Annotated in this window: 43 protein-coding genes (2 of these 43 cut by a window edge); 16 read left to right on the forward strand and 27 right to left on the reverse strand. The window is 44.7% G+C overall.

The annotated features are described in order from the left end of the window. Both IE103_RS05590 and IE103_RS05595 read right to left on the reverse strand, forming a co-directional pair. Positions 1-2,578, reverse strand: partial view of a sensor domain-containing phosphodiesterase gene (locus tag IE103_RS05590; RefSeq protein WP_189344960.1) — the 5' portion only. The gene continues 1,100 nt to the left of window position 1, outside the view; the window shows 2,578 of its 3,678 coding nt (coding positions 1-2,578); the start codon lies at positions 2,576-2,578; its stop codon lies off the left edge, out of view. 357 nt (positions 2,579-2,935) lie between these two features. Then, a complete protein-coding gene (locus IE103_RS05595) occupies positions 2,936-4,252 on the reverse strand; it encodes a hemolysin family protein (protein ID WP_189344961.1) in 1,317 nt (438 codons plus the stop codon). A gap of 291 nt (positions 4,253-4,543) precedes the next feature. Between IE103_RS05595 and IE103_RS05600 the strand changes: the two genes are divergently transcribed. The 3 genes from IE103_RS05600 to IE103_RS05610 all read left to right on the forward strand — a co-directional run bounded on the left by IE103_RS05600 (position 4,544) and on the right by IE103_RS05610 (position 7,679). Then, the gene (locus IE103_RS05600) at positions 4,544-5,542 is read left to right on the forward strand and encodes a tetratricopeptide repeat protein (RefSeq protein ID WP_189344962.1); all 999 of its coding nucleotides are present in this window, start codon (positions 4,544-4,546) and stop codon (positions 5,540-5,542) included. Positions 5,543-5,797: 255 nt separating this feature from the next. Then, entirely contained in the window at positions 5,798-6,418 is a 621-nt protein-coding gene (locus tag IE103_RS05605) for a YitT family protein (RefSeq protein ID WP_189344963.1), read from the forward strand. A 136-nt stretch (positions 6,419-6,554) separates the two neighbouring features. Next, a complete protein-coding gene (locus IE103_RS05610) occupies positions 6,555-7,679 on the forward strand; it encodes a beta-ketoacyl-ACP synthase III (RefSeq protein WP_189344964.1) in 1,125 nt (374 codons plus the stop codon). A gap of 108 nt (positions 7,680-7,787) precedes the next feature. Here the strand turns inward: IE103_RS05610 and IE103_RS05615 are convergent, their stop codons facing one another. The 4 genes from IE103_RS05615 to pgmB form a co-directional block, all read right to left on the reverse strand. After that, a complete protein-coding gene (locus IE103_RS05615; RefSeq protein ID WP_189344965.1) occupies positions 7,788-8,486 on the reverse strand; it encodes a thiol:disulfide interchange protein DsbA/DsbL in 699 nt (232 codons plus the stop codon). Between the two features lie 129 nt (positions 8,487-8,615). After that, positions 8,616-10,244 carry an alpha-amylase family glycosyl hydrolase gene (locus tag IE103_RS05620; RefSeq protein ID WP_189344966.1) on the reverse strand — a complete coding sequence of 543 codons (1,629 nt, stop codon included), beginning with the start codon at positions 10,242-10,244 and terminating at the stop codon, positions 8,616-8,618. Between the two features lie 244 nt (positions 10,245-10,488). Continuing rightward, positions 10,489-12,801, reverse strand: coding sequence for a family 65 glycosyl hydrolase domain-containing protein (locus IE103_RS05625; RefSeq protein ID WP_189344967.1), 2,313 nt, complete (start codon positions 12,799-12,801; stop codon positions 10,489-10,491). A gap of 108 nt (positions 12,802-12,909) precedes the next feature. Next, entirely contained in the window at positions 12,910-13,599 is a 690-nt protein-coding gene (pgmB, locus tag IE103_RS05630; protein ID WP_229827088.1) for a beta-phosphoglucomutase, read from the reverse strand. Positions 13,600-14,048: 449 nt separating this feature from the next. On the opposite strand from pgmB, the gene IE103_RS05635 reads away from it, so the two are divergent. The 5 genes from IE103_RS05635 (at position 14,049) to IE103_RS05655 (ending at position 16,803) form a co-directional block, all read left to right on the forward strand. Further along, positions 14,049-14,366, forward strand: a complete 318-nt coding sequence (locus IE103_RS05635; protein WP_189344968.1) for a DUF2695 domain-containing protein — start codon at positions 14,049-14,051, stop codon at positions 14,364-14,366. Positions 14,367-14,412: 46 nt separating this feature from the next. Beyond that, positions 14,413-15,393, forward strand: coding sequence for a hypothetical protein (locus IE103_RS05640; RefSeq protein ID WP_189344969.1), 981 nt, complete (start codon positions 14,413-14,415; stop codon positions 15,391-15,393). 64 nt (positions 15,394-15,457) lie between these two features. Continuing rightward, positions 15,458-15,844: an Imm10 family immunity protein gene (locus IE103_RS05645; RefSeq protein ID WP_189344970.1), complete on the forward strand. Its 387-nt coding sequence runs from the start codon at positions 15,458-15,460 to the stop codon at positions 15,842-15,844. Positions 15,845-15,971: 127 nt separating this feature from the next. Beyond that, positions 15,972-16,358, forward strand: a complete 387-nt coding sequence (locus IE103_RS05650) for a VOC family protein (protein ID WP_189344971.1) — start codon at positions 15,972-15,974, stop codon at positions 16,356-16,358. A gap of 136 nt (positions 16,359-16,494) precedes the next feature. Next, positions 16,495-16,803 (forward strand): single-stranded DNA-binding protein, encoded by a 309-nt coding sequence (locus IE103_RS05655; protein ID WP_189344972.1) that lies wholly within the window; start codon positions 16,495-16,497, stop codon positions 16,801-16,803. Positions 16,804-16,878: 75 nt separating this feature from the next. On the opposite strand, the gene IE103_RS05660 is transcribed toward IE103_RS05655, so the two are convergent. Beyond that, positions 16,879-17,598, reverse strand: coding sequence for a glycine zipper 2TM domain-containing protein (locus tag IE103_RS05660; protein WP_189344973.1), 720 nt, complete (start codon positions 17,596-17,598; stop codon positions 16,879-16,881). 166 nt (positions 17,599-17,764) lie between these two features. On the opposite strand from IE103_RS05660, the gene IE103_RS05665 reads away from it, so the two are divergent. The 5 genes from IE103_RS05665 (at position 17,765) to IE103_RS05685 (ending at position 26,591) form a co-directional block, all read left to right on the forward strand. Then, positions 17,765-19,933: a S9 family peptidase gene (locus IE103_RS05665; RefSeq protein ID WP_189344974.1), complete on the forward strand. Its 2,169-nt coding sequence runs from the start codon at positions 17,765-17,767 to the stop codon at positions 19,931-19,933. 353 nt (positions 19,934-20,286) lie between these two features. Continuing rightward, the gene (locus IE103_RS05670; protein ID WP_189344975.1) at positions 20,287-21,513 is read left to right on the forward strand and encodes a cytochrome P450; all 1,227 of its coding nucleotides are present in this window, start codon (positions 20,287-20,289) and stop codon (positions 21,511-21,513) included. A gap of 87 nt (positions 21,514-21,600) precedes the next feature. Beyond that, positions 21,601-23,961, forward strand: a complete 2,361-nt coding sequence (locus IE103_RS05675; RefSeq protein WP_189344976.1) for a patatin-like phospholipase family protein — start codon at positions 21,601-21,603, stop codon at positions 23,959-23,961. Between the two features lie 280 nt (positions 23,962-24,241). Continuing rightward, positions 24,242-25,585 (forward strand): heme-binding protein, encoded by a 1,344-nt coding sequence (locus IE103_RS05680; protein ID WP_229827089.1) that lies wholly within the window; start codon positions 24,242-24,244, stop codon positions 25,583-25,585. 151 nt (positions 25,586-25,736) lie between these two features. Beyond that, on the forward strand, positions 25,737-26,591 hold the full coding sequence (locus IE103_RS05685; protein ID WP_189344977.1) for a hypothetical protein: 855 nt from the start codon (positions 25,737-25,739) through the stop codon (positions 26,589-26,591). A gap of 2 nt (positions 26,592-26,593) precedes the next feature. Here the strand turns inward: IE103_RS05685 and IE103_RS05690 are convergent, their stop codons facing one another. Further along, a complete protein-coding gene (locus tag IE103_RS05690; RefSeq protein WP_189344978.1) occupies positions 26,594-27,070 on the reverse strand; it encodes a YiaA/YiaB family inner membrane protein in 477 nt (158 codons plus the stop codon). An 83-nt stretch (positions 27,071-27,153) separates the two neighbouring features. After that, entirely contained in the window at positions 27,154-28,356 is a 1,203-nt protein-coding gene (locus IE103_RS05695) for a toxic anion resistance protein (protein ID WP_189344979.1), read from the reverse strand. Between the two features lie 329 nt (positions 28,357-28,685). Here IE103_RS05695 and IE103_RS05700 point away from each other — a divergent pair, with 329 nt between their 5' ends. The 3 genes from IE103_RS05700 to IE103_RS05710 all read left to right on the forward strand — a co-directional run bounded on the left by IE103_RS05700 (position 28,686) and on the right by IE103_RS05710 (position 34,425). Further along, a complete protein-coding gene (locus tag IE103_RS05700; RefSeq protein ID WP_189344980.1) occupies positions 28,686-30,296 on the forward strand; it encodes a phospholipase D-like domain-containing protein in 1,611 nt (536 codons plus the stop codon). Positions 30,297-30,502: 206 nt separating this feature from the next. Further along, a complete protein-coding gene (locus tag IE103_RS05705) occupies positions 30,503-32,275 on the forward strand; it encodes a PAS domain S-box protein (protein ID WP_189344981.1) in 1,773 nt (590 codons plus the stop codon). A 14-nt stretch (positions 32,276-32,289) separates the two neighbouring features. Next, on the forward strand, positions 32,290-34,425 hold the full coding sequence (locus IE103_RS05710; RefSeq protein WP_189344982.1) for an EAL domain-containing protein: 2,136 nt from the start codon (positions 32,290-32,292) through the stop codon (positions 34,423-34,425). Positions 34,426-34,442: 17 nt separating this feature from the next. Here IE103_RS05710 and IE103_RS05715 read toward each other — a convergent pair whose 3' ends face one another. The 18 genes from IE103_RS05715 to IE103_RS05800 all read right to left on the reverse strand — a co-directional run. Further along, positions 34,443-35,834 (reverse strand): hypothetical protein, encoded by a 1,392-nt coding sequence (locus IE103_RS05715; RefSeq protein WP_229827090.1) that lies wholly within the window; start codon positions 35,832-35,834, stop codon positions 34,443-34,445. A gap of 19 nt (positions 35,835-35,853) precedes the next feature. Further along, positions 35,854-36,237, reverse strand: coding sequence for a DUF1801 domain-containing protein (locus IE103_RS05720; RefSeq protein ID WP_229827091.1), 384 nt, complete (start codon positions 36,235-36,237; stop codon positions 35,854-35,856). Further along, on the reverse strand, positions 36,234-36,659 hold the full coding sequence (locus tag IE103_RS05725) for a hypothetical protein (RefSeq protein ID WP_189344983.1): 426 nt from the start codon (positions 36,657-36,659) through the stop codon (positions 36,234-36,236). Before IE103_RS05725 ends, IE103_RS05720 begins: the two co-directional genes overlap by 4 nt. Positions 36,660-36,732: 73 nt before the next feature. Then, the gene (locus IE103_RS05730; RefSeq protein ID WP_189344984.1) at positions 36,733-37,161 is read right to left on the reverse strand and encodes a DUF2059 domain-containing protein; all 429 of its coding nucleotides are present in this window, start codon (positions 37,159-37,161) and stop codon (positions 36,733-36,735) included. Positions 37,162-37,298: 137 nt separating this feature from the next. Then, entirely contained in the window at positions 37,299-37,655 is a 357-nt protein-coding gene (locus IE103_RS05735) for a DUF962 domain-containing protein (RefSeq protein WP_189344985.1), read from the reverse strand. A 93-nt stretch (positions 37,656-37,748) separates the two neighbouring features. Then, positions 37,749-38,492: an AAA family ATPase gene (locus tag IE103_RS05740; protein ID WP_189344986.1), complete on the reverse strand. Its 744-nt coding sequence runs from the start codon at positions 38,490-38,492 to the stop codon at positions 37,749-37,751. Positions 38,493-38,617: 125 nt separating this feature from the next. After that, entirely contained in the window at positions 38,618-39,616 is a 999-nt protein-coding gene (locus IE103_RS05745; protein ID WP_189344987.1) for a substrate-binding domain-containing protein, read from the reverse strand. A gap of 133 nt (positions 39,617-39,749) precedes the next feature. After that, a complete protein-coding gene (locus IE103_RS05750) occupies positions 39,750-42,215 on the reverse strand; it encodes a glycoside hydrolase family 31 protein (protein ID WP_189344988.1) in 2,466 nt (821 codons plus the stop codon). Continuing rightward, positions 42,212-43,924 carry an alpha-amylase family glycosyl hydrolase gene (locus tag IE103_RS05755; protein ID WP_189344989.1) on the reverse strand — a complete coding sequence of 571 codons (1,713 nt, stop codon included), beginning with the start codon at positions 43,922-43,924 and terminating at the stop codon, positions 42,212-42,214. The genes IE103_RS05750 and IE103_RS05755 overlap by 4 nt, the downstream gene beginning before the upstream one ends. Positions 43,925-43,959: 35 nt before the next feature. Continuing rightward, on the reverse strand, positions 43,960-45,288 hold the full coding sequence (locus tag IE103_RS05760; protein WP_229827092.1) for an MFS transporter: 1,329 nt from the start codon (positions 45,286-45,288) through the stop codon (positions 43,960-43,962). An 83-nt stretch (positions 45,289-45,371) separates the two neighbouring features. Further along, positions 45,372-46,571, reverse strand: a complete 1,200-nt coding sequence (locus IE103_RS05765; protein WP_189344990.1) for a cation:proton antiporter — start codon at positions 46,569-46,571, stop codon at positions 45,372-45,374. 51 nt (positions 46,572-46,622) lie between these two features. Beyond that, entirely contained in the window at positions 46,623-48,137 is a 1,515-nt protein-coding gene (locus tag IE103_RS05770) for a tryptophan halogenase family protein (protein ID WP_189344991.1), read from the reverse strand. A gap of 273 nt (positions 48,138-48,410) precedes the next feature. Continuing rightward, the gene (locus tag IE103_RS05775) at positions 48,411-51,245 is read right to left on the reverse strand and encodes a TonB-dependent receptor (protein ID WP_189344992.1); all 2,835 of its coding nucleotides are present in this window, start codon (positions 51,243-51,245) and stop codon (positions 48,411-48,413) included. A 540-nt stretch (positions 51,246-51,785) separates the two neighbouring features. Further along, positions 51,786-52,469 (reverse strand): hypothetical protein, encoded by a 684-nt coding sequence (locus tag IE103_RS05780; protein ID WP_229827093.1) that lies wholly within the window; start codon positions 52,467-52,469, stop codon positions 51,786-51,788. Positions 52,470-52,618: 149 nt separating this feature from the next. Beyond that, a complete protein-coding gene (locus tag IE103_RS05785; protein WP_189344993.1) occupies positions 52,619-54,076 on the reverse strand; it encodes a Ppx/GppA phosphatase family protein in 1,458 nt (485 codons plus the stop codon). Positions 54,077-54,248: 172 nt separating this feature from the next. After that, a complete protein-coding gene (locus IE103_RS05790) occupies positions 54,249-55,133 on the reverse strand; it encodes a class I SAM-dependent methyltransferase (RefSeq protein ID WP_189344994.1) in 885 nt (294 codons plus the stop codon). A gap of 126 nt (positions 55,134-55,259) precedes the next feature. After that, positions 55,260-56,579: an MFS transporter gene (locus IE103_RS05795; protein ID WP_189344995.1), complete on the reverse strand. Its 1,320-nt coding sequence runs from the start codon at positions 56,577-56,579 to the stop codon at positions 55,260-55,262. 91 nt (positions 56,580-56,670) lie between these two features. Then, positions 56,671-57,671: the 3' portion of a PfkB family carbohydrate kinase gene (locus IE103_RS05800; protein ID WP_189344996.1), read on the reverse strand. The gene runs 4 nt beyond the window's last position; the window shows 1,001 of its 1,005 coding nt (coding positions 5-1,005); its start codon lies off the right edge, out of view — the gene reads right to left on this strand; its stop codon occupies positions 56,671-56,673.

The following is a 57,671-nucleotide window of genomic DNA, read 5'->3' on the forward strand; positions in this document are numbered from 1 at the left end:
ACAATTCAACTAAGAGCGCATCACCAGTACTATGCCCAAGCGAGTCATTGATATTTTTAAAGTGATCTAAATCGAAAAATATCAGCGCTAAATTATTCCCCTTACGTTTAGCTGAATTGATCGCAAACTGCGAACGCTCTTCCAGCAATACCCGATTCGGCAAACCCGTCAGCACATCATAGTGAGCCAAGTACTGAATTCGCTCCTCGGTACGTTTTTTATCGGTAATATCCTCTTGCAAGGATAAGAAATGAGTCACCACACCATTCGCATCACGTACAGGAGAAATGTGCGCCAATTCAATATGTTCTCGACCATCACGGTAACGGTTGATCAATTCACCCTGCCAACTTTCTCCTCTGCGTAAGTGATCCCACATTTCTTCATAAGTAAACAAGGGCGTTTTGCCAGATTGCAGAATGCTCGGCCGTTGCCCAAGCACTTGATCTAAACTGAGACCCGTCTTGGTGACAAAGGCTTGATTCACATACTCAATTTTTGCATCAATGTCCGTAATGATAATAATGTTGGGACTTTGTTCGACTGCTTGCGATAGCTTACGCAAATTACTTTCTGTGCGATTTTTTTCTATAGCAAGCGCCAAAAAGTGAGACGCCATTTCCAGCATATTCAAATGCCAGGCTTCAGGCTTCGCTGGCTTTGCGTGATAAATCGCGAATGCACCAAGAATCTGATTATTCGATGCACGTATCGGCTCCGACCAACACGAAGCCAATTGCGCACGCTTTGCTAATTCTCTAAAAGCAAACCAATAAGGATGATTGTCGATATCTTCAACTATCGTCCTTTTTCCGGTCGCCATCGCATGACCGCAGGAACCAATACCATCTCCAATTGCTAATCCATCTATCGCTTTCGCAAAAAAATCCGGCAAGCCTGGAACAGCACCAACACGCAAATGCACCCCATCACGATCTAACAAAACGATAGAGCAAATACTTTCCGGTATCAGATCTTCTAAATGCAATATCACGTCGCGAAACATGTGTGCTAGCGACTTGGCGCTATTAATCTGCTCCAACATAAAACTACGCAAAGCTTCGGTTTGCCTTGACCGTTGCCGCCCCATTTCGAGTTCAAATCGATTCAGTGCGAAACTCAAATCCATCGCCAATTCGACTAATAATGTTTGAATCTCTTTATCAAATGCATTGACGTTTCCGGCATATACATTAATCACACCGTACACAGCCCCATTTTTAAATAAGGGAATCGCAGCTGAGGCTGCCCATCCATACTGTTGCGCCAACATAGCCCAATCAGCGTCGTGATTTTCATTCACAAAATCTTGTGACCAAGTGGCAATCGCATTACGTACCGCAGATACGCAGATATGCTGAGGATCGTCTACGTCCTTCGCCAAATTCGTATCGGCTTCAACATGAAGATTCGTAATAGCATCCGCCGCACGATCAAGTAAAAATTTCTTACGTTCGAGAATTTCGATCCCCGTGCCGAAAGCAGTCGTCGGCACGATCTCATTTTTCTCTGGCACATACACGCCTATCCACGCCATTTTGATGCCAGCGTATTGCACCATATCGCTACAAATTTGCTCAAATAATTCTTGCTCAGAATGACTACGAACAATCGCTTGATTGCATTGGCTTAAAACATTATAGAACTGCGTCAATCGCTGATTACGTAATTCGACCCTTTGCCGACGTGCCTCAATACTGGCGAGAGCGGTGCGTGCAACCGCGATTAAGCCCAACACACTGCGCTCTGATTGCTCAGGCACCAAAATAGGCTGTGAAAAATCTCCGCGCCCCAAATTATCTAAATGGCCGCGTAGCTCAGAAATTGGCGCCCCCAAAGTTCGATGCAAACTTTGGTAAGCACGCCAAAGCAAGGCCGTCATCAAAATGCCAGTGCTGATCAACAAAACTCTGAGCCACATCGCCACCTGCTGCGCATTTTCAACCGCGCTACGCGTGCGTGCTTCCATTAATTGATGATACTCAGCAATCGGCCACATCACCCCTGCTTTGGCAACCCGATACGCTTGATTGGTTAGCATGCCCAAAGCAATTGCAGAACTTTGGGTGTTATTAGATTTGGAAAAATGTTCCTGCGCTAACGCCATTGCTTGGCGTTCGATCACGCTTAATCGATCAGAATTGTCTAAAGCTAATTGCAGTTTGGCGCGCTCGGTTGAATTGATCGCAGCTCCCTGCATTAACTCTTTAAAGGCCATTTTTTTACCGCTTGATGGGCGCGGTCTTTGCTCATCGACTAGCACCAAGTCCCAATAAACTTCATCATAATTGATGGGACGCTCTGCGCTGCCGTTCCGAATCGCCAGCACTTCCTCGTAATATTGTCGGTAGATTTGTTGGCCCGACGTGACATAAGCGCGAGACATGCGCGTTAAGTCTTCCGAAGATTGACGTAGCTCGTTACTCAGTGCATGCGCAGCGAAGCGCGCTTCATTCGCCGAATCAACACGTTTTTCTGCTTGTACATAAATTGTAAAGATCAGAAAAAAAGCCAATATCATGACCAAACTGAGCCAGAAATTTCGTGTGAATCTCAGCAAATGATAGGTGATGATCATTAATTTTCTCGATAGATAGCTATTAAAAAATGTATTTCATAAGAAAAAACATTATTGATGATCACAGTCGACAAATTGCAAAAAAATAACACACAACAAAGAGCCGCTCTAGGTACCATTTTATTCATTAAAAGGCACCGTATCTCCTTTGTTTATAGCAGCTAAACGGCTCACCACCTTGATCGAAAACAAGAAAACTGTCTAGTTTCAGTGTGCAAAAACAACAACACGAAAATCCGCTATTTTGAAGCTTCTAGATACAAAAAAAGGATGCTGTACGTACAGCATCCTTGCCACTATCAATTTCCGCAAAACCACCGATTCGAGTACAAAGCCTCAAACACAATTCAGCAAAAACTAATGCTCGTATTCAGAGCGCCCGAGCTTTGGATGGACGCGCACCAAAATGATTCTTGGTCCATTCATTTTCTTCACCACCACGTCAAATTGCGGAAACTCAATCTTTTGCCCCTCTTCTGGCAAATCCCCTAGCACTTGCATGATCAAGCCGCCGATGGATTCAACTTCTTCATTATCAAGATCAATGCCTAGCGCAATTCCTAATGTAAACAAAGGCAAACTACCTTTACCGATCAATGTGCCATCATCTAATAACGTCCAATCGTTATCGTTTTGACGGAACTCATCACGAATCTGACCAACCAAGGCACTTAATAAATTATCTAAAGTGAGAAAGCCAACCGGCTTACTATCGCGATACCCTACCATTGCGAAGTGCGGCGCACCTTTACGGAAGCGGCGGAATAATTCTAATGCAGGGGTATTTGGCGGCACGTATTCCACATGACGTAAATGCTTCGATAAGTCATCTAAAGATTTGCCGCTCTGCTGCGCCAAAAATAAATCTTTCAAATGCAACATTCCCAATACCGTTTCACCATCACTATCGATATACGGATAGCGGCTAAATCGATTGCGCGCCGCCGTCGCCATATTTTCTTCTAAGCTGACGTCTTTATACATCGCCACAACTTCATTGATGGGTCGCATCAAATCAGAAATTTCAAGATCACCAAAATCGAGCATCTGCGCCATGATGCTCCATTCGTCTGGCGTCAACTGCTTACTAGCGTGACTACCACGCAAAATCATTTTCAATTCTTCTGGCGAATAGTGCGCATCGCTGCCATGACTAGCATCCAGCCCCAACCAACGCAGCACCGCATTAGCGCTTTTATTCAGCACCCAAATCGCCGGGAACATCATCCAATAAAACAAATATAAGGCGGGAGCAGTCCACAAAGAGACGCGCTCTGGGGTGCGAATCGCCATCGATTTCGGTGCGAGTTCACCGACCACAATGTGCAAGAAGGAAATAACAAAAAAGGCAAAAAATAAGGAGATGCTATGAATCCATTCGGCGGACTCGATACCAATTGCGGTCAATAAAGGCTCTAAGATTTGCGCAAACGCAGGTTCTCCGACCCAACCCAAACCAAGCGAAGCCAAGGTAATACCCAGTTGGCAAGCAGACAAATAAGCATCCAGATTCTGATGCACGGCAACCAATAAGCGCCCACGTAAGCCGCCCACTTTGGCTAAACTGCGCACACGCGTTGCCCGCAATTTGACTAATCCAAACTCCGCAGCAACAAAAAAGCCATTCAACAGCACCAAGAAAATTGCTGCGACGATATACAAAATATTATCCAACGCCTTGCTTTCAAAAATGAACAACCGTTACTTTACCCTAGAAATACGACAACTCTGTGGCAAAAACCATAGAAGCACAAATCAATCCTGACTAAACGCCAGCTCGTAAGGCGATCCCCCCCATCAGTACATCAATTTCGGAAATAACTCCCGTTCACGCCGCGATTTTGTCATTTCATGATTGTTAAATTCTGTGTCATCGCATTTCTATTGACAATCGTTAATGCAAAAGTGACACTCCTCAGCATTCAAGCACTTGATTCAATTGTCATTTTTTAATGGAATAGCACAATGAACACAATCGTCCGCGACTCTTTATTACTCACATTACTCACTTCAATTGGCTTTAGCATCATCGCCCAGCAGGCACACGCACATGAATACGAAGCCTTAATCAAAGCGAAAAAATATGCCGAGGTAGAGAAAGCCACTAGCCTTAAATTAGCAACGGAGCCGAATAATCCTGACGCGCTTGTGGCAAAAACCGAATTGATTTTGATTGAAGGCAAAGAAAATCGACTTGATGAAGCGAGCAAAATCGCTGAACAATGCATTGCGCATAATCCCAAAAACTCTGAATGCCATGAAGCCTTGGGCAATGTGCTAGGAACCAAAGCGATGCGCGGCGGCGTGATGTCAGCGATCAGTTACGTTGGCAAAATTCGCGACTCTTTCCGCAAAGCGATTGAACTCGATCCCAACAATTTCAGTGCGCGTAGTTCCTTAATGCAGTTCTACCTACAAGCACCTAGTTTTGTTGGTGGCGGTAAAGACAAGGCAAAAGACTTAATAGTCGAGACAATTAAAGTCAGTCCATCGGCAGGCGCGTTACTGCAAGCCTCTTTAGACTTATATGAGGACAATTTTGATCGCGCAAGTTCAGTCGCATTGGCGGTAAATACGACGCAGTCAGAAGCCTTGGCTAAACATCAGCGCAATGTCTTATCTGGGATCGGTCATGCACTGATCACGGAAAAAAGAATGGCGCAAGCTGAGAAGATTTTTCAAGAATTATGCAATCGCTTTCCTGACTCGATTCACGGCTATTACGGTCTCGGTAAGGCACTGCAAGAACAAGGCAAAATCAAAGACGCCTTACCACATTTAGAAAAATCATTAGCAATCGAAGCCAATGCGAATGTGCTGTACCGCTTAGGCAAAGCATGGCAAAGCTTAGGTGACAAAATCAAAGCCATCGCTGCATTTGAGAAAGCACTTAGTTTCAAACCGGAGTTAGCGAAAAAAACCAAAGCAGATGCCGAAGAACAGTTAAAGGCTTTAAAAGGTTAACAGGATAAATAAATTTACTTGCATACTTACATTAGCGCCGCACAACCGCTGCCCTAAAAGTTGCAGGTTCTGCCATATTCCTCGCAATACCAATCTGGTCTAAACGATGCCAACAAAGTCAATCACCGCGGCAGTTTGACACGTATCAAGTAAAGCCTGAAAAGACGCCACCAAGCGCCTTTTCGGGCGACAAGCAAATTACAATGCGCAATCTTTCCTATTTTGCTTAGTATTCGCTTGACCATGAAATCTGCAATGTCTACCCCACCACGCCCACCTGTTGCCGTCCCACATAATTTGTTTGAAGACGTATTGGCGATCTTGACGGGAACATTGTTGGTATCGCTCGGCGTTGCCTTATTTAATCAAGCCGGCTTATTCACAGGCGGCACTGCAGGTTTAGCATTTCTAATTCATTACGCTAGCGACTATTCTTTCGGTTCGGTATTTTTCGTCTTGAACTTGCCTTTCTATTGGCTGGCTTGGAAGCGCATGGGATGGCGTTTCACACTCAAAACATTTATTTCAGTTGGCTTGGTTTCAGTGATGTCTGGCTTACATCCGAAAATGGTGCAACTTAGTCAACTCACTCCGTTTTACGTTGCCTTAATTGGTGGCTCTTTAATGGGAGTGGGCTTTATTGTCTTGTTCCGCCATCAAGCCAGTTTAGGCGGTATTAATATTCTGACTTTGTATCTGCAAGAAAAGCATGGTTTACGCGCAGGAAAAATCCAAATGGGTATTGATCTTTGCATCGTCCTCGCCTCGTTTTTAGTGGTCTCACCGGTTGCCATGCTCGCGTCTATCCTTGGCGCGGTCGTGCTCAACTTGGCGATTATGCTCAATCATCGGCCTGGCAGATATTTAGCGGTTTAATATCGGTATTGGTTGGAATATTTCCTCTAAGTTTTGCCCATATTTAAAGCACTTACAAAATACCCGTGTAAAATCGGTGTGCTAAGCACCGCCTACAGAAGCGCTGCAATTCACTACGCCAACCGAGGAAACCCAGATGAATCAAGTCGTCATCAGCGGCACAGGTCTATACACGCCGACCGAATCTATCTCCAACCAAGAATTAATCGCCAGCTTCAACGCCTATGTTGAACAATTCAATCAGGATAATGCCGCAGCTATTGCGGCTGGCGAAATCACTGCACTCGAACCATCAAGTGAAGCCTTTATTGAAAAGGCTTCTGGTATCAAATCACGCTATGTCATCAATAAATCAGGTGTGCTCGACATTCATCGCATGGTGCCGCATATCGCAGAGCGTAGTGATGATGAACCATCCATCATGTGCGAAATGGCGGTCGCGGCAGCGAAGCAAGCGCTGGAACGTGCAGGAAAAACCGCCGCCGATGTCGATGCCGTTATTTGCGCGGCGAGCAATATGCAACGCGCTTATCCGGCCATGGCAGTCGAAATCCAAAATGCACTTGGCATCGATGGCTACGGCTACGACATCAACGTTGCCTGTTCTTCCGCCACTTTTGGCATACAAGCAGCCATGAGCGCAATTCAAAGTGGTCAAGCACGAGCTGTGTTGGTGGTTAATCCTGAAATTACGAGCGGACATTTAAATTGGCGCGATCGCGATAGCCATTTCATTTTTGGCGATGCATGTACGGCGATCTTATTAGAACGCGCTGATCTAGCGACTTCTTCTCACCAATTTGCAATTTTGGGTATGAAGTTGAAAACCCAATTCTCCAATAATATTCGCAACAACTTTGGGTTTTTAAATCGTGCGGATGAAAGCGGTATCGGCAAAGCGGATAAATTATTCCGCCAGCAAGGGCGTAAGGTTTTTAAAGAAGTTTGCCCTATGGCTGCGGAGACCATCACCAATACAGTCCAAGCAGCGGGCTTAGATGTCAACACAGTGCAACGCTTCTGGTTGCATCAAGCGAACTTGAATATGAATCTTTTGATTGCTCGATTGATTTTAGGACGCGACGCAACGCCAGAAGAATCACCGACGATTTTGGATATCTATGCGAACACCTCATCCGCCGGTTCTATCATCGCTTTCCACAAACATCAAGATGACTTAGTCAAAGATGCAGTTGGCGTCATTTGTTCTTTTGGCGCAGGTTATTCAATCGGTTGTGTGGTGGTGAAGAAACTCAACTAAAAGCGACACTAGCACCAAATAAAAACGCCAGCCGGTGGAGACAAACAACTGCTCCGGCTGGCATTTTTTTATGCGTTCTTACTGGTTCGCAATTACACCGCGTTCCACCTATTTCGGTGCTGTCAGTTTATCTTTTTGTGCTTGCGCAACCAACCAATCCAATACGGGGAACAATGCTTGATTAGCCTGATCTTCACTTGGTCGGCCATGTTCACTACCGGCCATCGATGGAGAGGTTTGAAAACGTCCATCGACAATCAAAGTCGGCCAAGAATTGATTTCATAATCCGACATCACGCGTGGCGCACGTGCTTGTTTAGTCTTGATCGTAAATGAGTTATACGCACTAAAAAACGCTGCTTTATCGATCGTCGTTTTATTGATGAAATCACGTACCTGCTCATCCGTCATCAGGCGATTACGTTGCACATGATAAGCATCAAACACTTGATTATGTAATTCTTCTGTCTTACCAATCGCATCTAGCGCAAAGAATAATTTTTGCTGAGTCTCAGCACCAGGGTTCAGAACATGGATACGTTTGAACGCAATTTTATCGCTGTTTTTCTTTACCCATTCCGCAAGGCTAGGTTCTAAATGGTGACAAAAGTGGCAGTAGTAAGCAAAAAATTCTATCACTTCAATTTTGCTTCCCGCATTGGCGGCTTGCGGTTGCGACAGCAATCGATATTCCTTACCAGCCTCTGGTTTAAGAATGCTGGCATTGCTTGCCAAGTTCAGCAAACCCAATCCAGTTCCTGCAATCAATTGAGAAAACCGACGTCTGTTAATTTGAATAGGCGACATATTTTTATCCATAGAAGCAAACAAAAACTCAGTATAAACGCAAATATAGTTTCGCGTGCATGCTTCAGGATGCCATTCTAGTGACGCGCAAATCTGACTTACAATTGACCTTAGCGCGTGCAGTCAAACTCAAAGATGGCGTTTGACACCTATCCACGCGCCAAACGCGGGCAACAATAAACGAGCCTCTTCTTTTTGCCCTGCCAAGCCATGACCAGACAATGCGATTGCGTCTTGAATTAATGGACACTCGAAACTTTGAGGATCAGGCGATAAATTGAATATCGCGACTAAAGCAGGAGCGGCATCGGATTGGCGACTCAAGGCCAATAAAGGTTCTGGCACATCGTAGAATTGAATATCGCCACGCAGTAATTGCGGAATACTCTTTCGCCAACGCATCACGCGGCGCGCAAAATTCAAGACAGATTCCGCATCCTTCTCTTGCTCAAATACAGCCAAACTCAAATGCTCCATTGGCACAGGCAACCACGGTTTGGCCTTAGAAAATCCTGCATATGCTTGCTCACTATCCCACACCATAGGCGTACGACAACCGTCTCGACCTTTGGATTCTGGCCAGAAAGTCAGCCCAACCGGATCTTGCAAATCCGCATAAGCTAGCTCAGCTTCGGTCAAACCTAATTCATCGCCTTGATAAATACAAGGTGTGCCCTTCAACGTCAATTGCAAAGTCAAAATCATCTTGGCAAATGCGGCACTGGCATCGCGGCCTCCCCAACGCGTATTTACGCGAGCCACGTCATGATTCCCAACCGACCACGAGGCGCAGCCATCTTTGACTCGTGCTTCAAACGCCTCAACTTGTCGCCGGATATGTGCGGCAGAAAATTCTGCTGTCAACAAATTAAAGCTATAGGCCATGTGCAAACGTTTATCGCCTTCGGTGTACTGCGCCATCACTTCGAGCGCATCGTCCGCACCAACTTCGCCAATCGAAATCGCTTGGTATTCATCTAACAAAGCACGCACACTTTCCAGAAAAATTAAATTCTCTGGACGGGAATTATCAAATATGTGGGCTTGCATACCGTAGGGATTAGACGCTGCAACATTCACGGTATTACGTTTTTCTGCGACCGGATTATCACGCAATTGCTGATCATGAAAATGATAAATACATGCATCCATGCGGAAGCCATCTACACCGCGATCCAACCAAAAACGCATATTTTCTAAATGTGCTTGTTGCACCTCGGGATGATGAAAATTCATATCCGGCTGGCTGCTAAGGAAATTATGCAAATAGTACTGGCAGCGACGTGTATCCCACTGCCAAGCTGATCCACCAAAAATCGACAGCCAATTATTCGGCGGCGTTCCATCTGGTTTTGGATCAGCCCAGACATACCAATCTGCCTTGGAATTATGTCGATTACTACGACTTTCAATAAACCACGGATGCGTCTCAGCGGTGTGCGATAAGACTTGGTCTATCATAATCTTTAAACCTAGCGCATGCGCACGCGCGATCAATGCGTCAAAATCAGCTAGGCTGCCGAATATGGGATCGACATCGCAATAATCGGCGACATCGTAACCAAAATCTTTCATTGGCGAAGTAAAAAAAGGAGAGATCCAAACGATATCAACACCCAAGCTTGCAATGTAATCGAGCTTTTGTGTAATGCCGCGTAGATCGCCAATACCATCATCATTACTATCCTTAAAACTACGCGGATAAACTTGATATATGACGGCTTCACGCCACCAATTTGGATGCTGAGTAGGAATCATAGGTCGTGCGATTTAACAGATGACACTTCGTAGTAGGAATGACGATTAATATTAAGCTTTGCCGTTATCGTCACCGAAACAAACATATCGTAGATAAAAAAAGCCCCTCACTTACTCTCGTAAGGAGGGAGCCGAAACTCATCATCGAGCTGATTACCCCTCCGATGTGAGCAAGAAATACCGTAATAAGGCTGTAACAATAAATACTGTATCAAATACTTGTCAATGAGTAGCTTACACCAAACTAACGCGCTACTGTCAATAGCTGTCGCGCCGGAATGCGCATTTCTTTGCCACTGACATACAGCATTAATCCCAAGTCGGATTCATTTTCTATCATGATCGTATTACTTGCAACTGTCACTTTCAACAAACTACCACGGAAAGTAATACGGAAAGAATAGCCTTGCCACTGTTTAGGCAAACTTGGATTCAGATGCAGCACGCCTTGACGCACACGCACGCCACCAAAACCTTCCACCACCGACATCCACGTACCCGCCATCGAGGTGATATGCAGGCCATCGTCGGTGTCATGGTTGTAATCATCTAAATCCAAACGCGCGGTACGCAAATAGAATTTATATGCCAGATCCTCGTACCCTAATGAGGACGCTAAAATCGAATGAATACATGGCGACAGCGAAGACTCATGTACGGTCAGCGGCTCATAAAAATCAAAGTTCTTTTTGATCGTCTCTTTATCATAGTTCGCTTCAAAGGTATAAATCCCTTGCAATACATCGGCTTGCTTAATGTAGCAAGAGCGCAAAATCCTATCCCAGGACCAGTGTTTATGAATTGGATATTCGCCTTTAGGAATCGCTGTCATTTGCAGCAATTCTTTATCCATAAAACCATCGTGTTGAATAAACACACCGGTTGGCGCATCCACTGGCAACACTATTTTTGCCGCCACATCTGCCCAGATAGCCTCTTCGTCTTCGTGGCCACCAAATTGAGTTTTGGCGACAATCTCGGCGTAACGCTCTGGATCACTTGCTTTAACTTGTGCTAGAGATTCGCGGGTGTAGTTTAAAGTCCATTGCGCCAGCAAGTTGGTGTACCAATTATTGTTGACGTTATTTTCGTACTCATTCGGTCCAGTGACGCCCAGCATGATGTAGCCATTCCGACGATCTGACCATTGCACACGTTGACGCCAGAAACGAGAAATTGCGATCAACACTTCCAAACCGTATTCCGCCAAATAGCCGACATCACCGGTGTGATTGATGTAATTGTAAATCGCAAAACTCATCGCACCATTACGGTGAATTTCTTCGAAAGTGATTTCCCATTCGTTATGGCATTCTTCACCATTGATGGTCACCATAGGATACAAAGCCGCGCCATGTTTAAAACCCAGCTTAGCGGCATTTTCAATCGCGCGACCGAGATGCTTATAGCGATACACGAGCAATTGACGCGCTACTTTAGGATCAGCGGTTTTCAGATAAAACGGTAAGCAATAAGCTTCGGTATCCCAGTAAGTCACACCGCCGTATTTTTCACCTGTGAATCCTTTCGGACCGATGTTCAAGCGCTCATCTTCACCTGTGTAGGTTTGATTCATCTGCAAGATGTTGAAGCGTATCGCTTGTTGAGCCGCGACATCGCCTTCAATTGTGATATCGCACTCTGCCCATTTTTGCGCCCAAGCAGCACGCTGCTCGCTGAGCATCGTGGCAAAACCTTTGCTATAAGCAGCAGCCGCAGAAGTTTCTGCATTTGCTTGTATCGTCGCCTTATCTGCATACAAGGAAGAAATCACGGCGACATATTTAATCAGGCTAACGGATTGCCCTTGTTCTATATTGCAATTAACTGTATTGCCGACTAGCTTTTCTTGAGAAAACGGTGCGATCGTGTAAGACGCATCATCACCATCATGCTCCAGCGCTAACTTAAATGCACAGGCAACGTGAAAAGCTGTCTTCTTAGTCTCACCCGTGATCGCTGCACTTCCTTGCGCTGCAGTACGTGAAATTTCGATCCAAAATTGTTCGTCGTAATTGGAATCTTGGTTGACGACATTCAAGTCAAGTAAAGGTGAAAACGTGAGTTTTCCGCTGAAGTTGAGCGCTCTCACGGTATAACGAATTACTGCGTTGTCCGTATCAACAATGCTTGTAAAACGTGTAGCTTGCACTTCGACTTGCTTACCAGAAGCGAGCGTAGCGACGAAACTACGCTGCAAGATGCCCTCTTGCATATTCAGTACACGTTTAAAACCAGTGACTTGTGCTGTCGCCAAGTCTAACTCTTCACCATCAATGCTGACGTTAATGCCTATCCAATTGGTCGCATTGAGAACTTTCGCGAAATATTCTGGATAGCCATTTTTCCACCAACCTACGCGTGTTTTATCGGGGTAGTAAACGCCCGCTACATAGCTACCGCGTAAGCTGCTACCGCTATACTTTTCTTCAAAATTCGCGCGCTGGCCCATCTTGCCATTGCCTATCGAAAAAATACTTTCGGAGATACGATTCAAAGCAGGATCAAAGCCTTCTTCGATAATATTCCAAGGGTCTTTTTTGATGTAGTCTCTCATCGCTATCTCATCCGTATTGGTCTAACTAATTTCTTTTCTGAGTTCTTTTCCGAAGTCTTCTCTGCATCGAAGTTTGAATCGGCACTGGTAACGACTAGTTACAACTAATTACGCGAATTTAGCGAGCACATCAGTAATGCTCAATCCCGCAAAATTCGGCAATACAAAATGCGCTTGATCGAGCACATTCGCAGCACCAATTCCCACCACTTTCATACCCGCGTGACGCGCTGCCAAAACACCCGCCACAGCATCTTCAAACACAATGCAATCGCTAGCTGCCACACCTAACTCTTCTGCCGCTTTTAAAAATACTTCGGGATCTGGCTTTGCTTTACTCACTTTATTGCCATCGACAATCGCATCAAACTGATCGAGTAATTGAATGCGCTCTAAGATCAGCACTGCATTCTTGCTCGCTGACCCCAAAGCTACTTTCATGCCTTGTGCTCGCGCTGAATTTAAAAATGCAGCGGCTCCTGGCAAGATTTCTTCTGGACCAATTTGCTGGATGTACTCCAAGTAGCAAGCGTTCTTACGCACCAACGCAGCCTCAAACTCTTCCGCATCCAATTGCTTATCGCCTAAGCGCAAAATCAACTTCAAGGATTCAATTCGACTCACGCCCTTGAGTTGTTCATTGTCATGCTCAGTAAAATCAAACCCCAAACTATTCGCCAAACGCTTCCACGCTAAATAGTGATACTTAGCGGTATCTACGATTACTCCATCGAGATCAAATATGCAGGCTGGTTTCATAGGCTTAAGCGTCAACAAATTTAAATAAATAGCGCTCAATTGATTTTGCTTGAACTTTTTCGACAACAAAATTCAAAGCGCTTTGGATTTACGCAAAGTTTAATTCAAAGCGCTTTGAAAAGTAAAGAAAAAAAGCGCTTCTTTTGTTGTTTTATTCAATTACAGAGAGAAGGCTTGATCACCGTCTCATTAGAATCAAGCTTAAAAGGCAACGCATTAGAAATCTTCAACAGTAGCTTGAATTTTAATTGTTACATTATTGCAATTCAGAGTAATATTATTTATTGCAAATCTCTTATTGATTTAGGCAATCAGGCATCAATCTGCCGTACGATGCACTGCTACTCGGCATCATCGTAGTTGGATTGATACAAAGCATAGGAATCTATTTTTTTGTCACTCTACTCAGCAATCAACTTCGAAATCGCACATAAATTGATTTGAAAAATTTCTTGTAATGTTCCTTCCACATTGACACGATTCAAATTATGAACAAAGCCAATAAATCAGCTCAAAAAGCCAAACTCAAAGCTTGGCGTGAAGGTGAACGCATGAAGGCGCAAAACTTGTTCCCCCTAGCTGATTCGAGATTACAAGAGTTTTTTGAGATGTTAGAAAAGCTAAGAGCTAAGCATGGATGCTTTCATGATATTCGGCATGCTTTGCATGTCATTCAAGCGATGCGGTTAGCAAAAGAAGACGCCGATGGATTACTCGATTGGTGCAATCAACATGGTGGCTATTGTGATTGCGAAATTGCTGCGAATACATTTATGCATTGGCATGAAAATCGCGTTCGAACTTAAAAAAACAAACTTAACAGTTTCAATTTTTTGAAGTGAACTTCACAACATGAAATTACACATACTCGCAAAGTCTTACGATACGCACGGCGCACATAGTACGCTTTCCCCCATAGGCGACTTTTTGCTAACTGATGCACCGAACTTTGGCGACGCAGTTGAAGAGATTACGATCACACTTTGTTTTCATGATTCTGGTCCAGCAAAACGAGGTTTACGGGGATTGCTGGAACTACATCAAGCTTATCGGGCATCACTGCCCAAGGTCACTTTCCGAAAATCAAAACGACTTTTTGAAATTGAGATCGCCAGCGAATTAATGGATGGAAGAGATTGGAAATCTGCGGAAAAAATATCTCTGCCCTTATTTCAAGCTGGAGTCGAAGAAGTCTGTCACGCCTTGCAGTTGATAAAAAAACGGATCACGGCTGCGGATCAATTTGATGTCGGTGCTTTCTTAAACTACTGCGAGAAAAAAAAGAGCGAACTACCGACATCACTAAGCGCCCTACAAAAATTGTTGAAAGAATTGGAGATGCGTGCACAAGCATCACTTTCTAGCGACTCACTCTGGGAAACCCTAGACATTGACTGGGACTGCTTTCATCCAGATGCAATTCACACCCTTGATTCAGTGTTTTTTTGGGACGACTGTAACGATTTCTCTCCGCATGGCAATGATACCGGCGCTGACGTACTCGCTGAATATTTGGAGTGGATAGAAGCACATCCAAAATCAAACCCACTAAAACTACTTGAACTGCTCGCAAAACAATGGGGCTACGAATCATTTGCATCGATAGAAGAGGATGTTCGTGCAGATATGATTCTCGCTTTAACGTTTGCCGAAATCAAAGTGAAGAACAAATGCGATGAGACTTTGCGGCAAATGGCATTTTCTACACTTGAATGGCAAGGTCAACAAGCTGAGGCGGCGAAAGATTGGGAACATCGACTCGACAGAATCAAATCAATCAAAATCATAGAGGATAAGTTACGTTCATTAAAATTGACCGGACACAATCCATAACAATCCTTGACAATCCATAACAATCCATAAACAAGCTACACATTCAGTATGAAGAGAACATAGCATGAGTACTTTCAAATTTCACGCAAATTGTGTTGTCACGCAAGACCCGAATTGCGAGGGTCATTTAGTGGGCTTCGCCGATCAAGATGCAGCACAAATTTATTTGATGCTGCAACGTGCGTATGAATACGACGAGCAAGATCGCGAGCTTGGTATGGATACCTATTATGTCGAATGGTGTAATCAAGAGAATTCAGGTTATGGAGGCATTAGTCAATTCAGCTTACATCGTAACTTGGCAGAACTCATATTCGATCCCGATGTCAGTGCAGAATTAGACGACTTACATCAGATATCAATCAGCTTCAAGCTTGACGAAAATCAGTTTGAATCACTCAAACAAGCGCTGCAAAAAATTTTTGAGAATAGCAATTGTTTAAAAATATAAACGATCATTTCATCACCTGCGTTGTGAGAAAAGCCTACAACTCACACATGCAATCAAACATTCGCATGACTTTTCGCTTCAGGTCGACCACAATTAGACTTTCCAACACACAATTCGGAGTAGCTATATGAAACGCGTCACTGGCATAGGCGGCATTTTCTTCAAAGCAAACGATGCACCAACTCTACACGCTTGGTATAAGCGCCATCTTGGCATTGATGTACAGTCTTGGGGTGGCACCGCGTTCTCGTGGACTGATGAAGAAGGTAGACCGACTGGTGGCTCAACAATCTGGTCAATCTCGGCGAGAGAAAGCGATACGTTTGCGCCTAGCTCCTCCGCTTTTATGATTAATTATCGCGTCGAAGATTTGCATGGCTTAGTCAAATTATTGAAAGAAGAAGGCTGTCAGGTGCTCGATAAAATCGATGAGTCCGAATACGGAAAATTCGCTTGGGTGATTGACCCAGAGGGAAACAAAGTCGAACTATGGCAGCCTCCAGAAGGTCAGTGAATTTCATCACTTTTCATCGCGTACAAATGTCTGCTTGCGAGGTGCCGCTGAGCTGACCAAGATTAACCATGGCTGCGTAAGACTAACTAAGGCGTACTATAATGCGAGCCCATTTGATTTTAAGGAATCTTTATCTATGATCGATGCATTAATCGCTGGACGCCTGCACGGTATTGCCGAACAGAGAACAGGCCATGCTGGTTCTGTTTACGTTACTTGCAAAATCAAAGCGATGACCGATGATGGTGACAATATTATTTGCAATGTGATTGCGTTTCATGACGCCGTTTGCGCCCATCTACTACAACTGGAAGATGGTGCGAGTGTCAGTGTATCCGGTGCGCTAACACCCAAGGTCTGGACTGATAAGCAAGGCAATGTGCGCCCTGCCTTAGATTTGGTTGCGCACAGCATACAAAAGCTAGCTGCACGCAAAGACAATTAAAAAACGGCGACTTTGAACTGAAGCCCAATCATGTCGCCGTTTATTCTTAGAGGATTTCTAAAGATTTTCAACAGATCAATCGTTACGAACCAAGCGTCCATCTACAAGTTTCACGCGATCTCCACTACGCCACTCAGGTTCGCTCTCTGATTTTAAAGTACGCACTTCACCGTTTTCCAACTTAACACGAACCTCATATGTGATTCGTGTATTGCGGCTCTTTTCAATTTCATTGCCCGCATAACCACCACCAACCGCACCAGCAACCGTCGCTAACTTACGGCCATTACCTCCGCCAATCTGATTACCGATCACGCCACCGATCACCGCTCCAGCGACTGCGCCGACGCCACTTCCCTTTTCTGCTTTTTGCTCAATACTGCGTACAGACTCGACCGTGCCGCATTGAAGGCAAATCGGTTTCTCAGATTTTTCAGCAATAGAATTGGACGAAATTTTCTGCGATGCTGCTTGTGTAGAATTTTGATTCGCAGCCTTGCCTTCTGTCTTGGTCGAACTCTGCCTTCTATCAGGAGTAGATGTAGGCTGAACAACTTGTGCTGTCGCGGATTTTTCAGCATTCTTTACATCAACCATCGAAGCATCAGCTACATTAGAAACGGTGCCACTGTCACTTACACTGGCGATCTGCTTATCGACCTCAAGCTGGGGCTCGCCATTCGAACTAGGCAACAAACCTGTCATCGCAGCAACACCCACCAAACTGAATACAATGACAGAGCCAGCAGCGACCGCGATTAAAGGATGAAGAGATTTTTTCTGGTGATCACTCATTTTGTACTCGTTTTGTAGTTAGAAGTAAGAGTTTAACGGCAATACCTAATGCCTGGTTGACTAACATAAATCTCGACCAATTGTTCTTACAAAAAATATCGATGTTGAACTCTATACAAAACTCTCATAAGATGCGAGTCTCACTGTTTTATTTATAAGGATTTCTATGTCCCTACATCCATGGTCCGTATTAGGCGCCACATTCGTAATTGCATTAAGCTCTTCCGCCAATATCAATGCTCAAACAAACGTTCCTCCAACAGTTAAAGCACCAATGACAACGATGCCTGTTCCCCCAATCGCAGCTAAATCCAATTGGTCTGAAGTGCGTCACGGCGAAACCGTGACCGATGATTATCGCTGGCTACAAAAGAAAGAAGACCCCAAGGTCATCGACTATTTGAATGCAGAAAATGCCTACACCCAAGCAATGACATCTGGCGTGCAAGCACTTGCTGATAAGTTGTTTGCTGAGACTAAGGGGCGCATGAAAGAGACCGATTTATCGGTACCTGTACGTCGCGGAAAATACTACTACTATTCACGCACCGAAGCTGGCAAACAATATGGGATTAATTGCCGTCGCCTCGCTGACGCAAAACTCAACTATGATGAAAAAGCGGTTGAGGAAGTTTTATTAGACCAAAATGAATTGGCAAAAGGACAGAAATTCTTCATGGTGGCGGGCACTTCCGTTAGCCCAGATGATCGTTATTTAGCATATCTAACCGACACTACAGGCTACCGTCAATTCAAATTACAAATCAAAGATTTGAAAACTGGAGAGCTGCTCAAAGATACAGCCGAGCGAGTGACTAGTATGGCATGGGCGGCAGATAACAAAACCATGTTCTATGTGCAAGAAGATGCCACGACCAAACGTTCTGATCGTTTATTCCGTTTGATACTGGGCGACAAAGCGAACGAAATTTATCATGAAAAGGTTGAGCAATTTAGCATTGGCGTTGGTACAAGCCGAGACCGTAAGTTCATTCAATTGCAAGCATACGCAACAGATACCAGCGAAGCGTGGTTACTACCTGCAAATCAACCGCAAGCGAATTTTAAATCGGTATTGGGACGTGAAAAAGGACATCGCTACAACGTGGAACATCGCGATGGTAGCTTGTATATCCGCACCAATAAAAATGCAAAAAATTTCCGCATTGTTACAGCACCGCTGACAAATCCAACTGAGAAAAATTGGAAAGAAGTAGTTAAACATGACGACAATGTCTTGGTTGGCAACTATGAAGTGTTCCGAGATTACTTGGCCGTTACCGAAAAAACGCAAGCATTAAATCGTACCCGCATCTTCAATTTCAAAACCAAACAATGGAAGAGCGTGCAGTTCAATGATGAAGTGTATTTAGCAAATAGCGCAGGCACGCCTGAATTCACTGCACAAAAATTGCGTATGTCTTACCAATCGCCAACCACGCCACCAATGGTGATGGATGTAAATATGGCGACGGGTGAACGCACGATCTTGAAACAACAAGAAGTCGTCGGTGGTTTTGATGCGAGCAAATATGAAGCGCGTCGCTTGTGGGCGACGGCCAAAGATGGTGTCAAAGTGCCTTTATGGGCAGTCTACAAAAAAGGCGTTAAATTTGATGGCACCGCACCTACACTATTGTACTCGTATGGTAGCTACGGCATTTCTACCGAGGCGACTTTTGCTTTGAGCCGCTTAAGCTTGCTTGATCGTGGTGTGATTTATGTGCAAGCACACATCCGTGGTGGTACAGATTTAGGTGAGCGCTGGCACGAAGACGGTATGTTGATGAAGAAGAAAAATACCTTTACTGACTTCATCGCCGCTGCGGAATTTTTGATTCAAGAAAAATGGACTAGCAAGGATAAATTGATTATTCAAGGTGGTAGTGCTGGCGGTTTATTAATGGGCGCAGTTGTAAATATGCGTCCTGATTTGTTCAAAGCTGTCCATGCTGCGGTGCCATTCGTCGATGTCATGAACACCATGATGGACGCTAGTTTGCCGTTGACTACAGGTGAATATCTAGAGTGGGGTGACCCAAACAACAAAGCGGCCTACGACTACATGCGCAGCTATTCTCCTTACGACAATATCGAGAAAAAAGCCTATCCAGCGATGTTGGTAACGACCGGTTTAAATGACAGTCAGGTGATGTATTGGGAGCCTGCAAAATACGTTGCTAAATTACGTGCGCATAAAACCGACAATAATCCACTTCTATTGAAAACGAATATGGCTGCCGGACATGGCGGCGCGTCGGGGCGTTACGATGCGATTAAAGAAGGTGCATTTAATTTTGCTTGGATGCTGTCGCAATGGGGTATCACGGAATAACGCCAACCCAGAATCGCTCTAATTTTTTCGAGATAAATTAGAGACTTAAAATGCTAGCTTATTGTTAGCCGAATGCCAGCCTTAGTGCTGGCATTTTTTTATCTCAAATCGATTGATCAAGATCGCCACAAAAGCATCGATAGCCGTTCCCAACACGGTACACAGAATAAAACCCAATATCGACCGCTCACTACATCCCATAAAGAACGCTTTAGCTTCATTTAAAACAACGACTACTTAAAAAGTATTGATAAAAATAGACATTTATTTACCTATACATTACTCTGCGACTTAAAACCGTGCCTAAAAAGCATATTTTAAAAACACAAAAATAAGTCGTCAGGGAGATCACTATGGACATCGCTACAAAAATCAAAACTTGGGCAGGCAATAACCTGCCACTCATCTTCGCCATACTACGTTTCATCAAACCGAATCTTGTCCTCAAAGAATTTGCCTTGATCACTCGCTTTAGCGATGTGCAAGAAGCACTATCTCGTCCGAATGCGCTCGGCGTGACTTATGCAGAGAAGATGGAGAAAATTACCGCTGGCAGTAACTTTTTTCTCGGGATGAACGACACCCCACAATACACCCGCGATGTATCCAATATGCGTTTAGTAATCCGGCGCGATGACCTAGCTCAAGTCGTCACCCCTATGGTCGAGCGATTTGCGGAACAGCTGGTTAACAAAACGGCTGGACAAATCGAGATGGTTAGTCAACTCAGTAGCATCGTTCCTTGCCAATTTAGTGCTGCGTATTTGGGTGTTGCAGGACCAAGTCAAATAGAACTATTCGACTGGACTAGTAGTATGTTCGCTTATTTGTTTTATCCCGATAATCCCCCAGAAGTGGATCAAGCTGCACTCGCCAATAGTGTGAAAACTTGTGCCTATTTGGATCAACTCATCGCGCAAAGAAAACAAGCAATAAGACAAAATACCGCATCAAGCCAAGTCAGTGACGATGTACTTAGTCGTTGTCTGCAATTACAAGCCAGTGGCACGCCAGGCATGAGCGATCTGGATATTCGTAACAACTTGATTGGCATCATTATTGGTCTAATGCCGACCACTTCTAAATGCGCGGTCTTGGTCATCGACTATTTACTCGATCACCCCGCATTACTTGCCGAGGCACAAGCAGCAGCGCTACAAGACGACAATGAAAAACTCCGTAAGTTTGTACTTGAGGCATTACGATTCAATAGCTTTGGCGCCGGAATTTTCCGTATCGCCAATGAAGACTATGTGATCGCCAGTGGTAGTTTGCGCGCAAAGAAAATCAAAAAAGGCACTAAGGTCTTAGTCGCATTGCAATCAGCGATGTTGGATGGACGCGCACTCGATGATCCGAAATCTTTCCGACTCGATCGCCCTGATTATCATTACATGCACTTTGGTTATGGCATGCACACCTGCTTTGGTCAATACATCAATATGGTGCAAATTCCAATGATTATCAAAGCCTTGCTTCGCAAAAAAAATCTACGCCGTGTACCTGGAGAAGACGGCAAAGTTAGCTATCAAAATAGCTTCCCGACTAGTTTGCATTTGGCTTTCGATCATGTGTCATAAGTGACTCAATAGATCTTGGCATACTCAATGCCAATCGCTAAACCCGAATATTCATTAATCCTCATCACAAATTGAGAGGTCGAGATTATGCAAACCCAGCACCAACTTTCCCAAGAAGTGATTGAGGCCGAGCTGGAAGAAATCAATCAACGTCAATGCTTAGACAATGACGGCAAGCTGTTATCACGTCATGAACAAGCCTTGATCGATTTTGAACGTATCTTGCTTGCGCCTGAAAAACGTTCACCAGTTCTGAATGATGTGCTGGACGAAATTCACAACACCCAAGCGGCGTGGGATGCCGATCCTGATGTGGCACATCGAGGATTAGTTGGCTTAGCGTTTTCTGGTGGCGGCATACGATCAGCGACGGTCAATTTAGGCGTGATACAAGGGCTACGAAAACTAGGCTTGCTGAAAGCGGTCGATTATCTGTCTACGGTATCTGGTGGCGGCTACATTGCCTCTTGCTACAGCGCAGTACACGCGGTTGAAACGCAACAACAATCGGAACATGCAATTCGCACGAAAAAACAGACTGACAGCAATTTGCAAACTGAAATAGGAACAAGTCAGGAAGCTGAAAAAATCAAGCAAATACGCGCCCATGAGACCTTATTTGGACACCAGCCGGGCGTTCCAGAAAACGCTGTTTTTCGTCATTTGCGAAATAATGCAAATTACATGGCACCCGGCGGATTGATCGATGTGCTACGTGTACCAAGCGTGTTTTTGCGCGGCATGTTTGTCAACTTCTTGATCGTTTTTCCACTATTGTTGGTAATGGCCGCAATCAGTGTTTTACTCATCTCTAACACCTCAAACCCACGTCATCTAATTGCCTCGTGGTTTACTCAATTTCATTTACCTATCATTGAAAACTTCGCCATCACGCTTGCGCTGATTTATGCAACGATAGCGATGTATTTACTCTCTCCGATCGCTAATTTACTACTTGCATCAATCAAACAAAAAAGAAAACTAACGACAGGAACTGAAAGTAAAAACGTGGACTGGATTCGTCGCGACAAAGCAAGCAAAGTGTTAGGCTGGTGTATCGCTGCCATACTAAGTAGTTTCTTCATCGAGTTACAAGTCATCGCAATTCGGCTGTACGGCACTGAAGTTGAAGGTCGATTCAGCTTTCAAACTTTAATTCTGTTCGGAAGCTTCTCTGCTTTCGGGTTGAGTTATTTGGCGTCCAAGCTTTTGCCTAGCATCGCAAGTCTCGCATCACGACTAACGATCTATTTCTTGGGCTTGATTGGTTTTGCGGTGTTCTGGCTATTCTATCTTCATCTATGCAATGACCTACTGCGCACCGCGCCCTCCCCGCTACTTGAATTTACTTGGAAGAGTCCAATCGGTTTTTTCACTATTGCTTTGATCTTGTTCTTATTCAATCATTACACGGCGAATGTCAACTTTACTAGTTTTAGTTGCTTCTACCGAGATCGCTTAAGTAAAGCCTATATCTTTGGCTTAAACCGACAAGCCACGGTGCAACAAGCAGATGAGCTAAAACTATCGAAATTAGATTCGACATTCGCTCCCTATCACTTGCTCAATTGCACCTTAAATCTGAATCGCACTAGTCAAGCCTACTGCGATGACCGACGTGGAGACTTTTTCTTCTTCAGTAAGCGCTACGTCGGTAGTGTCAGCACCTCTTACTGCCGTACCGAAGAATTAGAAAAACAAAATTCTGACCTCAACTTAGCCACCGCAATGGCCATATCGGCAGCGGCGGTCGCACCAAATCTTGGAAAGAGCACTATTAAGCCACTAGTATTCATCTTGGGCATGCTCAATATTCGCTACGACTATTGGTTGGCAAATCCCACTTGGATTAAGCACAAACGAGTAGTCAAAAACCGTCCAGGTCCAAATTACTTTCTGCGCGAACTAACTAGTAACTTAACTGCCGACACCGCTTATATCAATTTATCCGATGGTGGTCATATCGAAAATTTAGGGATCTATGAATTAATAAGGCGAGAATGTAGGCTCATCATCGCTGCCGATAGTGAGGAAGATTTAGGCCTGACTTTCTCTAGTCTTGCAGATGTCATTCGTTTGGCGCAAATCGATTTCGGTGTAATCATTGTGATGCAAGGTTTAGACAAGATTCGCAATGGTCAACAGCACTATGCGATTGGCAGTATTTATTATCGCAATGAAAAAGTGGGAAAATTAATCTACTTAAAAACATCCTTGTTGGGTGATTTTAGTTTGCGAGATAGTTTGTCAGCAGACGCCTATTTATCCTCACATTTGCGCCGCGATAATTTCGCCTTCGATCACAATCCCTATATCGCGCATTACAAAATGCAAGACCCCGCATTTCCACATCAATCGTCAGCAAATCAGTTTTATGACGAAACTCAATTCGAGTGCTATCGCTCCTTGGGATTTCAAATCGCTACCGAATCACTAGGAAGACGCTGATACGTATTTTTTTAACGTCAACCGACAACTTAGCTTCTTCGTTCGATTCCCACTTTTCTAATCGCATTCACACGTAATCAATATTTTGATTACGTGTAATGAAAAAATCTCGCTCTTAAAATCACACCCTTACTAGTGGCAATAGCCAACCAGTATTGGCAATTCTGTTAGGCACAAAAAATGCTAAAGCATCTACACCAGCCGATTTCACTTCTCATTCAATCATAAAATAAATCGGCAAATTTGACTTCATATCGGGTAAAAAAACGGGGGTGCCTCAATGCCAAATCAACGTATTGTGGTGCAAGCGACGCAAGCTTGGACCGATACTGGAATCATGATTTCAGCAGATAACACTGTCATAATCAGTTTTCAAACAGGCGCATGGACTGCCGATCCGCAAACCAACCAGCAGCAACTTTATGGTCCCGCTGGCGACTCACAAATTATTGTTCCGCTGACTCAAACACAATATCCTTTAGTCGGTGCACCATTGGGCGCCTTAGTTGGACGAATTGGCGGCAATCCGGTATTTCTAATTGGAGCAGGTCCGACCGAAGTACCTCGCGACCAGACTGGCTCTTTGTGCTTGTGTATCAACGATGATATTCACGCGGTGTACGGTCCGGGGCTTGCCGACAACCGAGGTCAAATTACTGTCTTCATCTATCACAGCAACACGATACCCAATCTAACCCGCAGCATCATCAATGAGCCAGTGCAAGCATCACCAGCAGCGCCAACATCTAGTTTAGGTCCACTCGAATATTTAATTGGCACATGGACGAATAAACTCACCGATACAGACGATCTGCCCTACTCATACAATGTCATGCCCTTGCCTCAGCTTGACCCTAGTTCACCAACAGGCTACATACTCAAAAATTTTGCCTACTACGAAGAACTTAGCTTCAGCGCGATTCATGGCAGTGCAGCAAATCGTGGTGGAATCGGTACACAAAACTGCAATGTCTTATTCTACGAACAGCGCGTCTATTTCGCCGAAGGTCCGAATAAGAATGCGTTAGTACATGCAGAAAACGGATCACTACTCTTTATCAACGATCAGCTACAACTGCTTGGCCCTTACGGTAATGGAGACCAAGCAGGATTAGGAAATCAAACCGTCAAAGATAACGTCGCGCCTTCACAGCAGTTTAATATTATTAAGCAAATATCGGTACCACATGGCAATTCCATTTTAGCTGCAGGTAGCTATCAACAGCACTCTGGTGCGCCAACGATCCCTGTTGTTTCAAGCCTGCCAGAGGGTGTCGATACACAGCAATACACACAAATCCATCCTATTTCCAATCCCAACCCAAGCTACACACGCAATCCCAATCAAGCACTCGCCGATGCCTTACTCGCTGCACCGGTAACAACATTTCTTACATTGAATGTCAACAGCAAGAACGGCGGCGGAGGTGTCACTAACATAGGCTTTGAACAGCAACATGCGCGAGTCGAATCTTACCAATGTACCTACTGGTTAGAAGCCTTGAATGAAGCAACAGAATTCACTCAACTCCAATACTCGCAAACCATCATGATGCGCTTACCGATCGGTGAACAATTCATTCTTTTCCCACATATAGCGACGAACACCTTGAGCAAAACCTAGCAAAGTTTGAGAATGCGATTTCAAAATCCATTGCTTGATTTCAAATTGCTGGCGTAGAAAAAAACGCACAACAAACAATTGAGAAAAACAAGATTATTCAATGCTATGATGCATGTAAGTTTTTTTCAGTTGAACTCTCATTTGAACTTTCATGCAGCCATCTGATCCCCGCTTTGTTTCATCAAATCGCCCCCTCAATCGTCGTACTGCCTACCTCGCTGCGCGCAAAACACAAGAGATCAATCCGACCGTGCAACGTCAACTCGCTGCAATCAAGGCTAAGCATACGCTTGGACTGCCCTTACTTGATCAAATACAGACACAATCCAGCACAGTGACTCATGTTCAGTTGCATCCAAAACAAATAATCCTCGGCATCGTCGCTGCGACTTCATTTATCGCTGGCTTATTAGCAGCGATAGAGCAATCGATGCTAATTGCGAGTGCTAGCGGCTTGTGCTTTTTGCTTAGTACAACTTGGCTTGGACTTACGCGCCGTCACAATCGACAAACTAGTTCGACACAATCTACTTCAGTGGCTTTATTCACTGTTGACAATATCATCGCATTTGATCGTGCTATTGCTGCACTTTACGATACACGCGAAAAAGCTGAGCAGCCGCCACACGATTCTGAACTACAGCACAAATTAGATAAGCTGAAATCGATTTTGCTTTCGATCAAAGCGCAGTTTGTTCGCATCCACCAACTGACAGCGAAGTCTGATGCAACGGAAGTGTTGAGTTATGACGATCAGTTTTATTTGAATGCTTGCTTACAACGATATTTACCAGATAGTCTAGAAAGTTATTTACGCGTGCCGCAGGCAGCTCGTTTCACGCAAGCGGTTCAAGGAGAACAAACCGCCTTGGATTTGCTGCTGCATCAATTGCATCTCTTGCACAACGAAATTGATCAACGCGAACAAGCACTAACAAAAAACGCTGCTGAGCAATTAATGCGTCAGCAGCGTTTTTTAGAAGAAAAGAGTCGTAGCTCGCGCTAGTATTACTGCGTAGATTGCGTTGATTGCGTTGATTGCGCCTGAACGTCGCTGGCAGCGAGGTCGGAACGTGCCATCAAATCTGCCTCATGCGCATCGCGAATTGTTTTTGCTAAGGTAAATGTGGTGCTGATCAAGAATAACCAACTGACTACCATATAATTCTTTTCCGCAGCAGGAATATTCATACGCCACAGTCCCCAAGCTGTTAATAAAACAGCGGCTGCGAATGCAACCCAAACGGTCATCACCCATGAAGGCGTATCGACTTGCCCATCACGATTGTCACGGATCATTTTAGCGACCGCAAAGCAGGCAAATAAGCTAAAGAACAAACCCAAAGCAACGAAAGCCCGATCTAACTCCTGACCAGGTAATTGAATCGTGCCAACCGCACACGCCACCACTGCGATCGCAAACGCTAACCAAACCTGCAAACGCCACGCATTACTATCACGATGCATAATGTACTGTGTTGCCATACTTAATTCCCCTTTTTTATAAGTCATCACTGCATTCAAAAACTCATCACACCAAATACTATTTTAAAAACCTAGTTGAGCGACTACAAAGCGACTGGTCCAGATAATTCTAGCTGTGTTGCTGCACGCGCCTGTTGTTGACGATGCTTATCTAGATAGTGTTCTGCCTTTTGCAATTGCTGTTGCAGAATATGATTGTTCTGTCCCATCACATCAATTGCCTTCGAGCGAAACGTATCCATCGCATCCATCGTTTTAAATGTTTGCTCAAACATTTCTTTCAGTTTGTCGATTCCCAACATCGGATTTTGTGCAAACTGACCAACCTTATCCGCATGTTGATTTAATTGTCGGCCTGTTTCTGCGACCAAATTCTCTATCGTGCTATTTATTCCGCTTAAGGCATCCATCACTTTCATTTGATTACCAGTTGCACGAGCCAGCGTTTGCGCCACCGCCAATGCACTCATGCCAGTTGTAGCGACGCGACTACAACCATTCATCATTTCGCGGCCGGTCTTCTTTAACACATCTAAGGCCAGATAACCATTGGTACAAACTGCTTGTTGCGTCAACATATCTTGTAGATTCTGCCTTGCATAAAACAATACCTCTTGTTCTAGAGCTTGCGCACGCAATGCATCAGTAGTCTTAAGAATTTGTACGCGTTCATGCAAACGGCGATCTAAGGTTTCTGCAAAGTGAATAGCGGCATTCAGTTTTTGCATGGCTTCCCATAACTTTTGACGCGTCGCTTCAATATCAATCACATCACGTTGCATATCGTCACGCGCGGCATACAACTGTTGCATACTCTTTTGCAATTGTCCTGCCGCGCCCTGATATTTACGAAAATAACTTTGTAATTTATTCCCATAAGGAATCAAACCAAATAATTTTTTCGCTTGAAATAAATCCCCCTCTTTACCTGGATTTAAACCATCCAAATGTCCGCGCATCTCTTGTATCGCCTTAAATGCAGAACTATCTTCCATCCCAATAAAATTGGCTTGCATTAAGCGACCTTGCATTAATGTGGAAGCAATCGAGATTTCCTCGCGACCAAGTGCAAAAGCACTGTCAAGCCGTGCCTTGAAGCCCTCGCTTTGCAGATCTTCGGTCAGCAATCCTTGCATAAAACGATCAACTTGCTCTTCCACCGCGTTTTTCAAGTCATCGGTCAACGGTACGGCTGTCTTTGCCATTTGCTCACTAACAGGTGTCATCACCTCTGGTGCTTGCAATACAAATGTATCGTTTGAACTACCCACAATCTGCTCGGTCATCTGATCCCTTTCGGTTAGATTTAAGATATTGGCAATTTAAATTGAATATGCCTAGATAGCAACAATTACTTTGGTGTGCAATCTCGATAAACTGCGCTTCACTACCTCTGTAAATAGTTGCGTGGGCCGGAGTTTGGAATTGATTGCGACTGATTTCCACTCAAGATTAAATAGTTTCAAGTTCTTACTCAAAAGGTGTCTGGATACGATACTCGGCGGCGACTTTTCAGAATGTCGCCAGAAAATTTATACGCAACCGAGATTCTACGGAATCAGTTTGCTTGTAAAATGAGAAACTACTATCAATCGCTATTTCATCTCATCTGGCTATGCGCCCTGCAAACAAACTCAAACTTAGTTTCGCCATCTTTATTTTGCTGTGTCTATTTTCTTATTTAGACCGACCATTTCCCAACTCGAAAACGGTCTACGACAGCGTGCCTTTGCCCGCAACAACAGCGGGTAATCTGCAAGCGAGTTTCGAGTTTTTATCTGCCGACAAAAAGAATGCGCAATCGTGGTCATTACCAGATTACATCAACTCCGTCACCGCCGAGCACCCGCAAAAAACCGGGGCGTATATTTTAGAAAATGGATTCGAAGCGTTACTCGCGCGTGCATGGTTGGCCGACCATGCAACCAAGAGCATCGAGGTCCAGTATTTTATTTGGAGCAATGACAACATCGGTACCTTAGCCTCGGAAGCCTTAATCCGCGCGGCCAATCGCGGTGTTAAAGTACGCGTCATCGTTGATGATTTGCTCATCGAAGCAGAAGACAAAACCATACTCGCGTTAGCCAAACATCCCAATGTAGAAATTCGCATCTACAATCCCAAACATCGCGTTGGTACCAATATTGGTAAACGTTTATGGAATATTGTCGCTGACTTTAAATCAGCCAATCAGCGCATGCATGACAAAACCTTCGTGGTCGACGGCTTGGTCGCAATCACTGGCGGCCGTAATATGGCAAGTGAATATTTTAATTTCCATCATGAATCTAATTTTCGTGATCGCGATGTATTAATACTCGGCAGCGCCGTCGCCAAAGTCGGTAACAACTTTAATAATTTCTGGCGACACCCCTTGAGTGTTCCTGTAGAAACCATTTTTGCGGAACATCGCTTCATGCAAGCATCACCGGAAATTAGCAATCAAGAAGTGGCCAACATCTATCAACAATTGCATGCCTATGCGAATCTCGATAGTAATTTTGATCCCTTACTCAAACAAGCGATACGTAGCATCCCAGAATCATTCGAACGCTTGTCAAAAGAAATTGTCTGGACAGACGTGGAATTTATTCATGACATACCAGGGAAAAACCGCAGTGCGGATTTGCAAGGTGGCGGTGATAGCACGCGCGCATTAGCGACTTTGGTGAATCAAGCGCAGCAAGAAATCTTGATCCAGTCACCGTATTTAGTTTTATCCGACAAAGCAATCGCGATGATTAAACGCAGTTTAGAGCGAGGCGTAAAAATCACCATCAATACCAATTCCTTGGCTTCTACCGACAACTTACAAGCCTTTAGTGGCTATCGTAACCAGCGTGAAGAATTGTTAAAGATGGGAGTAAAAATCTTTGAATTTCGACCAGATGCAGAAAGTCGAGGGAAATTACTCAAGTCTCCTGTCATCGACAAATACAAACCCGCGGTATTTAGCCTGCACGCCAAATCGATGGTGATCGACAATAAGATCGCTTATGTGGGAACATTTAATTTCGATCCACGTTCTGAGAATCTGAATACCGAAGTCGGCGTGATCATCCGCAACCAACAAATTGCGAAACAACTGGCACAAGCGATAGAACAAGATATCCAACCCGGCAATAGCTGGAACGCCGAACTCGATGATCCTGATCAACACGTCGCATACTCGAAGCGATTTCAGGTTTGGCTAATGCAGTTACTGCCGCTACGCCCCATCTTATAATTGACATGTGAAAACGGAATTTACACGTAAAAAAACCTTAAGACCTAAGCATTTAAACCTCAGCCGAAAAAAAGAATAAGTCTTATTGTCATTCATAAAAGACTCGCACATTTTTTCGATTCATATTTAGTCAAGAATCTTTCTTTAGAGATATATGCGGCATAAATCGTGCTAGCATAAGATGCAAACTTCGCGAAGGTGGCATCATGTCAGATCACGTCAAGCTAGATGAAGAGCAGCATAAGACGGCCGATGTTCACTATCGGCTATTAGTCGATAGCATCACCGACTATGCCATCATCATGCTAGATGCAGCCGGATATATTCAGAGTTGGAATGCTGGCGCACGACACATTCTGGGTTACTCGCTAGAGCAGATTTTGGGGCAGTCCGTATTGTCCTTGTTTTCTGAAGAGATACTGAACAATCACTTTCCCCCATCATTATTAAGCCATGTCGCCCAACACGGGCAATACGACGTTGATACTTGGTTACACCGGCAAGACGGTTCTGAATTTTGGGCTAATGTGTTGATTACCGCACTGTTTGAGCCTGACGGGAAGTTAATCGGCTACAGCCAAATCATCAAAGACCTCAGCGAGCGGCGCCGCATTGATGAGCGTTTTCGACGTGTAGTTGAGTCCGCACCTAACGCGATGGTGATGGTGAATCACCACGGCAGTATTGAAATGGTGAACACCCAGGCAGAGCGTTTATTCGACTACAGCCGTGCTGAGATGTTGGGACAAAAAATCGAAATTCTTGTGCCTGATCGCTTCCGTCATGGACACCCAACAAAACGCGATATGTTTTTGCATGCACCACAATCGCGACCAATGGGCGCGGGACGCGATCTGTTTGGCAGACGCAAAGACGGCAGCGAATTCCCGATTGAGATTGGCCTCAATCCGATTGAAACCGATGAGGGCATGATGGTGCTGTCTTCGATTGTTGATATCTCTGAACGCAAGCGTTTGGAAGAACGTTTTCGCCGTGTCGTCGAATCCGCTCCGAACGCGATGGTGATGGTGAACTCGCGAGGAAAAATAGAAATGGTGAATACGCAAGCCGAACTATTATTCCAATACGCACGTGCAGAGTTACTTGGCCAGCTGATAGAAATTTTGGTGCCTGAGCGATTCAGACATGAACATCCCGATAAACGTCGACAGTTTTTCGGCGACTTGCAGTCGCGCCCTATGGGCGCTGGCCGAGATCTATTTGGACGTCGCAAAGATGGCAGTGAATTCCCTATCGAAATCGGCCTCAATCCGATAGAAACGGAAGAAGGCATGATGGTGCTATCGTCAATTGTCGACATCTCAGACCGTAAACAAAAAGAGTTACGAATTCAAGAGGCACTCGCTGAGAAAGACGTCTTGCTCGGTGAGATCCATCATCGCGTTAAAAATAATCTCCAAGTCGTGCACAGCTTACTTAGCTTGCAATCCTCATTGATCAATGACGAAGCGGTCAGAAATATGCTGATGGATAGTCAGAATCGGATTCAATCGATGGCATTGATACATCAAACACTGTATCAATCAAATAATTTTACGCGTGTCGACTTTTCTGATTTTTTAGAAGCCTTAATTCCAACTCTAGTAAATTCTTACTCAATATCGGGGAAAAATATCACGCTTTCGGTGAATGTCGATGAAGTTTATCTACCAATCAATTCAGCAATTCCTTGCGGCTTACTCATCAATGAATTAATCACAAATGCACTAAAACACGCATTCACAGATCGAAGCGAAGGCACAATCAGTGTTGCCTTATCAGCCAAAGATAACAAGGAAATTCAATTAATGATCAGCGATGACGGCAATGGCATTGCTGATCATCTGAATCTAGATGAGGTCGAGACCTTGGGCTTGCGCTTGGTAAATTTACTGTCGCAACAACTGAATGGCGCGCTACATATACAGCGTCAGCATCCTACACAGTTTGTATTGCGCTTTCCACTGACAGAACATTAAACGAGGGCTTCACCATGCTGACACGTGTTTTAATCGTTGAGGACGAGAGTATTGTTGCTCTTGATCTGCAACGACGTCTGATTCGACTTGGCTATGATGTACCTCGCGTCGCTGCTAGTTGCGAACAAACTCTCAAGGCTATACAAGAAACCATGCCGCATATCGTACTGATGGACATCAATATTGCTGGCGATATTGATGGCATAGACACTGCAGCAAAAATCGAGCTACCTGTCATTTTTCTAACCGCATATTCTGAAGAAAGTACCTTACAACGTGCCAAAGCCAGCAAACCTTATGGTTATCTGGTTAAACCATTTTCAGAGCGAGAACTACATGCGACCATACAAATGGCATTGGAACGCCATCAAGTCGAGACCCGCTTAAAGATGAGTGAAAATTTGCTGGCTGTTGCCTATGCAAAGATGGAAAGTGCAAAGCGTGAATTAGAAATCCATGCAGCGGAATTATTCAAAGAAAAACAGCGCCTAGAAGTTACGCTCAATTCCATCGGCGATGGTGTTATCACGACTGATCATGCAGGAAATGTCACGTACTTAAACCCAGTTGCCGAGAAAAAAACTGGTTGGTCGTGCGCTGAAGCGATCGGTTTGCCGATCTCAAGAGTACTCACATTAATCGACGAGGAAACAGGACTAGAGGGTGTTTCGCCAATTGAAACAACACTCAAGACTGGGCAAGTCACAGGCATGGCGCATAAGAGTGCATTAGTCAATCGCAATGGCAGCCGTTTTTCTATCGAAGATTCGACTGCACCAATGTTAGACCGCAACGATCAAATTATCGGTGCCGTAGTCGTTTTTCATGATGTCAGCGAAACCAAACGGCTGGCAGATGAGATGACTTACCAGGCTACGCATGATGAACTTACCGACTTAGTGAACCGTCGCGAGTTTGAGAAGCGTCTGCAAAAAGCGGTACAAGGTAGCGTTCTGCATCAACAGCAACATGCACTCGCCTACCTTGATCTCGACCAGTTTAAGATTGTCAATGACACCTGCGGTCATAATGCTGGCGATGAATTACTACGTCAGATCACCGGTTTATTGCGTTTAGCTTTACGCGCTAACGACACCCTAGCAAGACTGGGCGGTGATGAGTTTGGCGTGCTACTTGAAACTTGCCCACCCTATGTCGCCTTACAGATTTCGGAAAAATTACGAAATATTATTGGCGATTTCCATTTCAGTTGGGATGGCAAAACTTTCCCGATTAGCGTCAGTATTGGTTTGGTCAGTTTTGGCGGACAAGAAGCAGAACGGCAAGGCGTGCATGAAATTATGCGTTTCGCTGATTCCGCTTGCTACACCGCTAAAGATCTTGGCCGCAACCGAATTCACATCTATCAAACCGAAGATAATGCCATCACAAAACGACATGGTGAACTAGATTGGTACACCAAGATTTGCAGTGCCCTAGCGGATAATCGCTTGGCATTGTACGGACAAAAAATTGTCGCATTAAATCCATCAGTGCATGGGCAACACCAAGTACACGTAGAAGTATTGCTGCGCTTGATTAATCTAGAAGGAAAGGTAATTCCACCAATGGCCTTTATTCCAGCAGCAGAGCGATATGGATTAATGCCTGAAATTGACCGCTGGGTGATCCACCACGCATTTTCCTTTATTTCGAAAATAGCTGCACCTGAAAATGCGATGTTCTCCATCAACCTCTCTGGCGGTAGCTTAAACGACGAAAAGACACTCAACTATATTTACGAGCAACTCGCGATAAGTGGTGCTAGGCCACAAAGCATTTGTTTCGAAATCACCGAGACCGCAGCAATCGCCAACTTATTAAATGCACGTGCATTTATCGTGAGTTTGAAAGAGAAAGGCTGTTATTTCGCATTAGATGATTTTGGCAGTGGTATGTCTTCGTTTGCCTATCTCAAACATCTGCCAGTCGATTTTCTAAAAATTGATGGCTGCTTTGTCAAAGATATTATCAGTGATTCTGTTGACGCCGCGATGGTCGATGCGATTAATAAAATTGGCCACGTGATGGGATTAAAAACCATCGCCGAATTTGCCGAGAATCAGGAGATCATTAATCAATTACAAATGATGGGGGTCGACTATGCTCAAGGCTATGGCGTTGGTTATCCTGAGCCATTAACTAAATAAAACGCGTCCGACAAAAATTAGCAAAGGATTGCACCAATTTTTTGCGGGTTGTCGGCTAAATCCTCATCACTAATGGTATAAACCGGCGCGAAGCCGCCGCCAGGTGTACGGAAGTTAGTAGTTTGTCCTTGATACACGCGCGCCGCTGTCCACTGTACGCGCGCATCATAGGTGTATTGGCGAATATCAAATTTCATCTGTTCGGGTAATTCAGGTGATCCCGAAATTCGCTGCCCCGGTGTGATGATGCTTTGTGCGATGTAATCAGCGGATAAAATTTCATCCCATACGCGTTTCGTTAATTTATCACCGCGATACGCAGCGCGTCCTCCATAACCCGCATTTGGTTTAAAAAACAAATGGCGTCGATTTGCCCATAAACGCTCGGCTTGATCTGGGCGCACGAGCTCGGTGCGTGGGATATTTTCTAACAAACAAGCTTGTATTTCAGGGCTGACGCCAAGTGCTTGCAATTGTTCAGGATCAGTCCAAATCGCTAAATTGGCCTTATCAGCGAATAATGCATGCACTTGCGGATGCGGCGTTAAGACAACCGCATCCGCCAGATAAGCCTGTCTTAGCGCGTTCGTATTTGCTTGTTCTAGATAAAAATCAGTCAATCGGTTGTATACCAAGTCGATCTTGATATCGCCTTGCCACAAGCGACCTTCACGCCACGTCAAATCCTGCGGTGCGGCGATTAGCATATGTATACCAGCACGCTGAAGCAATTGTTGGAACAATAAAAATTCTGGGTAGAGATACTGCTCAGTCGGCGCATCGTCGACAATCGCTATCACACGCAGTTCAGCAAACGAAGTATTCGCTTGCGACTGTTGCGCCAGCATCCACTCATGCCGAAACATAGCAACAATATCTTGTTCAAGCGCTTGTACAGTGGAACGATCGTGTACGATATCATCCATCACCGCACAACAAGCTCGTTGGGCGCGTGCCAATACCGCATTGAGCATGGCGCCACCTGCGTTTGTATTAACCTCGATCAAACCAATTTTTTCGTCATGTAAATGAAAGTCGTAACCGAAAAAAACACCCTTTGCAGCCGGCTTTCCATGTTGCGCAATTGCTGGCGCACGACTTAAGATCTTGTCGCGAAACGCTGGCATCGCCACCACAGATTCTATCGCTTGGATCACCGCAGTCATGGCGCGTTGCTGGCTCGATGAAACAAATACTGGCTGCGCAGAAAACAGATGCGGACAACGTTGTTCAATTAAGTCGAAAATCTCAGGCGCGGCTAGCTCCACCTTAATCGCCTGCTTTAAAGCCCCATCGGGCAAGCTCAAACAGAAGCATTGGCTATTTAATTGTTGTATCGCCTTTGCAGCATCACCCTGCACATGACAGGCATGACAAACTTGGTCTGCGAGATTATTTGTTGCGCTCATTTAGTATGACTGAAGTAGATTACAAGCTTTGATAAGCAAGCTTAACGTAATGCATTACATGCTTGTTTTTAATATCAGCAAGTGTCGTCAACTTGATATGCCGACGAAACTTGCCTTTACCTTCTAAAACACCAAACTGATCGGGTAAACCTGCGCCTTCACCAAACTCCAATGACACATGATTCGCGTACGCAAAGATCCCGCAAAACGCCTGCTCGACTGCGAACAGAATACCACCATATTTAATTTCTTCTTGAACTGTTTCATCGTTCGAAGTGCTTAGGCTAAGAATTTGTTGACGTAATGCTTGTACCAGTTCATAGCAAACCGCATTTGTTAGGCGCAAATCCTGCAAATACAGTTCAACACGATTTCCCATGTCGTTACGATCCTGCGTTGTCATAAATCACTCCAAACTTGACGTAAGCCAATTGCATGAGCAGCGGCCAGCAACAAACAAATTGCAGAACTGGTCCACCAAAAAAGATCACTATTCCCAACGAAATAAGGCTTTAACCAAGGAAATGCCAAAGCACGTGCAAGTAATACGATAATCAAACCAAGTAAAACCAAACGTCGCAGCGGCAGCACCATGATCAAACCAGCAGCGGATAAAGCATAGGCAGAACAAAGCAAGAGCGCAATACCAACGATCGCCGCCATCAATAAGGGTTGTGTGTGACCACGACTCAGCATCGCAACAACTGCCTCACCGGCGCCAAGCAAACGAAACAAAGGCGCGCCCCAAATAAGGCAGGCAAAGTGTAACAGCGCAGCGACTAACGTCATTGCCGCAGCGATACATAAATAGAGATTGTAGGTCATTTGCGTAGTCTTATTGTGTGGCCAAATTCACTGAAAATTCATCCACAGTTCGATCTCTGATTTATCGAAAAAATCACTTCTTCTCTTCACGCAATTTTGCCATTGCTTGCATCATTTCTTTTTGTATCACCGGCATGATCTCGCCCATGTACACGCCAAATTTTTTCATCGCACTAGCACCTTCTTTTGATTCATAGAAGCTTGCGATCGCGTTTAATTCATCTGCCGTAAACACCTTGACCATTTTCTCTTTTGAGATCGATTCGAGAAATTCAATCCGTACAATACTGCGAATATCTTTTAAAAATTTCTCTCTTTGGTCTGCTGGCATCTGCTGCGCAAGCGACGCATAGGCGTCCTCTAGCATAGCCGACATCGGAACACTTTTCAGATAACGATCCGCCGCCTTCGCGCGTAACTCTGGACTATCTTGCGCAACCGCCACCGAGGAAAAACTCGCGCACGAGAAAAATAAAGCAACAATTAAACAGCTGAATTTCATTTTGATCTCACCAATTAAATTAATAAATACTATTTTACCGATATTCAATTAAATAACTAAGTAAATTAACTGGAAAGAAAAACTTACATTTCTTCAACTTAATTTGGCTTAACTTCATTCGGTGCAATTCAAGACGCTTATTCCTCATCGATTGCTTTAAATGCTCTTAACCAAGCCCCCGAAAAGACGAAACGTGGAAAATTAATCCACTGCTCTATCAATAATCTAGCGACTGCATTGAACTTACTGGTAAAAGGAACGGGTGGTAGCGTTTCAACTGCATGACCACGTCCTTGCAAGATAAGCGATAGCAGCATCAGACCGATACTGACTAGCACGCCGATTAATGAAGCCGCTGTCAGACTCACAATCAAATTCAGATTTCCAATCCAAAACAAGGGCACAGCCACAATATGAATCATCAAATTTTTTCGTGATCGATGATAAGAAGAATAGCTGTCCCATTGCCAGCGAATCAGTTCATGCAATTGCATAGTTTTGCCTCCGTACTAGTTAGTTATTAGTTAGTTTTCTTGAAGTAGCTGAATCAGATAAACATCCGTTTTACGATTGGCATCGATACGCAATTATTCTGGATCGGCGTCGAGCAATTGTTGCAAACGACGTTCGTAGAAATTCAGGAAATCTTTAGTTAATGCGTAGTGCTCGGTATCCTCATACTTTACCTCTTCTATTCCGTTACCGCTAAACTGAAAAATTTTTGCATTCGGATAGGCTAGAAGAATCGGTGAATGCGTTGCAATAATCAATTGCGAATCATTTTGCACTAGCTGATGAATTGCCGATAATGCGGCGAGTTGACGATTTGGCGATAAGGCTGCCTCTGGTTCGTCTAAGAGATACAGACCTTCACCGCGTAGCTTCGTCAATAAAAGCGCCATAAACGCTTCGCCATGTGAACGTGCATGCAGTGATTTGCCACCATAACTATCGAGGTAGCCCATCTTATCCATATAAGTGGCGACATTAAAGAAACTTTCCGCGCGTAGAAAATAGCCATCAGCTGGTCGCTTAGAACTCTGCGCCAATCGCAATACGGAATGCAGCGGAGAAATCGTATCAGCAGTTTGAAAACGCACGTTTTTAGTACCGCCTTCAGCACTAAAACCTAGGGCGATCGCGATGGCTTCTAAAATGGTCGATTTTCCCGAACCATTTGCGCCTACAAAGAAAGTGACATCGGGATGAAACTGCAAGTTGTTGATCGCCTGCACTGCCGGCAAATAATATGGGAACTGGTCTTGATCTAAATCCGCGTCGGCGCGTATCGATACGTGTCGCAAATAGGGTTTCGCTTGCAGACTACTCATAACAGGTGCGCCTCAAATTAGGGAAGCAAGCACCTTAATGGAATATGTAAGAAAAAACAAATCGAATGTTAATATCACTGGCTAGGTAGGCTTTACATTGCAGATGAACGCAACAGGTCAAAAAATCAACTGACGGTTTCACCAGCAATCAATACCGGCTGCCATAACACTTGTAGTTCTGATGGCGGCGTGCCGTTCTGCAAAGATAGCAGCATCTCTACCATTTTCTTACCTGCCAAATCGGGATTCGGTTGTTCTATCGTCGTTACATTGTAACCAGCCAAAGAATCTTCCATCTTGCCCCACACGATGATCGACATTTGCTTGCCGATGGTGACACCCGCATCGAGCAAAGCGCGCATCGCACCGACGCCAGCCATATGGTTATCGACAATGACGGCACTTGGCGGCGTGGCACTAGCAAGTAACTGTTGCATGGCGGCGTAACCACCACGTCGGTCATTTGAATTATCTTTGAGGTAATCTGGATTCGGCTTCAAACCTGCATCGCGCATCACGTTCTGAAAACTATCAAATCGCTGGCGCGCAAAATTCATTTCTAATGGCGCACTCATCAAGGCAATCCGTTGATGACCATACGCGAGTAAATGTTCAACCGCAACTCGCATACCGCTCTCGTTATCGTAATCAAACCAAGCATGTGGCTCATTGACACTAGTCCGACCATGCGCAACAAATGGCAAGCCATGTTGAGCGAGATACGCGACGCGTTCATCATACAATCGAGTACGCCCCACAATCAAACCATCCACTCGGCGCTCTTTCACCATATGCTCGTAAGCACGTAATTCATTCTCTGGTGAGACTGGCGCCATGATTAAATCCATCTGACGATATTCCAATGCCTCGACCATACCGCCGACAATTTGCATGAACATAGGATCAGCCAAATCGTTTGCGATCAGCGCATGAATAATACCGATCACATTGGTACGACCTGATGCCAAGCTGCGCGCCATCGGATTAGGACGATAACCAAATTGTTCAGCCGCCTCTAAAACACGTTGACGAGTGCGCGCACTGACTTCTGGATAGCCGTTCAATGCACGACTAACCGTGGTTTCAGAGATGCCGAGATTTTGTGCCAAACTTTTGAGGTTCATGGTACCAAATTCAATATTGATGAAGACAGGCGACTTACAAAAAAGCGAAGTTTAATGGCATGTAGCATGCAGGACAAGGTATTTTGTCGGCGTCTTTGCAGATCATTAACTTCACCAAATCAGAACATCTTAATTACCAATTCACACGAATTAAATTTGTTGATTTCGCGTTTGCACGGACTTGGGCTGTAAGTAACTTTGACTTTGGGTTCCAGCTAAATACAGCTTTCTTACCGTTCACAAGCACGTGATTTGGTGCTTGCTCCACATTATGCAAAAACAGGGAAACTTGTTTGCTTACAACCTTCATTTTTTTTCCGTTGCGCTGCTGTATCTGAATTTGCAGTGAAGGCTTGCCATTGCTTTGGGTCTGCAATGCACTTGTAAATTGATGAAGACGATAGCGGCCTTGTTGATAGGACTGCGCGGTGATGCCATCATCTTCATACATGCTCCCCTGTGCACTGCTCACCGCTGCGTCATGATAGTAATGCAGCTCTAACGCACTCTCATCATAAAACTGCGTACTTTGCATAGGCTTAGCCATAGGAATAAAAGCACCAGCACGCACAAATACGGGAATATGCTCTTGATGCACTTCTACCGTATGCTGCGTACCACCGTTGTAAACCTGACCGCTATAAAAGTCGATCCAGGTTCCTTGTGGGAACATGACGTCGGCCTGCTGTTGCCCTGCTTGCATAATCGGTTGTACTAAAAAATCATTCCCCCACAAATACGACGCGGAATGAGAGCGCAATTGCTCTTTATCGGGTTCAGCAAAAAATAATGGTCGCATCAAAGGCAAACCTAATTGCTGATTTTCAAACGCGAGGGTGTAATTGTAAGGCAGCAAACGGTAGCGTAATTCAATCGCAGCTTTTGCTAACTGCTTAGCCTTAGCAGCACGAAAGATCGGCTCTGAAGCAACTTCTTCTTGCGCATGTGGGCGGAAGATAGGCTGAAACACACCGTACTGCAACCAGCGCGCATACAACTCATCGTCTAAATTCGCGCCAGCAAATCCACCTAAATCCGAATGCATGTATGCCAAGCCTTGCATACCCATTTGCAATGCGATTTCTGGCTGCGAGCGTAGACCACCCCAAGTACGATTCACATCACCCGACCAAGGAATCAAGCCAAAGCGTTGCGAACCAGAATAACCAGCGCGCATCAAAATAAAAGGACGTTGTGTTGGAAAATCTTTCTGATACCCCTGTGCGATTAACTTCGCCCATTCATGTCCATAGATATTGTGCACTTGATCTGCGCCGAGCTGTCCGTTCGCATGACGCAACTCACTAGGATGCACTTCTGGTTCACCAAGATCACCCCAGACCCCAGCAACACCTTGCTGCGCTAAACCTTTGTAGATATTCCAAAACCAGTCACGCGCTTTTGGTTGGAATAAATCAATTAATCCCGTATTACCAAAATAGAAGTCATAGGTGAAAGGCTTGCCTGCGTGATCCGTCGCCAGTATTTTTTCTTGTACCGCTTCTTGCCAACGATTTGAGGTAGTCAAAATAAATGGCTCAGTGATGAGTACGGTTTTCACACCTTGCTGATTAAAATCCGCAATCATACTTTTCGGATTTTTAAAATTGTCTTGGTCGAAGGCGAGATTACCCATCGTCCCCTTCACTTCTTTTCCAAACCAATACAAATCAAAAATAATCGCATCAACGGGAATTTGCTCTGCACGATATTGCGCAATGACTTGACGAGCCTCGGCTTCTGAATGATAACCAAATCGACTGGCAAAATTACCGAACGCCCAGCGCGGTGGCAGTGGTTGGCGACCAGTGAGTTGGGTGTAGTTAGCAATCAATTTCGCCCAGGAGGCGCCTGCAATAATTTGATAGATTTTTCGTCCACCTATGGTTTCATAGCTGAGTGAATTATCCTTATTGCTATCGAGATCAAGTGTGCCGATGGCGGCATTATCAAAATGGATGCCATACATCTTGGATGAATATACCAGCGGTATCGCAAAGTTCATTTGACTCGATTGTTCTTCGTAGCCGTAATGCGCTTTATTGTAGAGCGGTAGCCGATGCCCACGCCGATTCATACCTAGCGCCCGTGCCCCAGCTCCATACAAAGCTTCGTTAGCATCTAAATGAAAACTTAAACGTTCTTTATTTTTCTCTACATTATCAATCTTTTCATAGCCCATTTTTTCCGAGGTTAATAATTTACCTTGATAAAAATAGCTGATCTGAAATGGTGCTTTTTGTATGCGTACAGAAATGCCTGCGCTTGCATAATCTATCTGCTGCGCGGCTTCTTGAAGCTGCATTTTGACCACTTGCGGTTTCGCCACCACCGCATGTGATTGCTGATCAAATGCGGAAATCACCTCACCTTTAGGGATAAACTGAGTCTCAACAACTTCAGTCGAATAAGGACGGATTTGATATTCACCATCGTTCGTCACGATGACTAAATGCGCTGGGCTTTGCTTTACTTGCAGCACTTGGCGTTGCGGATTTTGCGCGTAAGCAGACGTACTCAAAACAAACGTATTAAAAGCAAACAGAATCGCTGCGGAGATGAGACTCACAGGCCGAAAGTGGTGTGTAGCTTGTTTCATAGTTTACCCAAAAGAATCATTGAATGTTTAGTTGCAATTTGGACTTTGCCAGATTGAACGATGACACTTTGGCCAGAGTAGTAATCTTGCAAACGCTCGCCATCTCGGAACACCGTGTCGACAGCGATCGTATGCGTTTTCGCTCTGGGCAAATCGAGTGCAACGATGACCTGATCACTCACACCGTCCTTTTGATAACTGCGCTGAAAGATATACGGCTTAGCAGAAAGTTGTTGATGTACACCAGCGCCAACTGCGATATGCGCGGCACGGAATTGCCCTAATTTTTGCCAATGCTGGAGCAAGTCCCGATAGCTGGGAGTAGCTTGATAGGTAAATGGTATTTGCGTCGATGTTAGTGGTAAACGCACATTTTTTTGCAGCACCGACCAATCCATCATGGATCGCAATTTTGCATCACCTTGCGCTTCAGCGATGTTTAATAATCGCGCGATTTCATCGCCGTAATAAATCTGCACAGAACCCGGCGTCAACATCAATTTAGTTGCAGATTCAAATGGGCGTTGGCGCGCTGGATCAAACGGACTGCCATCATCATGCGAACTAATGTAATTTAATACCGAATAGCCTTTTAAATCCTGTTGCAAGTAGTTGGCATAACGACTAAATAGAGTTTCGTAATCTTGCTGCGCATCCGATTTAAAACCAAAATTAATCATGCTGTCAAAGCCATTTGCATAATAATTGACGCGACTGCCGCCATCCATACGGAACTGCAAACCATCGCTGATTGGATAGTTATACGCCTCGGCAGTCATGAAAAATGGCGCATCGCTAAACTTCTTTTTAGGATGGGCGCGCTTCCATTCCTCAAAAGCGATATGCGCTTCTTGCTTCAATTCTTTCCAAACGCTGGCTTCCACATGCTTAACTGTATCAACACGGAATCCATCAATGCCATATTTGCGTATCCAATCAGTGTGCCATTTCATCAGATGATAGCGCGGCGCACGTGGGAAACCGGTGCGCGCAAAATACGCGTCTAACTCTTTTACTTCGCGTTCATACCGCCCCTCTTGCTTCCACTTTTGTACCAGCTGTGGAGGCAAATCAACTGGCTTATCACTCTCGGTCAAGATGTCAGGTAAGTTTTTTACCAAGGTACATTTGATTGCACCATCTGCCGTTTTGTAATCGCAAGTTGGTTCTGTACGCACCCAATCTGCAGGCCACGCCGTGTCGGTTGCAGTCACTGGTCCAATATGATTCATCACCACATCAAGCAAGATGCGTATGCCATGTTGATGTGCGACTTCGACTAGCTTTTTAAAGTCTTTATCACTACCTAAATTGGCGTCTACCTTGGTAAAGTCTTTGGTCCAATAACCATGAAATCCATACGACTTGCCCGTACCTTCATCGGTTCCTTCATGAATTTGTTCGACTGGCGGCGTGATCCATAAAGCATTCACACCCAAACGACTAAAATAACCATCCTGAATTTTGGCAATCACGCCTCGCAGATCACCGCCCATAAAACCCCGCAGAGGCGCTGCATCGGCTTGTCGACCGTATGCCAAATCATTTGTCTTATCTGCGTTATGAAAACGATCTGTAAGCAAAAAATAGACAGTCGCGTTTTCCCATAAGAAGGGATGTTTGTTTGTTCGCTTATTTTCAGCCGCGCTCGCATGTTGAGTCAGGCTCAGGCTCAATAGCGATAAACAAATTAGGGTCTTACGAAACATAAAAAATCCTATCTTAGAGAAAATACCCACGCGATCTATTTTGTAATTGCCTTCTCGGCCTCGTCTTGTACAAACAAAGTCAATACGCCTGCGAGCACCATACAAGCACCACCAAGCATCAAAATCTTGACGGATTGATTGGCAAAAAAGTGCTTCAAAATCGCCCCTAAGACAACGCCAGCAACAATCTGCGGAATCACCACAAAGAAGTTAAACAAACCCATGTAGTAACCCATTTTATTTGCGGGCAAAGCGCCCGCCAAAATGGCATATGGCATGGTCAACACACTCGCCCAAGCAATACCCACGCCAACCATAGGCAGCAATAACATCTCTTTGGAGGTGATCGCAAAAATACTAATCAAACTAAATCCACCAATCGCTAAACACAACAAATGTACAAACTTGCGGCTGGTGACTTTGGCCAACATCGGTAATAAAAACGCGGCAATTGCAGAGACACCGCCATACATGGCAAACATGATGCCAACCCAGTTACCTGCCTCTTGATAAGCACTCGATTGCGCGTCACTCGATTGGAAAACACCAGAGGCGATCGAAGGTGTGGTGTAGACCCACATCGCGAACAAGGCGACCCATGTAAAAAACTGTACTATAGCCAGTTGTACCATGGTCTTTGGCATCTTAAAGAAGCCACCTAAGATTTCTTTCACCGCCTTACCCAAGCCTTGATTCGCCGCACGCTCTGCTAAAAAGGCATCCATGTCGGCGGGTGCATCTTCTTTACTCAACAAAACTGTCCACATGACCGCCAAGAAATACACACTGCCGCCCACATAGAAAGAATAACGTACAGTATCGGGAATCGCGCCATTGACAGGCACATTGCTGACGCCAAGATAGTCAGTAAAAATCGTTGGCAATAATGAAGCGATCACGCCACCACAACCGATAAAAAAAGTTTGCATCGCAAAGCCACCAGTTTGCTGACTCGCATCTAACTTGTCGCCAACAAATGCACGGAACGGTTCCATCGATACATTGATCGAGGCATCCATCAACCACAGCACAAATACTGCCATCCACAACACACTGGAATTTGGCATCAGAAACATCGCAATCGATGCCAATACCGAACCAATAAAAAAGAAAGGACGACGACGCCCCCATTTTGGATGCCAAGTGTTATCGCTTAAATAGCCAATGATAGGTTGCACTAACAAACCAGTAATCGGCGCCGCTAGCCAAAGAATAGACAGACTATCGATATCAGCACCCAAGGTGGCAAAGATACGACTGGTGTTGGTATTTTGTAGCGCAAAGCCAAATTGAATACCGAAAAAGCCAAAGCTCATGTGCCAAATCTGCCAAAACGACAGTTTAGGTTTTGCTAGTTGATGCATAAATGTCCCCTCAAAAATTCGGTAGTTGGTCTATTCTTTGTATGTATTGCTTATGTGTATTGCCTAGTACCTTGCAAAGCGTGTTAAGAACTGCGTCCTATCAACTCGCGCAAACGCATTAGTTTTGGTTGCACCACTGGCACGGTTAACATCGTGCTGGCAATTGCCATCAGTAATAAAGCAGTAAAAGTAGCGTTCGTGATGATGGCCTTATCTAACAAAATATTGGCAAAAATAATCATGATCAGGGCCTTGGTTTGCAATAACCAGCCAATGATGCTGGCTTCACCCTTTTTCCATTTCAGTACACGTCCTGCGATTTGTATGCCGATCAATTTGCCAGAAACGGAGGCCACCAACAGCGCAAACGCGGCAATGAATACACTTGCCCCACCCATCGTCCAATTGGTTTTTAAACCGGTACTCAAGAAAAAGACGGGCATCATTACCAGCAAGACATGGTGACGCAATGCATCCATTTTTTCTTGAATAAACCAAACCGCATCCATCACAGCACCGGCCAAAAATGCCCCCACCATAAAATGTAAGCCTGCCCAATCCGCCGCAAACGCGCAGATAGCCAACCAAATCAATGCGGCATACCATCGATCTGCTTCTTGTAAGCGCAGCATCAATTTTCTAAACAACCATGCGGCAACACCAAATACCATCAGAAAAACTACTTGACGACCAACTCTGGTCCAATCGAGCAAGATCAAAGCCAATACGCCCCAAATCGCAATGTCATCGACACTGGCATAGCGTAAGATTCTTTGTCCTAATGGTTCACGCAAGATCTGCATTTTTTCCATCAACAAAATCAGAATCGGCAAAGCGGTAACCGCACATGACATGCCGATACCAAGCACGAATTGCCACGACAAAGCTTTTTCACCAATCCAACCTACCATCGGCAACATGCCTAGCGCTACACCACTTCCAACTAGCAATGGCATACCTAACGCCAATCCCGCAGTGATTCCACTCTCGCGTTTGTGTTCCCAAGCTTGCTTCAAATCCAATTCAACACCAGCGATCATCACAAAAATCATAACCGCCCAAAGTGCGATTCCATTTAGATGCTGTACCACCACTGGGTTAAATACGAATTGGTACACCTCAGGTAAAGCATTGCCGAGCACTCCAGGCCCAAGCAAAATACCTGTGATGATTTGCACTACCACCAAAGGGGCGAAGTAATCAGTTTTCCCGAGCCGCCAAATCAAATAAGGCAGGCTGAAAATCACGAGCATCGCAATCAAAAAGATTTCGGTGTTACTCATGGCAGATTTCCCTATCCATCAAGAAATCCACACAGAAAATATGAAGCAACATCATGATAGACGTACAGCCGCGCAATGTTTAGCGATATACGCAGCATGATCTGGCATTACCTTGACGCACTTAGCGATGACGTCGCGTACACTTTCGAGATACTCCAAGGTATCGGCTTCAGTTTGTAGATTGACCAAAGAATGAAAACTCTCGACTGGCATGTTTTGTCCTTCAAGCACTTGCAGCCAGCCGACTTCAGCAAACAATTCATCATCCACACGCAGTAAGCGACCGCTGGCTCGATACATTTCCATCTTATGCATCAAGCTTTCTGGCACCGCCATCTCGGCACAATTTTTCCAAAATGGCGCATCTTCACGTTGATTTAATTTGTAATGCAAGATGACGAAATCACGAATGCGTTCATACTCAAATTTGCTTTGACGATTGTATTCATTGATATCGACTTGATTAAACACTTTGCCTGGGAAGAAACTAATCAAACGCGCGATGGCGGTTTGTATCAAGTGAATACTGGTGGATTCTAATGGCTCCAAGAAACCACTCGCTAAGCCAATCGCAACAACATTCTTATTCCAACATTGCTTACGCATTCCCGTGGTGAACTTCAACAAGCGTGGTTCTGCCAATGGCTTGCCATCCAAGTTTGCCAATAAGCTTGCAGCAGCTTCATCCTCACTAGTAAATTGGCTGCAAAACACGTGACCATTACCAATGCGATGTTGCAAAGGAATACGCCATTGCCAACCTGCTTTATGCGCTGTCGAGCGTGTGTAGGGTGTTAATACTGGCGCCGATTCGCAAGGTACCGCCAAAGCGCGATCGCATGGCAAGAAATGCGTCCAATCTTCGTAACCAGTCTTCAATGTTTGCTCGATCAAAAGACCACGGAAGCCTGAACAATCGATAAATAATTCGCCAGCAATCACCTCGCCATTTTCCAACACAATGGATTCGATAAAACCATCAGTATCGCGTTGCTTTACTTGCGTGATTTTTCCTTCGGTGCGGACCACACCTAATTTCTCTGCATACTTGCGCAGATATTTCGCGTACAAACTCGCATCAAAATGATAGGCATGGGCGATTTGATTTAATGGTGAATTTTCTACCTCATGATTCGCTGGCATAAACTTATTCGCTTTTGCCGCCATTCGTGTGATCGAATATTCTTCTAACGGTGCGACCTTGCCTTGTTGGCGAAACTTTTGCCAATATTGGTCAAAACGTACCGTGTAGGTGTCTTGACCGATAGTGCCGAAACCATGCATGTAGCGATCACCAAGCTTGCCCCAATTGACAAATTCAATCCCTAATTTAAAGGTGCCTTGGGTTTCTCGCAGAAACTCATTTTCATCAATGCCCAAGACATGATTGAAGCGCTGTATCATCGGAATCGTGGCTTCGCCCACACCGACGATACCAATTTCATCAGATTCGACCACGCGGATCTTGACTTGCCCTTGCAGAGTTCGGGCTAAGGCGGCAGCTGTCATCCAGCCTGAGGTACCACCACCTACAATCACCACATCTTGAATTAATGGATTATTCATCTTGAGCTCACACGCTAAAAAGAGTTGATGGAAATTTGCTTCGATCAGGCTTCGATCAAGCTTCGATCAAATTGGAAAATTTTCTAGAAATCTTAGTGTACTGCACCGCATTCCGAGAAACCCATTTACCAAACTTATTTTCATCAAGTCTTTTCTGTTTTTTCTTTTTCGATCGTTAATTTCGAAACACAAAGAAACCAACAATATCGACAAAATCAAAAGCTAAAAAAAAGACCCCTGCCATGCCGCGCAGGGGTCTTTACTTAGTTCAAATTAGAACTTGTAGTTTGCGCCGAACAGATAAGTTCTACCGTAAGTCACTTTATTTGTGATCACGTTAGGATCGGTGTTGTACTCTTGGAACGGTGTGTTGTTCCAGTTGTTTGCTTGCACCAACAAAGACAATCCTTTCAACCAGCCAGATTGGAATTCATAAGATGCTTGCAAATCAACCAGCGTTTCCCCCTTCACCATCGTCAACTGCATATTGTCTTGGTAATCGCTTACTTGACCTAAGAAGTCAGAACGCTTACGTGCTGCCCAAGCCACTTGGAAGCCATTTTTTTCATAGTACAGACGCAAGTTCGAAACTTTCTTCGACAAGCCTGGCAATGGAATATTCAAAGATGTCACTGCCACATTACCAAATCCAAAACCTGGCAAAGTAATTTTGCTGGAGGTGTCAGAGTGATTCAACATCGCGCCGAAACCATCGAGGTAGGAACTAAACATATTGAACGGTACGTTCACAGCCATTTCAAAACCATGGATGCTACCGCCTTCGCCGTTACGTGGAGCAGTCAACAAACCAACTGTTGAACCTTTATATGCACCAGTTAATGGCAATGGTGTTTTCGCACTAACAAATGGCGCGAAATCAAATGTTGTTGGTGAACGATAGATGTAGGTATCTAAAGATTTGTAGAAACCTGCGAAGCTGAAATAACCTTTGTTACCAAAGTATTTTTCATACGACAAATCTAAAGCTTTAGCCAAAAATGGTTTCAAGTTTGGATTACCGCCGCTACCAGTCAAGATTGGATTATTGCCTTGCGTTGTGACACCAAATGCTTGGCTTGCACGCATATCATCCATATTTGCGCGTGACATGATCTTGCCTGCACCAACACGGAAGTATTGATCACTACCCAAATTAAACGACACGTTCAAGCTTGGCAGAATATTGGAGTAAGAAGTGCCGCCACCAACCACGCTAGATGGGCAAGTTGCTGCTGTGATACCTGTACAGTTAGCTAAATCAACTTGGTTACCAGTAGAGGACTGATTGGTATGAACAAATTGCACACCGACATTACCGCGATAGTTCAAGCCCATCAATTCACCGTCTAAGTCACCCATCGCGTAAGCGGTAGTCACTTTTTCATGAACTGACCAATCTTTTGCCAACACCGATGCATCAACCCAGCGAGCTAGATCATAAATTGAACCCAATGAACCCTCTGGATCAAATGAAACGATAGGCAAACCAGTTGTTCCAGCAACACCCACTGCTGAACCTGGCACGGTTGCGGTTGCATAGCCGTTAGTGCCTTTTACAACCAAACGACCTTCTTGACCTGCACGAATTTTTTCACGATCTGTACCATTCACGCCAAAACGTGCAGTCACAATCGGACCAAACTCAACATCGCGGCTAGCCGTCAAACGGAAGCTCGTTACTTTGTCATTCACAGTTGGCAGCGCAACATAACCAGCTTGTGGAGAATCAACACCACCGCCCCAACCATTCACGTCAGTCAGTTTCGCAACATTGCGGTCACCAAAATTTAAGCTGGTTGTGTACTTCACATCATTGAAGTTACCGCCATTGAAACCTGTGTAGCTAATCGATGACAGACCAGTCGCATTACCTGGTTGACCTGCCGTTGTTTCGTAGCGTGATGCGTCTTTTTTCGCTTTGGAATAAGCCAAATCCGCGTTCAAAGTCCATTCATCTACTTTCAAATCACTATTCCAACCGATGGATGTGAACTTATCTTTTGCAGATTCTTTATGGTTACGCACAACACCTTTGTAGTTACTAAAAGTACCTGCTGTGACGACGCCGTTGACAATAGTCGCATTAGACAACACGCCATCTGGATCATAGCCACCAGCAGAACCGGCAATCGCACCTTCTAACCCAGTCTTTTTCAAGCTAGAGCTACCGGCTGAGTAGAATAAGTCGATTGTCGATTTAAAGTTTTTGTTTGGCTTAAATTGCAAGGTCGCAGATGCGCCATCGCGATCGCTCTTGCTGGTTTCTGTGTCCGCACCGAAACCACCGATGGTCTTTACTTTAGCACCGTTGTAATCGACTTCTGGAGACCAACCACCCCAAGTATTAAAACGTTGTTGCGCGCCGCCATCTTCTTTGAACTTGGTAAAGCCTAATGACAAACCAATCGTGCGATCTGCGAATTGATCAACATAAGAGAAGGAAATACGATCGCCGCTACCTTCTGATGCAGTTTGCACGCCAGTACGTTGTTTACGATATGCGGCAGATACAACTTGCTTGCCAAAATCGAGTGGCTTCAAGGTGTTCAAATCAATCGTCGCTGCCAAACCTTGACCAATCAAGGATGCATCAGGTGTTTTGTAGATCATGACTGAACCCATCAATTCTGCTGGGAACAAATCAAACTCTGGTGCACGAGCATTACCTGTTGATGCTTGTTCGCGACCATTGAGCAATGAACCATTAAATGATGGCGACAAACCACGCACACTAATATCGGCTGCTTTACCAGAAGATCGACTACGTTGTGCTGTCACACCTGGCAAACGAGAGATGGATTCTGCAACGCTAGAGTCTGGCAATTTACCAATATCTTCAGCAGAAATCGCTTCTACGATGGAGGTGGAGTTTTTCTTCAAGGAAATCGCTGCTTCAATACCACGGCGAATACCAGTAACAACCACGGTCTCGGTGGTTTGCTGTGGGTCTGCCTTTGCCGCTTCTTTAGCTGGCTCAGCTTGCTGCGCAAACGCAGCACCTGAACTTAGCGCCAACATCACTGCGCAACCAGCAGCAATCGGGGTTAACTTGACCATCGCACGGTTCAGACTCGAACTCTGCTGGCGCTTGCTTAAATTCAGTTCCATTTAAATCTCCAAATGTTTTTTATCACTGCAATCTAGGGGGGGGAGGAAATCAACAACTACTTCTTATTTTCAGCATCGAATTCGAATCCATGAACTTTTGGTCTAAATTCAAATCTTGGCTCAAGTTTGTACCAAAACTAAATTTAGTGTCAATCAGAAAAATCGCAGAATTGAGGAAGTATTTTTACTCTCCTATGAGGAAGTTATCTATTACGTGGCTTGAAAACCACAGTTACATCATCATAATTTATGTAGTCAAACTACATTTTATAGATTTCATTGCAAAGATTTTACCAAAAAATTCAAAGCGCTTTGTATTTTTCACTGTAATTTATTCAAAGCGCTTTAATTTTTTATCGTCTTATGGATTGCGTACAAGATAATTCAAATAAAGGGAGTTCAAAACGAAACCATATGCGAACTTAAGACGCAATCAATGGCCACACACCCAGTCTAGGATGAAATCTTTGTTTCGCCCATAAAAAAACCGCGATATGCAATCGCGGTTTTCGGTTCAAACTAAAACACTCGGGATGATACTTAACCCAATTTAGGGCGTCCTGCTTTAAGTGTTTGCAAATTTTCCACCAAATTTTTCAGTGTACTGATCGGTGTTTTCTTCAATAACACTAAACCTACGCGCAATAGCTGACTCTTCTTCACTTCAATCCCTGCGGCGATACAAGCTTTTTTCACTTCCCCTAGCACGGCATACTCAGCCTCTGGCATCGTAAAGCTATCACGTACTAATTTAGGCTTCTTGACTTTCTCTCTAAGGTTGGATTCAGACTTTGCGCTTGGCACCGATTTCTTCGCCACAGACTTGCCATTCTCTAGTTGAACAGCATCTACTGACTTTGCCGCGCCTTTTACTACTACCTTCTTAGTGACCTTTATCCCTGATTTAGACTGTGTCTTCGATTGCGACGCAGGTTTATCAGATGGAGATTTGATCGCAGGAGCTGTCTTCGCTACAGTCTTAGCTACAGACTTGGCTGCAGGTTTAACTGAAGCTTTAGTCGCTGACTTATTTACCGGCTTATTTGCAGGCTTAGAAGTTGCCTTCGCAACTGGAGTCTTTAACTCATCCGCGCTACGCATTGCTGCCGCCTTTGCCGCTGTATTAGCAATCGTTTTTGCTGGCACTACGGGAGGTTTGGCTTTCACCGCAGCCTTCACAACCACTTTTGCCGGCGCTTTTTTCTTCGCTGTCGTTACCATCATTAACTCCTTCTCGGTTACTACTGAATTACTACTGAATAACTACTGAAAATATCTATCAATACAAAACCAACGATACACATCCAAATAAAATAAATAATATAAACAATTTACATCAATAGTACAAAGAAGGCAATCGATTCAAACTAGACTCAAACTCGAGCACGTACAACAAAGTCGATACCAATTTCGCGCCAACACTCAATTTCCTTACGTAACCAGAAGGCAACTGTCGGATGCAGGCTAACCCAATCTGGTTTTAACTCCAGCTCGATCTTACTTTTCATCTTGAGACTGAAATCCATGTAATCAAGTTCAACGCGTGAATGCATAAAGCTCACAGCCAATCGTAGTGCCAACACCGCTTTTGCAAAATCGGCATCAGCGAATGCATCACCCAATTTTCGTAAATTACCTTTCTGACTTAACACCAAGCGACTCATCAACTTTTGTTCACGCGTGGTAAAACCAGGGATATCTGCATTTTCAACCAGATAACTTCCATGCTTGTGATATCCGGTGTGAGAAACCACCATACCGACTTCGTGTAACAGAGCACTCCAATACACATAGTTACTTAAGTAATCAGACGCGGGCTTTAGTTGCGCAAATAATGAACGCGACATATCTGCCACCAACTTCGCACGATTAAGATCGGCGCGAAATAAGTTCAACACATCCAGCACGGCTTGTTCGCGTCGATCTCGCTTGGTTGAACGCAAATACAAATCCCACATCACACCCATACGCAAACCCGCTTCGATGGGTTGCAAAACTTGGATATTCAATTCTTGGAATAAGCCGATCAAAATCGCTAAACCGCCAATCACCATCGCGACACGCTCTGGCTTAATCCCTTGCAAATTCAGATCATCAATTTGTCCGCGTTGTATGCAATAGGCGCGTAATGCCTGTAACTTTTCTAGCGTGACTTCCGCATCACCGAAGCCGTTTTTATACAAGGCATCAGAGATCGCTCTCACCGTTCCCGATGAACCATATGCATTACGCCAAAACTCAGGTTGATAAGCTGGTGTGGCATCTTCCAACAATGATCGTACCGCTAACACCGCAGCATCAAAGCCCTCTTCCGTGATAACACCTTGCGGAAAGTAATGAGAACTATGCTTGACCGTTCCCATTCCAAAGGACTCGACCTTCACGATCTCATGTCCACGCCCCAAAATAATCTCAGTCGAGCCACCGCCAATATCAATTACCAAACGACGCTCGGCTGGTATTGCTAACGAGTTCGACACACCTAGGTAAATTAAGCGTCCTTCTTCTTCACCTGAAATCACTTCAATCGGCAAGCCTATTGCTGCTTCAGCTGCCGGCAAGAAATCAGCCGCGTTCTTCGCGATACGGATGGTGTTTGTCGCCACCACCCGAACAGAATCAATGGCGTAACTCGCCAAGATTTCTTTGAATCGTGCCAAGCAAGCGATCGCTCTTTGCATTGCTTCTGGCGTTAAGTTTCCATCTTGATCTAATCCAGCAGCCAAGCGTATAGGATCACGTGCGCTACGAATCACGCGGATTGCAGTGCCTTCATGACTACCTATATGTAAGCGAAAACTATTTGACCCAAGATCTACCGCTGCAAACATGCGCTTTTTCCTTCATACATTGAATACGATGCGGCCATCGACGCTCTGACCACGAAAGAACTCATCATATCGCACAGCTTGATACTGACAAGTACCTCAGCAATCGGATAAATGATATTAATGATTAATTGTGACGCGGATGTGACAGTTTTCTGCACACCAAATTATTCGCCTAGCTGATGCTTTCAGATGCGGGCAAGAAGAAACGAGGACGTAGATTATCGAGTCCAGTTGAATTGAGTATCTCGCTCAAACGCTGAGCCGATTTATTATTGCGATTACCTTTATACTCGGCGATGATCAATTCGTTTTTCATCGAGTGCTCCCAACCGACCAATTCGGTTACGCGCACGTGATAACCGTGGGACTCCAATTGCAGACAACGCAGTACATTAGTAATTTGGCTGCCAAACTCGCGCGTATGCAATGGATGGCGCCACATTTCTGATAAAGGGTTATTTTTTACCGCATCCCCTTTGGTCTTTCGCAATTCGGCGGCAACCTCAGCCTGACAGCATGGCACCAACACCATAAATTTTGCTTTCTTTTTTAACGCAAAATCAATCGCATCATCGGTTGCGGTATTGCACGCATGCAGCGCAGTAACGATATCAATTTGCGCAGGCAAAGCTGTCGATTTAGTCGACTCTGCCACTGACAAATTCAGAAACTGCATTCCCTGAAAACCAAGTCGCTGCGCCAACTCAGTTGATTTAGCGACCAGCTCATCGCGTGTCTCGATACCATAAATGCACGAAGCATTGTCTTTGCTTAAAGCCTTAAAAAACAAGTCGTACAAGATAAATCCCAAATACGATTTTCCTGCACCGTGATCGACCAAGCTGAGCTGTCCTTTTTGCTCTAAGACTTGCTGCATCAAGGGTTCAATAAATTGATATAGATGGTAAACCTGCTTCAACTTGCGACGACTATCCTGATTCATCTTGCCGTCACGCGTCAAAATATGTAATTCTTTCAGCAACTCCAATGATTGCCCCGGACGGATTTCGTGCTTGTCGTTGTTGTCGATATTTTTTTTCGGGGATGTGGATTTCATGCTGGTACCTTATGCGGCGGAGACTGCGCTGATCTTGCGTAAGCCCGTATTTTACTTGATGCCAGTCTACAAAACAAAAAAGGCGATGAAATCAACTCATCGCCTGGTTACCTCAGCTAGCAAAAATCAATGATCATCCACGCTCGATTTTTGCAACTTTACAAACCCAACACTGGCCGCTGCAAACAATAAAAGTATGCCAGCCAGACGAATTACATTTTCTGGATTAGCTCCTAGCAAGCCGCGATAAAACAATGGCAGTGTAAAAATCTGAATGATCATGGGAATCACAATAAACATATTAAAGATTCCCATATACACACCAGTGCGCTCTTTGGGAATACTGCCCGCCAACATAATGTAAGGATTACCCATAATACTTGCCCACGCCAAACCGATTCCCAACATAGGTAGCCATAGCCATTGTTTATTCTGAATTTCGGGGATCAATAACATCCCTATGCCAGCCAATACCAAACAAACACTATGCACAATCTTTGGCCCTAAGCGCTTCGCAAATGGCACCAAAGCAAAAGCTGCGATAAAAGCGATGAAGTTATAAAAAGCGCCGAGCTGCCCATTTAATAATCCCGCATCACGAAAGCCCTCAGAAGCAGGGTCATTGGTCGCGAAAATCGTTTTCGCCAGACAAAGCATAATGTATTGCCAGTAGCAAAACATCGCATACCATTGAAACAACTTCATCCATGCTAATTGCTTCATGGTCGAAGGCATTTCTTTAATCGCCACAAAAATTTCAGTCAAGGTGTGTTGAAATCCCTGCGCCTGACTACGTATCACCGCGATTTCTTGTTCGCTCATGGGTAACTCTGGCGTAGTCTTTAAAGTCCATAACACAGAACCCAAAGAAAACACCGCGCCAATCAAAAAGGCGGCGATCACGATGTGCGGAATATTACTAGCATTCACCGCGTTTTTATTCATACCAGCAAATACCAAAATCGATGGCGTCAGGTAAGCTAGTGTTTGCCCCAAACCAGTGAATGCACTCTGCGTCAGAAATCCGATTGAATGCTGGCTCTTATCTAGCCGATCGCTAACATAAGCACGATATGGCTCCATCGTCACATTATTAGCGGCATCTAAAATCCACAACAAACTCGCTGCCATCCACAGCGTTGGACTAAATGGCATCGCCAACAAACCCAAACTACAAAGAATTGCGCCAATCAGAAAATACGGTGTACGCCTTCCCCAGCGACTAATAGTGCGATCACTCATCGCGCCAATAATCGGTTGTACTAGCAAACCCGTGACTGGGCCAGCCAGCCACAAATACGGCAAACTTGCCTCATCTGCACCGAGATAACTATAGATCGGGCTCATGCTGCTTTGCTGCAGACCAAAACTAAATTGGATACCAAAAAATCCAAAATTCATATTCACGATCTGCCAGAACGACAGATGTGGCTTTTTTATTTGCATTTATTTGTCTCCCAATTTATGCATTTAAGTGCGTGAATGCGCATAAGTAGCTACACAAAATTTTTTCGACTGCTTATGCTGCTTATTCCGCTTAATCTGCTGATTGCGCCAAAAACTGACGATAAAAATCAAGGTGATCGGCAACCGCACCGCGCACCGTACAAATCGCAGCAGCAAACCGATTCGCCATCGCCATCGTTTTTTCGATTGGCCAATTGCTCTGCCAACCATGGATAAACATCGCGGTAAATGCATCGCCTGCACCCACTGTATCAACAACTTGCACAGCAATCGGTGTTTGCTGCAAACTGTGTAAGCACACGCCATTTGCATCGAAATAAAAATAGCCCTTATCCCCTAAAGTGACGATGACGGCTTGCATATAAAATTCTGCCATTAGCGCTTCGCAAGCTTGCAGCAGACTACTTGATTCGCACACGAGTCGCTTATCTTTAGCAGCTGGGCAGCAATGTTGCAGCACAAACTGCAATTCATCTTCGTTCAACTTCACCATATCGCAGTAGTTTAAAGACGAAGTAATCGTCTCAAGCGTTGCTTGACCATCACGTAAATTCAGATCTAAAAACTTACTTGCACCTTCAGTCAAATCAGATTCTAAAATCGAGATCAAGGTCTGCTGTGAAGTCGCACTCCTTTGAATCAAAGAACCGTAGTAAATTAAATCTGGTGGTGTTTCGGAAAAATATTGCTGTAACAGCTTATCGACTAATTCACTACCGATGTAGTCATAGGCTTGATTTGGCAAAATCTCAAAACGATGTGCGCTCGCATTTTCTTTTGCATCCATATGAACAATGACACGTCCAGTCAGATGCTCAGTATCAATCTGCAAACCATCGAGCAGCAAGCCAGTTCGCACTGCTTCATCACGAATCAAGGCCGCATCTGCATCTTGCCCAATTCGCGTGATCATCAATGGTTTCGCGCCCAACAAAGCCAAGCTACGCGCCACATTAAATGGTGCGCCACCAATCACTTTTTGCTGCGGGAATTCATCAATTAAGGTTTCACCATAAATCAGTAAATTGGGCTTGCTAGTAGTCGTCGATGAGTTCATTGCTGTGGTCACTT

Source organism: Affinundibacterium macrobrachii (genome assembly GCF_014652415.1).
In the GTDB taxonomy this organism is placed as follows: domain Bacteria; phylum Pseudomonadota; class Gammaproteobacteria; order Burkholderiales; family Burkholderiaceae_D; genus Undibacterium; species Undibacterium macrobrachii.

Bases quoted from the DNA above. Each gene is read 5' to 3' on its own strand.
- IE103_RS05600 (WP_189344962.1), top strand. From the start codon at position 4,544: ATGAACACAATCGTCCGCGACTCTTTATTACTCACATTACTCACTTCA.
- IE103_RS05605 (WP_189344963.1), top strand. From the start codon at position 5,798: ATGTCTACCCCACCACGCCCACCTGTTGCCGTCCCACATAATTTGTTT.
- IE103_RS05610 (WP_189344964.1), top strand. From the start codon at position 6,555: ATGAATCAAGTCGTCATCAGCGGCACAGGTCTATACACGCCGACCGAA.
- IE103_RS05615 (WP_189344965.1), bottom strand. From the start codon at position 8,486: ATGTCGCCTATTCAAATTAACAGACGTCGGTTTTCTCAATTGATTGCA.
- IE103_RS05620 (WP_189344966.1), bottom strand. From the start codon at position 10,244: ATGATTCCTACTCAGCATCCAAATTGGTGGCGTGAAGCCGTCATATAT.
- IE103_RS05625 (WP_189344967.1), bottom strand. From the start codon at position 12,801: ATGAGAGACTACATCAAAAAAGACCCTTGGAATATTATCGAAGAAGGC.
- IE103_RS05635 (WP_189344968.1), top strand. From the start codon at position 14,049: ATGAACAAAGCCAATAAATCAGCTCAAAAAGCCAAACTCAAAGCTTGG.
- IE103_RS05640 (WP_189344969.1), top strand. From the start codon at position 14,413: ATGAAATTACACATACTCGCAAAGTCTTACGATACGCACGGCGCACAT.
- IE103_RS05645 (WP_189344970.1), top strand. From the start codon at position 15,458: ATGAGTACTTTCAAATTTCACGCAAATTGTGTTGTCACGCAAGACCCG.
- IE103_RS05650 (WP_189344971.1), top strand. From the start codon at position 15,972: ATGAAACGCGTCACTGGCATAGGCGGCATTTTCTTCAAAGCAAACGAT.
- IE103_RS05655 (WP_189344972.1), top strand. From the start codon at position 16,495: ATGATCGATGCATTAATCGCTGGACGCCTGCACGGTATTGCCGAACAG.
- IE103_RS05660 (WP_189344973.1), bottom strand. From the start codon at position 17,598: ATGAGTGATCACCAGAAAAAATCTCTTCATCCTTTAATCGCGGTCGCT.
- IE103_RS05665 (WP_189344974.1), top strand. From the start codon at position 17,765: ATGTCCCTACATCCATGGTCCGTATTAGGCGCCACATTCGTAATTGCA.
- IE103_RS05670 (WP_189344975.1), top strand. From the start codon at position 20,287: ATGGACATCGCTACAAAAATCAAAACTTGGGCAGGCAATAACCTGCCA.
- IE103_RS05675 (WP_189344976.1), top strand. From the start codon at position 21,601: ATGCAAACCCAGCACCAACTTTCCCAAGAAGTGATTGAGGCCGAGCTG.
- IE103_RS05680 (WP_229827089.1), top strand. From the start codon at position 24,242: ATGCCAAATCAACGTATTGTGGTGCAAGCGACGCAAGCTTGGACCGAT.
- IE103_RS05685 (WP_189344977.1), top strand. From the start codon at position 25,737: ATGCAGCCATCTGATCCCCGCTTTGTTTCATCAAATCGCCCCCTCAAT.
- IE103_RS05690 (WP_189344978.1), bottom strand. From the start codon at position 27,070: ATGGCAACACAGTACATTATGCATCGTGATAGTAATGCGTGGCGTTTG.
- IE103_RS05695 (WP_189344979.1), bottom strand. From the start codon at position 28,356: ATGACCGAGCAGATTGTGGGTAGTTCAAACGATACATTTGTATTGCAA.
- IE103_RS05700 (WP_189344980.1), top strand. From the start codon at position 28,686: ATGCGCCCTGCAAACAAACTCAAACTTAGTTTCGCCATCTTTATTTTG.
- IE103_RS05705 (WP_189344981.1), top strand. From the start codon at position 30,503: ATGTCAGATCACGTCAAGCTAGATGAAGAGCAGCATAAGACGGCCGAT.
- IE103_RS05710 (WP_189344982.1), top strand. From the start codon at position 32,290: ATGCTGACACGTGTTTTAATCGTTGAGGACGAGAGTATTGTTGCTCTT.
- IE103_RS05715 (WP_229827090.1), bottom strand. From the start codon at position 35,834: ATGAGCGCAACAAATAATCTCGCAGACCAAGTTTGTCATGCCTGTCAT.
- IE103_RS05720 (WP_229827091.1), bottom strand. From the start codon at position 36,237: ATGACAACGCAGGATCGTAACGACATGGGAAATCGTGTTGAACTGTAT.
- IE103_RS05725 (WP_189344983.1), bottom strand. From the start codon at position 36,659: ATGACCTACAATCTCTATTTATGTATCGCTGCGGCAATGACGTTAGTC.
- IE103_RS05730 (WP_189344984.1), bottom strand. From the start codon at position 37,161: ATGAAATTCAGCTGTTTAATTGTTGCTTTATTTTTCTCGTGCGCGAGT.
- IE103_RS05735 (WP_189344985.1), bottom strand. From the start codon at position 37,655: ATGCAATTGCATGAACTGATTCGCTGGCAATGGGACAGCTATTCTTCT.
- IE103_RS05740 (WP_189344986.1), bottom strand. From the start codon at position 38,492: ATGAGTAGTCTGCAAGCGAAACCCTATTTGCGACACGTATCGATACGC.
- IE103_RS05745 (WP_189344987.1), bottom strand. From the start codon at position 39,616: ATGAACCTCAAAAGTTTGGCACAAAATCTCGGCATCTCTGAAACCACG.
- IE103_RS05750 (WP_189344988.1), bottom strand. From the start codon at position 42,215: ATGAAACAAGCTACACACCACTTTCGGCCTGTGAGTCTCATCTCCGCA.
- IE103_RS05755 (WP_189344989.1), bottom strand. From the start codon at position 43,924: ATGTTTCGTAAGACCCTAATTTGTTTATCGCTATTGAGCCTGAGCCTG.
- IE103_RS05760 (WP_229827092.1), bottom strand. From the start codon at position 45,288: ATGCATCAACTAGCAAAACCTAAACTGTCGTTTTGGCAGATTTGGCAC.
- IE103_RS05765 (WP_189344990.1), bottom strand. From the start codon at position 46,571: ATGAGTAACACCGAAATCTTTTTGATTGCGATGCTCGTGATTTTCAGC.
- IE103_RS05770 (WP_189344991.1), bottom strand. From the start codon at position 48,137: ATGAATAATCCATTAATTCAAGATGTGGTGATTGTAGGTGGTGGTACC.
- IE103_RS05775 (WP_189344992.1), bottom strand. From the start codon at position 51,245: ATGGAACTGAATTTAAGCAAGCGCCAGCAGAGTTCGAGTCTGAACCGT.
- IE103_RS05780 (WP_229827093.1), bottom strand. From the start codon at position 52,469: ATGATGGTAACGACAGCGAAGAAAAAAGCGCCGGCAAAAGTGGTTGTG.
- IE103_RS05785 (WP_189344993.1), bottom strand. From the start codon at position 54,076: ATGTTTGCAGCGGTAGATCTTGGGTCAAATAGTTTTCGCTTACATATA.
- IE103_RS05790 (WP_189344994.1), bottom strand. From the start codon at position 55,133: ATGAAATCCACATCCCCGAAAAAAAATATCGACAACAACGACAAGCAC.
- IE103_RS05795 (WP_189344995.1), bottom strand. From the start codon at position 56,579: ATGCAAATAAAAAAGCCACATCTGTCGTTCTGGCAGATCGTGAATATG.